This is a genomic window from Streptomyces sp. NPDC005263, from assembly GCF_042872365.1.
Lineage (GTDB): Bacteria > Actinomycetota > Actinomycetes > Streptomycetales > Streptomycetaceae > Streptomyces.
The window spans coordinates 1-57,671 of the sequence record NZ_JBIAKJ010000017.1; the positions used below are offsets into that span (position 1 = coordinate 1).

Here is a 57,671-nt window from a genome sequence, read left to right on the forward strand (position 1 = left end):
AACTGCGGCGGATAGTTCTTCATGACCACGAGATGTCCGTTCTCAGATCCTCAGGATCCAGTGTCTCGTGTGTCCAGGATCAAGGGTCAAGGCCCCAGCTGGATACGCCCGAACTCGACTGTCCAGGATCGGGCGCTCCTGCCCGATGTACCTCCGTGAACCGGCCGCTACTGCAAGCACAGACCGAGCAAAGGATGACCATGCGTGTCTTTACCGCCGGGATCGGCACCGAGACGAACACCTTCTCGCCGCTGCCCACCGGGATCGACGCCTTCCACGAGCAGGGCTACTTTCCCGCAGGAACGCATCCGGAGCACATGACCCGGTACTCCGCCCCCATGACGGTGGCCAAACGACGAGCCCGCCAGGAAGGGTGGACGATCCTCGATGGGGTCTTTGCCAACACCCATCCCGCAGGCCTGGTCTCCCGCGAGGCCTACGAGGGCCTGCGCGACGAGCTCCTGGCGGACCTGCGGCGCAGTCTGCCCGTCGACGTGGTTCTCCTCGGCCTCCACGGCGCCATGGTCGCCGACGGCTACGACGACTGCGAGGGCGACATCATCACGCGGGTACGAGAGGTGGCCGGTCCGGATGCAGCGATAGGTTGCGAACTCGATCCGCACGCACACCTGAGTGACGCCATGGTGGCCAACGCCGACGTCCTGATCGCTTACAAGGAGTATCCGCACTCGGACATCGAGGACCGAGCCGTGGAGCTCGTCGACCTGTGTGCAAAAACGTTCGCCGGGGAGATCCGGCCGGTGCCCGCCGTCATCGACACCGACATGGTCATCCCCCTGCACACCTCCCGCGAGCCGGGCCTCTCGTACGTCGCCCGGATGAAGGCCCTGGAAGGACAGGGCGGCGTGCTCTCCGTGTCCACCATCCAGGGCTTCGCCACAGGAGACGTGCCGGACATGGGAACGAAGGTCCTCGTCTACACGGACGCGGACCTGCCGACGGCTCATAAGACGGCACAGCAACTGGCAGACGAACTGACCTCCCTGCGGGAAGAGTTCCTTGTCCGGTACCTGATGGTCGATGAAGCTCTCGACGCCGCGCTGAGTCAGCGCCCCGGGCCCGTCATCCTCGCTGACCGCTCCGACAACCCTGGAAGCGGCGCAGCCGGAGACTCTACCTTCATCCTGCAGCGGCTGATCGAACGAGAAATCACCAATGTGGCCCTCGGACCACTGTGGGACCCGGTGGCGGTGCGGACCGCCTTCGCAGCCGGCGTGGGCGGGCGATTGCCGATGCGCGTCGGCGGCAAGACCAGCCCCATGTCAGGAAGCCCCGTCGACGAGGTCTTCCGGGTGAAGGCGCTGCGCCGCAAGCACACGGAGACCAATCAAACAGGAGAGCCTCTGTCGGTCGGGGACGCCGCCCTGGTGGAAGCCAACGGTATCGAGTGCGTACTCACATCCGAGCGGGCACAGGCCCTGAACATCGATCTGTTCACCGGACTGGGGTGCACCCTCGATGACAAGGCCGTAGTGGTCGTCAAGTCCGCCCATCACTTCTACAAGTCGTTCTCGCAGCTCTCGCCCCACGTCTTGTATGTCGGTGCGCCTGGTTCGGCGACTCCCCGGTGGAGCGATCTGACGTATCAAAAGGCGAGGCTTCCCAAGTGGCCGATCTCTGAGAAGTAGGCAGCTCGCCCACGTACTGCCGGTCTCCCGCAGGCCTCGCCCACGCAGCACTGCCCCTCAGCAACCGACCGACGCGCCCCTCGCGGGCCCGCACACCTGGCACCGATGTCCCGGCAGGGACCGTCCGTGCCGCCGCTCGAAAGCCACTCATCCAACCGACACCGGAGGCACGCCATGAGCGACTTGCACGACTGTCCGCGGACCGGTCCCACGACCGCTGTAGCGACGTCCCCCACCAAGGAGTCCGAGATGGCGCTCAGCCCGAAAGACCGGTCAGAGCCCGAAGGGCGCCGCCTTGTCCCTGCGACAACCGCTGTCGGCCTGGTTGCCTCCCTGATCGCAGGGATCGCGACGTCGCCACCGACGCTGTGGGGCCTGCTGCCAGTCGTCTTCTTCTCACTGCTCACCCTGCTGGGGATGGACATCCTCATCGCGACAGCCGTGTCGGTTATGAGCGTGCTGCTCATGCTCCTGCCGGCTCCCAGCGCCATCGGGGACATGTTCGGCGCTTCGCTCGGAGAAACCGTGACGATGATCGGCGTGATCATCATGCTCGGCGCCGGCACGGGTGAGATTCTCCGCATCACCGGTACCGCCAACACCATCGTCAAGTCCATGCTGCGGGTGACCGGCGACAAGAGTCCCAAACGCACCATCCTCGGCATCATGCTGGTCTGCCTTGTCCTGGTCGCCGCGCTGGGCACTCTGGCGGGAGCGCTGGCCGTGGCGGCCCCGCTGCTGCTCCCGGTGGCCGCCCGTCTCGGCTTCACGCGTTCCGCAACAGCAGCAATGATGTTTCTGGGCGGCTCCGCGGGCCTGGCCGTTGCCCCCTTCGCGGGAACCAACGTGGCGATCATGACCTCAGCGGGCGTCAGCTACCCGCAGTACCTGCTCTACGGTGCCGCCCCGCTGGCCGTGCTCTCTGTCATCGGCGGCATGATCGTCATCCCGTGGGTGCAACGGCGTACCCAGAACACCGGTGATGAATATGACGGCTCGGAGGTCGCCGAGACCGACGAGCCGACCCCCGGTATTCGGCGCACCCGCGCGACCGTCGCCTTCGCTGTCACCCTGGCTGTCTGCGTCGGTTACGCCATCGCTGCCGGCGCCGGTACATCGTTTCCGTTGCTCGCCCTGCCGGTGATCGCTGCCGTCACCGGTGTCGCCGGCGGCCTGCCGGTCCTTGCGACAGTGCAGCACGTGATTCGGGGAGCCTCTACGCAGCTCAGGATGTTCTTCCTGTTCTGGCTGATGGCCGTCTTCTTCATCGCCATCGACCACTTGAAGCCGTTCGACGAGCTGCGCACGATGTTCAACGACGACCTCGGCTCGATGTCCCCCCTGGCATTCGTGGCAGTGATTGCCCTGCTGGGCTGGCTCGGCGCTCCTGGAGCGGCAGCCGCACACGTGGTCCTTCTCGACAAGGTCTTCGGTGACCTCGCGACCAGCATCGGCGTGAGCGTCAATGCCTGGGTGATCGTGCTGCTGTTCGCCTCGAAGCTGGACACATACGGTCCGTTCCCCAACGGCAACATGGTGGGAGCGATGGGCCTGGCCCGGTCGTCGAACCTGCGCAACCTGCTCGTCACGGGCGTCCTGATTCTTGTTCCGGCGACCCTGCTGTACGCCGTCATCCTGATCTTCGAGCTGCGCTGACACAGCCGCCCTCCACGCTCGGAAGGTGCTCTGCGGTGGTCGCTCGTACGCCACGCAGCACGAGCGACCACCGCGGTGAAGTTCTCCACGGCAGCACCCCGCACTCGGCCTTCGGTGTGGGGTGCTCCGCGTTGTGATCTGATCCGGACGAACGAGGCTGGACCGGCGCTTGATGCCGACAGGCACCGTCTTGCAGATCCCCTGCACCGGGATGTGCGTCGCCGCCCGTGCCACGCGGTGTGATGGGCGGCGAGTCGGGGCGGCGAAGTGAAGTCTCGGCGCCGACCACACCGGAGAGCAGCCCCAAGTCGCCGCCCTTCCGGTCCCGGCCCGGCGAGCAGCGACTTCGTTTCGTTGCCGTGCGCTCCGGCAGGCCGGTCCGCCGTTGCAACCGCCCCCGCGGCGACAACGGCGAACCGGCACCGTCACTGCCTTGAGGAACAACGCCCGGCGGCAAGCTATCCCGAAGCCGCGCCCGTTCGCCGTGCGGCGGCGTCGTGGCAGTCAGCCCGGGGACCTTGGTGCTGCGCTGCGGCGGGGTGGGAGATCGCGACCTGGTGCGCCGGAGGGGTACGGCACGTTGGCCTCACTCCGGTTTTGAGGGTGTCTGCGGGGTGCGGTCCCCGGCCCTTGCTGCCTGAGCAGAGGCGAGCGGGGTAGCGCGTTGCTTCGACACGCGGATCATCACTTTCGGTGACGGTGCGTCAGGTGTGCTGAGTTCGGCCGGAATCCCTTGCAGCGCCGCCGTATCGGGTGTCGCGGCCGTCGCACCGGACGAGGTGCGCCCATCCGGCGTGAGCCGCCAGAGGTGCACGACGCCGGTCCCCAGTGAGAGGTGTGCAGGCTGAAGTTGGGCCACTGTCGTCGAGGCCGATGAATCCCAGGTCGGCGATGGCTCCGAGCCCGGCTTCCCGCAGTTTCCGGGTGAGCTTGTCCTGCCGGCAGGCGGTGATCTCCGAGGTGCGCCCGGGGCGGGCCGCCGAGATCCACAGCAGTCGGCCCCGGTCGTCGGTGAGGGCGATCACGAGCAGGCCGTGGCATTTGTTCTTGCCGGAGTAGTTCTTCCGGTCCTCCTTCCCGATTCTGCGCCGGGTACGGATCACCGATCCGTCCAGCACTACGATGCCGCCACCCATTCGGGCGATCTTCTTCAGGGCCCGGTCCGGGCGTGGGGCGCGCGAGGCGAGCAGGCCGACGACCTCCCTCACCCCTCGCGTCACGGTGGTGCGGTGCACTCCGTTGCCGCCGGCCAGGTCGCCGGGCCGCTGGTCACAGCGCAGCACTGCCGGCACGACGGTGGCGATCTCCCCCGCGGGCAGGGCACGCCACTGCGAGCCGGCCTTCTTGAGGTGGCCGCGTATCAGGTCGGCGAGCCAGGGTCGCCGGGCAGCGCGCCCTCGTCGGCCGCGTCGCTGCGGTGCGGGATGAGCAGGACTGCCCGTCCAGCCACCTTCGCCGATAACGGAGCGACAGCCCCGGCGTCGGCCCGGGCCTGCTCAGCCAGGCGGTTCAACACCCGCTCCGCGATCGCCGGTTCATCCCGCTCGGCCTGGACCTCCTGGAGGTGCTTGGCCAACTCCTCCGCGAGGGCGTCCAGTTCGCTCCGGCGGGCGGTGATCCACTGCCGCTCCTGCATCCCCCGCACCCTCCCGCGTTCTCACGGCGTGCCGACCTGCTCACGGATCGTAAGCGGGGGCCGGTCGCGGGCGCAGCCGAACCCGGCATCGCGCCGGACCCGGACCTACCCGATGATCTACGCCATGGTCATCGGCCGCCGACCGGCACGAGTACCCAACTCGCCATGCAGACCAGACCCGTGACCTGCGACTTCACGATGCACACCGCTCAGTAGGGAGGAACCGGGCAGACCGGTAGCGCTGCCAGGCCCCGAACCAGGCGAGTCCTTCGCCAGGTGAGCTGCCCGACCGGCACCGCGAGCTGCATGTCGGGGAACCGGCTGAGCAGCTTCCGGAGAGCGATGTCCGCCTCGGCCTTGGCCAAGGGGGCTCCGATGCACCGGTGGATCCCGTGTCCGAAGCTCAGATGACCGGCAGCGTTCCGGTCGAGATCGAGCTCGGATGGTTCCGGCCAGCGTGCCGGGTCGCGGTTGGCGGCACCGATGGAGACCAACACCGGCTTGCCCGCCGGGATCTCGACGCCGCCAAGCGTGGCTGCCTCGGTGGTGAACCGAAACGTCGCCATGTTGACGGGCGAGTCGTACCGGAGCAGTTCGTCGAGCGACGAAGCGATCTCGCCGGGGTGTCGAAGGAGCCGCTGAAGTTCCGAGGGGTGCTGGAGCAGCGCCAAGACTGCGTTCCCGAGGAAGTTGGTCGTCGTCTCGTGGCCGGCGACCAACAGCAGCACCCCCAGGGATAGCAACTCCTCCCCGGAGAGCTGGTCGTCCCCGTCGCGGGCCGAGATGAGGCGATCGAGCAATGCCTGTCCCGGCTGAGAGCGCTTCTCAGCGATCAACCCCTTCATGTAGTCCGCCAGGGAGTGGGAGGCAGCGTCGACGACGGCGGGTGCCCCGGAGGCGAACAGCTCGCCAGACCACCGCCGGACCTCTGCACGGTCCGGCTCCGGGATACCGAGTAGCTCGCAGATCACGATGACGGGGAGCGGCACCGCAAACTTCGCGACGAGGTCGACGGAGCCTTCGGCTGGCCACCGGTCAAGCAGGGCGTCGGTGGTCCTGGCGATGAATGGCCGAAGCTCCTCCACTGCCCGAGTGGTGAACGAACCCATCACCAACCTGCGCAGGCGGGTGTGCTCCGGCGGATCGGTGGCCAGCATGTTGTGCGCGACGGCAGGATGGAGACGTCGCCGCGACTCCTTGCCCGCGAAGAACCCTGCGGTGTCCTTCGAGAGCCGCGCGTCCGCGAGGGCGTCCCGAGCCTCCTCGAACGCAGTGACGAGGTAGCTGCTGTGCCCGCCCGAGCCGGCCGGTACCTGCTGCACCGGGCACTGAGCACGGAGTGCGGCGTAGGTCGGGTAGGGGTCACGCAGGAAGGCCGGGTTTGCAGTCGGGTCGCTCATGCCATCAGGATCCGACCGGCTCGGGCTGGCCGCCGTCGGCGACACGCAGGGGTCCGCGCTGGGCGTAGGAGTCTGCCACCAGGAGCAGCCACTCAGTGTCGTCCCGGAGGGTCTTCCTGACGGAAGCGTTCGTCGTCGGGGCGACGACAGGGGGGAACCTGCCTGCCCGCATTGCGGCCAGCACATCCTTGACGATGGCCGCCTTCATGGCGTGGTCGAGTCGGTCACGATGCTCATCGTCACCCGCGACGGCACGGCTGAAGTCCTGGCATGTCTTCCGTAGATCCCGCATCAGCCCCCACCGCATGAGCGTCATCACCAAGGCTGTCCCCACCCTGGAGAAGCAACGCTGAAAACGCTCACTGTCTTGGCCCCGCCGCCCTCGGAGAGCGAGCGCCCAGGCCGGAGCCCCAACTGACGTGGGAGGCACCGTCGTTGGAAGGCCTCTCCATGTAACGCAGGTACCGAGGGAGGTCCGGGCCAGCGGTTCGGCGTACTCGGGCCACAGCGGCCACGAGCGACTTCGCCGTGACCGTGGCCCTGCCCGATGCCGGGGTACATTCGGCCCGGCGGTCGGGCATCTGGCGGAGGCGTTCGCGTCGCAGGGCCACGGTATCCATGACAAGGACGGAGCGGCTGTCAAGCCGACGCCGACGGACTTCCGGACAGGTGCAGCCCGCCATGACGCCGCGATGTCCTGACCTGGACGGGCCTCGGCCCGCTCGCGACGGCATCGGCGCCCCGCCTCGACGTCCGCGCTTGAGCTGCCTGGATGCCAGGTCCTCGGGGCCAGGCCCGTACCGTGTCGGACCTGGCCCCGGTCCGTCAGTTCTGCAGGCGCCAGTGCTGGTTGGCGCCGCCGGAGCAAGCCCACAGCTGGATTTTCGTCCCGTTGGCTGTTCCCTGGCCGCTGGCGTCCAGGCAGAGCCCCGACTGCACTGCTGTGATCGTGCCGTCGGGGTTGATGTTCCACTGCTGGTCCGGCTGCCCGCTGCAGTCCCAGATCGCCGCCGGGGTGCCGTTGGCCGCGCCCTGGCCGACTCCCAGGCACTTGTTGCCGTAGACAAGCAGCTGCTTTCCGGTAGTGACGGTCCACCGCTGGTTGGAGCCGCCGTTACAGTCCCACAGCTGTGCCTGCGTGCCGTTGGCCGTGGTCGAGTTGTTGATGTCGACGCAGCGTCCCGACTGCTGGCCGACGATCTCCTGGTTGTCGGTGGGCTGCGGTGTCGGTGGCGTGCTTGAGTCGAACTGGGTGAAGAACTGCCACACCGCTGCCGATGTCCAGGTGCGCCAGCCGTCACCGGTGGAGCCGTCGATGGGTCCCGGGTCGTGGCCCGCTCCGTCGAACGCGGCCCAGACGACGGGGTATCCGGACCTGCATCCGGAGTAGGTGGTGATGATGTGGGTCAGGCTTCCGTAGGCCGGCTCGGGCGGGTTCTGCCGGGTGCAGCCGTTGTTGCGGACGAAGGTGTCGCGCAATTCGCGTCCCGACGAGATGGGCAGGACGTTGTCCCTGCCGCCGTGCAGACCCATGTAGGCGATGGGCTGGGTGCCGCCGTTGCAGCCGCTGAGGTTCGCGCCGGAGTAGACGGCGACCGCGCGGAAGACCGTCGCACGGGAGCAGACGAGGGCGTACGACATCGCGCCGCCGTAGCTGAAGCCGGCGGAGAACAGCTGGGTGGTGTCCACGCACAGCCCTGATTCGATCTGGTTGACCATGGCGTCGACGAAGGCCACGTCCTGGCCGCCGGGGTTGGCCCAGCCATTGCCGTTGCCCTGGGGGGCGACGAAGATCGTGCTGTTGTTGGCGTTGTCCGCCAGGCGCCTGAGGCCGTAGTAGGACCAGTTGTACCCGTCCGTTCCGCCCGAGTCGACGTCGTTGGCGGTGCCGCCCCGCCAGTGGAAGCCGAAGACCAGCCGGTAGGGGTGGTTGTTGTCGTAGCCGGCGGGGACCCGCAGGATGTAACTGCGGTTCTGGCCGCCGCTCTGGATCGTGTGCGTTCCACTCGTCAGTGTGGGCGCTTTGCCGCAGCCGGCCGTCGCGTTGACGCCGCTGGTACCCCTGACCGACGCGAGCGCGCCGAGGCCGCTGCTGAACGAGCTGCCCGCGCCTGTCAGAACGAGAAGTAGCGCGGCGGCGAGGGACATTAAGAGTGAAGTGCGTTTCATGCATTCCTTCTTCCGTGAGCGTGGGAGGGGGAGGCGCGGGGAGCGCAGGTGTTCAGACGGCGGTGATGGTCCATTCGTTGTTGGTGCTGGAGTTCGGCGTCCACAACACGGTGGTGGCGCCGCTCGTGGTGCTGCCGCTGCCGTCGAGGGCGGTTCCGGTGCCCCGGTTGACGATCTGGTAGCGGTTGTTGCCGAGGCTGACCAGCGACCACTGCTGGTTGTTGCCGCCGTTCCACGGCTGTTGGCGGGCGGGAGCGCCGTTGGCGGTGTTGCCGTAACTGTCGGCGGCCATGCCGTTGGTGCGGTTGACGATGCGGTAGTAGCCGTTGCCGAGGTCGATCAGCTGCCACTGCAGGTTGGTGCTCCCGTCGTAGCTCCACTGCTTGAGGTTGGAGCCGGCGGCGACACTGCCCCCGCCGTCGAGCACCAGTCCGCTGGTCACGTTGGCGATCTTCACCCAGGTCGTGGAGCCGCCCGGCGCGCCCAGGACGGGGATCTCACCGGAGAAGGTGAGCTTGACCGTGTACGCCAGCGCGCTGAAGGGCGCGTTGGACGAGGGCATCGTCAGGTGCAGCCCGCCCGCGTCCTGGGTCGGTGTGGGCAGGTCGATGTAGGTGCCTGCGGTGTTGCCGAGCAGTTGGGCCCCGGTCAGGGTGCTGAGGTTGATCTGGTTCGAGTTCAGCGTCGTGACGGTCATGGTGCCGCCCTGCCAGCCCAGCGCTGTGGCGTACAGGACCTTGTTGTCCCGGCTGCGGGTGAACCGGACGTCTTGCGGTTTGCCGGCCACCGGCCCGCTGAAGGAGCCTCCGCCCATCTTGGTGGGGCCCTCGCCGTAACTGGTCCAGGAGCGGGTGGCGTAGACGGCCTCTCCGAAGCGGCCGAGCCAGTCGCCCATGGCGAGCAGGATGGACTGCTGTCCGGAGGGGATGGTGCCGTCGGCCATCGGGGCGATGTTCAGCAGCATGTTGCCGCCCTTGCTGACCCGGTCTATCAGCGAGTGGAGCAGCGCCTGCGTCGAGTAGTAGCCGATGCCCACCGTGTAGCACCAGCTGGAGGAGGAGATGCTGTCGTCGGTGAGCCAGTAGGGGGTGAGCAGATCCGCCGGGCCGCCGCGCTCGAAGTCGAAGACCTCTCCCTTGTTGTTGAGGCCGTCCTTGTAGGTGGCGACGACGTCCTTGTTCCACGCGACGGCCTGGTTGTAGTAGTGCGCGAGGAACTGGAGCCGGTAGGACTCCTGCACCAGGTTGAGGTCGAAGTCCTGCCAGACCAGGTCCGGCTGGTAGCCGTCGATGACCTCGACCAGTTTGTCGTACCAGAGCTTGTTCTCCGCCGCCGAACCCTGCTGGCCGTACAGGACGCGCAGCGCCTGGTCCGACTGGGAGGGCACGTGGTCGTAGAAGCCGTTGAAGTGGTAGGCGTGGTGCAGCGAGGCCATGAACTTCAGCCCCTGTCCGCGGATGGCCTGTGCGTGCAGACCCGCCAGGTCCAGCTTGGGGCCGTGCTGGACCGAGTTCCACGGGTTGGAGCGGCTGTTCCACATGGAGAAGCCGTCGTGGTGCTCGGCGACCGGGCCGGCGAATCTCGCGCCCGCCGCCTTGAAGAGCCGGGCCCAGGCGTCGGGGTCCCACTTGCCGCCCTGGGAGACGAGCTTGGGGGCGAACTGCACGAAGTTGCCCGCCTTGTCGCGGGCGCCGTCGATGAAGTTGTTGTACGGCCATGCCGAGGGGTCGCCGTAGGTGGCCTTGTGGTGGTTGTTCTCGGCCGAGCCGCCGATGTACATGTTGCGCGGATACCACTCGTTGCCGAACGCGGGAACGCTGAAGGCGCCCCAGTGGTAGTAGATGCCGAACTTGGCGTCCTGGAACCAGGCCGGGGCCGGGGGGTGCTGGTCCACGGAGGACCAGCTCGGGGTGTAGCTCGCGGGGCCGTCGGTCGCGGCGGCCTCGGGGGCGAACCGCAGCAGGCCGTAGGCCGTCGCCGCGCCGGCCGCGGCCAGCAGTCGGCGCCGGCTCAGCGGCAGGGAGGAGGAGGACATGTGGGTGCCTCTCGGGGATGTCTGACGGAGGTGGTGCCTTCAGTCGCTGGTCGTCGGCCGGGCACCTGGATCAGTCGCGCGTCCACTTCTGGTTGCTGCTGCCGTTGCAGGTCCACAGCTGCAGCAGGGTGCCGTTGGCCGTTCCGGCGCCGGTGGCGTCCAGGCACAGGCCGGACTGGTCGCCGGTGATCGTGCCGTCGGTGTGGAGCGTCCACTTCTGGTTTGCGCCGCCGGTGCAGTCCCAGATGTCCACCTTGGTGCCGGGGCTGGTGCCCTGTCCCGCGGCGTCCAGGCAGTCGCTGCCGTAGACCCGCAGCTCACCGGCGGAGGTGGTCGTCCACTGCTGGTTGCTGCCGCCGTTGCAGTCCCACAACGCCACCTGAGTGCCGGCCGTGTGAGACTGGTTCGGCACGTCCACGCACCGGCCGGAGCCGACCCCGACGATCGCGCCGGCCGTCCCGCCGTCGTTCCCGCCGCTGCCGGGTGTGATGGACAGGTTGTCGAACTGCGCCGTCTCGCCCTGGCTGGTCGCGTAGCCGATCTGTCCGGCGGCCCAGGTGCGGTCGTCCACGGAACCGACCGTGGCACCGTCGATGACGGCGGTGATGGTGCTGCCGGAGAAGGTGAGTGCCAGGCTGTGCCACCGGTTGGTGCCGAGCGCCGCGGTCGTGCCGCGGGCCAGGGTGGAGACGGTGCCGTTGGTGTTCGAGTTCAGGATCGACCAGGCCCCGGTGTCACTCACCCGCAGGTGGTAAGCGTTCTGCCCTCCGGTGCGGTCGTAGTCGTGCCCGCCCGCACGGCCGAGCAACTCGGCGTATCCGGGCTGTTCGAGCAGCACGTCGGACGAGACGGTGTAGTTGCCCCAGCCCACGTCACCGAGCAGGGCGTGCGGATCGGTCAGGGCGTCCCAGGTGATCGGCTTCTGCGGGCTCATCTGGCGCACGCACTTTCCACTGCGGCCGCCGCCGCAGCCCACCGCCTCGAAGGCGCCCTGCCAGTCCATGAGGTACTTCGCCTCGGTGCCGGTGGCGTAGCCGTCGAAGGAGTCGCTGTAAGGCAGCTTCAGCGCGCCCCGGGCGGGACCGGTGGCGGTGCCCTTGCCCTGTCCGGTCGTGGTGGTCAGGGTGTACAGGTGGCCGGGCTGGACGGTCAGGCTGAAGCCGCCGCCGGACGGGGTGATGTCCGCGGCGTGCACGAAGTGGTCGGCCGGGTCGGCGGACCTGACGTCGGTGGACCAGACGTGGACGGTTCCGGCGGACAGTCCCCCGGTGACGTTGAAGTTCAGTGTCTGCGCGCTGCCTGCGTCCATGGTCTCGATGACCGTGGAGTAGTCGGAGTTGTTCGTGGACTTCAGCGACACGTAGCTTCCGTTGGCGCGGTTGCCGCCGATGTAGCCGCTGGCGTTGTCCAGGTAATGCCATCCCGGGCTGGTGAACTGGCTGGTGTGCGCCATCACCCAGGTGTTCTTGCCGATCGAGTAGGAACCGGACCACGGCTGCGAGGCCAGTGCCATGCCCATGGTGGGGTACGGCAGGTTGGGTGTGAGCGCGGCGACCACGGGCCAGTTGAGGTACGCGGTCATGCGCCCGTCGATGTAGCCGCGGTTGATGCCGCGGGCCATGGCCTGCGCTCCCCCGTTGTAGTCGTCCGAGCCGTTCTCGCTCGCCCACAGCGGCTTGCCAGAGTTCAGGGCGGCCGCCGGCACCGTGCAGGTGGACTGGGAGGACCGGTAGCCGCAGGGATAGTGCGTGCCGATGGCGCTCACCGCGGAGGCGAACGCCGGGTTGGAGTTGACGTCGTTCGCCACGGACCAGTCCGAGTCGGCCGCGATGATCTTGACGCTGCCGTAGCCGTTGCTGTTGAGGGCGCTCCGCAGCTGCTGGTACCAGGAGACGTTGTAGCCTCGCTCGTTCCATCCGCCGAGGTAGTCGATGCTCAGCCCGTGCTGCTTGGCACAGCCCAGCCATGAGACCAGGTAGTTGACCATGTCGGTGGACCAGAAGTTCCCGTTGCCGATCCAGCCCGGGGCACCCCAGGCGAGCCCGTACAGCTTGATGTTCGGGTTGCGGGCCTTGGCCTGCTCCATCAGCCACCATTCGTAGCCCCGGTCGCAGTTCAGGTCGGAGCGGGTGTGCTGGTGGCTGGGCTCGGCTCCCGAGGTCGAGTTGGTGTCCCCGCCGATCTCGGCCTTGAGCATCTGCAGGGAGGCGCCGTAGCCGGGCCGGAAGAGGTAGTCGAGGACCTGGCCGCGTTGGGGCTCGGGATAGTCGATCAGGAGTCTGCTGTTGCCGCCTCCCCCGCTGATCGCGCCGACGCCGTCGAAGGTCCGTCCGCCGGAGGTGCCGTTGAGGGTGATGGAGGTGGCTGCCCGGGCCGGGGCGGCGGCTGTGCCCACGACGCCGCCGGCGGCCAGGACGAGGCCCGCGAGCACGGCCGTGGGGACACGCAGGCGCCGTAACAGCCGTACGAATGCTGACACGGTGGGTTCCTTTCGCAGGTGTGAGGTGTCCACGGCCGGTGTGGTCGGCGGACGGTTCAGCGGACGAAGAAGTCCTGGTTGGTGCCCGGCGCGTTCTTGCACTGCCACTGGTCGAGTTGCTGCCCGGCGGTGCTGCCGGCGCCGTAGACGTCCAGGCACAGACCGCTGTTGCGGTTCTGGAAGGCGTAGGAGCCGTCGGACTGGCGCACGGGCAGCCACAGGCTGTTGGCCGTGGTGCTGGGGGGCTGCTGGACGATGTTCGGGGTGCCCGCCGTCGTGGAGCTGTTGGCGACCGCCACGTCCTGACCGGAGCTCTGGGCGCGCAGCTCGCCGTAGCCGCCCGAGGCCGGCACGAACTGGAACTGCTGGTTGCTCTGCCCGTTGCAGGTCCATTGGTCGATCGCGGCGCCCGCGCTGGTCGAGTTGCCGTACACGTCCAGGCACAAGTTGTTGTTGGCGACGACGAGTTGGTGGGAGCCGGTCGGGAAGGTCTCGCCGCCGGAGGAGGCCGGGGTGAGATAGACGGCGAACGCGTCGTGTGCGGCCTGGAACCTCAGGGGCACGGTGATCGAGCCGCCCGAGGCGCTCAGGTTCTGGTCGTAGACGGTCAGGGGCGCGCCGAGCGGTGCCTGGTCCGGGATGCGGTGCACGGTGACGTGCACGCTGCCGGCGTTCGTCAGCCAGGGCACGGACGACAGCCCGTTGAAGGTCACGGACGCGGTACCGGAGTTGCCGTTGGCGTCGCCGATGATCGCCACCGCGCGCTTGTTGGTGGCGTCCTCGGAGGCCGAGATCGCGGTCGAGCCGACCTGGCCGGAGGTGTCGACGAGGGTGCCGGTCATGTCGGCGTAGTCGCGCAGCGCCCACCAGTTGCCCGTGGGCTGCCAGGTGCCTCCGCTCTGGGTGAGGACTCCCGTCAGGTTGGGGGTGACGCAGCAGACCCAGTTGCCGCGCATCGCGTTGGTGTACCCGGACTGCGCGAAGCGTGCCAGGTACCAGGCCGTCACTCCGGCGGTCTGGCGGTCGGCGGGCTGGTACTCGTTCGCGGACAGCGGCAGCGGGGCGATGCCCGCCGTGGTCAGGGCGCTGTTGAGGGACTGGGAGACGGTGACCGGGTCGTCGACGTCGCCCTCGTCGTGGTTGGTGATCATGTCCGGTACCGTCCCGGCCGCCTTCACGTGCGCCAGCCAGGTCCGCCACTCCCCCGGGTTGCCCTGCGGGGTGAAGGCGAGCGACGGCCCGACGATCTGCGCCGAGGGGGCGAGACGCCGGATCTCCCGGTAGGCGGTGTCCCACATCTGGAAGTACTGGGCGCTGTTGACACCCCGGGTCCAGAAGACGGAGATGTCCGGCTCGTTCCAGATGTCGTAGGCGAACGTCAGTCCCGTGGCCTGGAGTGCTCCCACCGTGGAGTCGATGAAGGCGATCCAGTTGGAGCAGTCGCCGTTGTCACACGGATACCTCGTGTTGGACGGCTGCCCGCCGTTGGCGCCGTAGATGTCGCTGACCAGTACCTGGTACTGCGCGTGATACGGCGGCTGGGTGAGCCGTTTCGCCTGCGCGACGATCGAGTCGATGTCGGCCCGAGTGGCCGTGCCGTACTGGTAGTTGTCCTTGATCCAGCCGCCGGAGAACCATCCGCCGCCGCGGAACGCGTTGATCCCGAGCGGCTTGATGAACTGGTCGGCCGGCTGGCTGCCGTCCTGGGTGAAGCCGTAGAGGAAGCCCTCCCCCACTCCTGTCGACGGGCCTCGCGTCGAGGCGAGGTTGACGCTCAGCGCCTCGCCCGAGGCGGCCCGGCTCTCGGTCGTCGCCGGCAGTTGCAGCACGAACGCCAGGACGATGCCGATGGCCAGTAGCAGACGGCCGGATCTTGCTCTCGTCCTCATTCAGTCCTCCTACGTCACGCCTCAGGGGGTCAGCTCAGTGACCACTGCTGGTTGGATCCGCCGTTGCAGGTCCACAGTTCGGCCGGGGTGCCGTTGGCGGTGCCGGCGCCGGTCACGTCCAGGCACAGGCCGGACTGGGCGCTCGTGACGGTGCCGTTGGCGTTGACGTTCCACTGCTGGTTGGCCTGGTTGTTGCAGGTCCAGGTGATGACCTTGGTGCCGGGGGTGGTGCCCTGGCCGGAGGCGTCCAGGCACAGTCGGCTTCCGCCGGAGTACACGGCGAGCTGCCGGGAGTCGGTCGTGGACCAGGTCTGGTTCGCCGCTCCGGTGCAGTCCCGGATCTGCGTCTGCGTACCCGGCGTCGTGGACGCGCCCGGCACCTCAAGGCACTTGCCCGCGCCCAGCGCGTGCAGCGCGGTCGACGTACCGCCACCGCCTCCCGAGCCGTAGCCGGCCGCGGTGATGCTTGCCTGTACGGCGTTCTCAGTGGCGTCGGAGGGGTAGCCCGCCGTCATCGCGCCCTCGAAGAACTCGCCCACGCCGTTGGGGCTGTTGTCTCCCCCGGTGCCGAGCAGGACCGAGCTGTCGACCTTCATCGGCGAGTAACCGTTGGGCAGAGGGCCGGAGAAGGTGGTGGTCAGGCCGCCGCTCGCGCCGTTGCCGTATTTGAGCGTGAAGTTGGTGGTGCCGTTGTTCTTCAGCCAGGCGCTGACGAACGGGTAGTGCACGCCCGGGTTGTTCGGGTCCTTGTTGGAGCCGGTGTTGGTGTGGAACATGCCGTTCTCCAGGTCGGCCTCGACCCACGGGCCGGTGCCGGTGCAGCCGCCGAACCAGCAGGCGGTGCCCCAGTAGATGGCGTTCATGGTGGCGTTGCCGGTGTCGGTGTGCGAGTTCTCACCGCTGCCGTAGTCGAAGCAGCACCACTGGCTCGTGTAGTTCGACGAGGTCACCATGTAGATGCCTTCGGGCTGGGCCCCGGTGGGCACGCCCTTCGCGTGGTCGAGCCGGTAGCCGACGCCGGGGGTGACCTTGACGCCGAAGACCTGGTGGCCGGCCGCGGTCACCGGCAGGGCCATGGCGTCCGCGCCGACATCGGACCCGTTGGGCCCCGGCCCCTTCCAGTAGCCGCCCCAGGAGATCGGCATGTCGTTGTGCTGGGCGGTCTGGTCGTAGATCTTCGTGATCGTGCAGGACGTGCCCGCGCAGAACGACACCTGGGACGCGGCGTCCGCGTATCCGCCGGCACTGAGCAGCCCGATGTCGCGGTAGCTGTGGTCGGAGGCCCGCTGGATCTGGTAGAGCGGCCCGTTGTACGAGGCGAAGAGCGCCCTGGTCGTGGCGTGTGCCGTCACGCACGGCGTACCGCCCGCGGCGTAGAGGTCGCACGGGAGCGACACGTCCGCCACGCGCTGAGTCGCCGGGTCGGCCCGCTGGGAGGTGGCGGACGCCGGTGCGCCGAACACGGCCACCACCATCGCCAGGGCGACAAGGAGCACGGCTTTCCCTCGCCTGCGTGGGCCATCAGCGGCTGGTTCTAGCATGGATGCCTCCTCCTGGGTTCGAATGCGCGGTCATCCCAACGTCCACCGCTGGCTGCTGGCGCCGTTGCAGGTCCGCAGCTCGGCGAGGGCGCCGTCGGCGGTGGCCCCTCCGGCGACGTCCAGGCACAGGCCCGACTGGACGCCGGTGATCGTGCCGTCGGTGTTCAGCGTCCACTGCTGATTGCTCTGGCCGTTGCACGACCAGATCTCCACCTTCGTGCCGGGCGTGGTCTGGTTGTTGTAGGCGTCCAGGCACATCTGGCTGCTGCCGGAGTAGACGGTGAACTGGTTGGACGCGGAGTGCGTCCAGGTCTGGTTGGCGCCGCCGTTGCAGCTCCAGATCTCCACCTGGGTGCCGGCGGTCGTGGTCGAGCCGGGTACGTCCAGGCACTTGCCCGCACCCACCGCGTGCACCGCGCCGGTCACGCTGGTACCGCCGCCGCTGGTGCCGCCCGCGACCCGGTACATCACCGTGCCGTGCGCCGGTACCGAGGCGCTGATCGTGCCCGAGGTGATGGAGGACGCGCCCGACCACAGGTCGGTCAGGGTGTAGGTGGACGCCCCGGTCTTGCCGATCGCGGCCGCGGTGGTCGAGATGGTCGCTGTCGAGCCCGTCTCGTTGAACAGGGCCACCGACACGTCTCCGTTGGCCAAGGGCTTGGCCAGTACGTCCCGGCCGCCCGAGGAGGAGACCATGGTGCCCTGCTTGCCGAGGGGGTCCTGGTCGACCGCGATCACCCGGGAGTTGGTCAGCGTGGACAGGGTCTCCGTGCTGGCCGAGGGGATGTTGGTGCCCGCGATCAGCGGCGCGGCCATCTCCGCCCACAGGCTGAACTCGCTGCGGCTCTCGGTGGCCGTCATCGAGCCGTTGCCGACCTCCAGCATGTCCGGGTCGTTCCAGTGGCCGGGGCCCGCGTAGGAGGCCAGTCCCACGTTGCTGTGGAAGATGGACAGCATGCTGGAGAAGTTGGCGCTGATGTCACCGGTGGTGCGCCAGCTGTTGCCCACGTCCGCGCCCCAGGTCCACACGTTGTCCTGGCCCCAGTTGCACAGGCTGTACAGGATCGGCCGGCTGGTGGCCGCCAGGGCGTCCCGCATCGCGGTGTAGCGGCTGTGCGCGGACACCCCGTTGTTGTTGCAGTTGTCGTACTTCAGGTAGTCCACGCCCCACGACGCGAACGACTGGGCGTCCGTGCTCTCGTGGCCCAGGCTGCCCGGATACCCGGCGCAGGTGGCGGTGCCCGCGTCCTCGTAGATCCCCAGCTTCAGACCCAGCGAGTGCACGTAGTCGGCGGTGCCCTTGATGCCGTCGGGGAACTTGGCCGGGTCCGGCACGAGGTGGCCGCCGGAATCGCGGTCGTGGGTCATCCAGCAGTCGTCGATGTTGACGTAGGAGTAGCCCGCCGCCTGCATGCCGTTGGTGTGCATCGCCTGCGCGGTGGACTTGATCAGCGATTCCGAGACGTTGCAGCCGTAGGCGTTCCAGTCGTTGAAGCCCATCTGCGGGGTCAGTGCCAGCCCGTTGCCCAGCGCGGCGGCGGGCTGCGCCGTACCGAGGGAGATGATCGGGACGCCCGCGCAGAGCAGCGCGACCGAGAAGGCGAACGCCAGCAGTCGGCGCGGGGACGGTCGGGGGAACCGCGGCAAGAGGTGTCCGACTCTCGCAGTGATCATGTGCATGACATACACTCCTGGCGATCGATCAGGGGCACGCGGCGCAGTGGCCCTCCGGGTGTGCCGGAGGGCCACCTCCCGCGCCGGGCAGAAGGTCTCAGCGGTATCCGGCCGCGATGACGTTGGCCTGGACCGCGTTGTCGGTCGCGTCGGAGGGGTAGCCGGCGACGATGGCCCCCTCGTAGAAGGTGCCGGCGCTCAGGTTGGCACCCCCACCGGGCTTGCAGCAGTCACCGCCGCTGCCCAGGACGATGGCGCCCTGCTTCTTCATCGGGCTGTATCCGCCGGGCAGCGCGCCGTCCCACAGAGTGGTCAGGCTGCCGGACTGCGCGTTGCCGCCCTTGAGGGCGAACCTCGACGTCCCGTTGTTCTTCAGCATCGCGGTGACGAACTTGACGGGAAAGGCCCGCTGACCGGTGTTCCACGACTGGCTGCCCCCGGAGTACAGGCCCCATTCGAGATCGGCCTGAACCCAGGGACCACTTCCCGAGCAGCCGCCGAACCAGCACTCGGTGCCGAAGTTGATCGCGTCCATCGCCCCGGCCGCGTCGGCCGCCCGCGTCGTCTCGCTGTTTCCGTAGTCGAAGCAGCAGCCGCTGTTGACGTGGGTACCGCTGGTCACCATGTACGCCCCCTCGGGCGCGCTGCCGGTCGGCACTCCCGTCAGATGACCGTCTCGCCAGTAGCTGTTCCCGGGATTTATGTACAGCGAGTACGCCTTGGTGCCCCCGGCGGTCAGCGACTCGGACGTCGCCTTGGCGGGACTGCTCTGACTCGATCCCGGAACCTGCGCCGATCCCTGGTACCACAGGTCGTTGCCGCGTCCGGACTGGTCGTAGACGACCGTGATCACACAGGTGGTGCCCCCGCAGAACGAGTCCTGAGACGCCGCGTCGGCGAAACCCCCGGCCGCCCGCACCCCGATGTTCCTGGTCGCGTTGTCCGAGGCGCGCCTGACCTGGTACAGGCTGCCGCTGTACGACCCGTAGAGCGCCCGTACGGTGCTGTGCGCGGCCACGCACGGGGTACCGCCCGCGGAGTAGAGGTCGCACGGGCCCGTCCCGCCGGGCGCGGGCGGAGGTGTCGACGTGGTCCACTTCTGGTTGCTCTGACCGTTGCAGGTCCACAGGATGACCGCGGTGCCGTTGGCCGTGCCCGCCCCGTTGACGTCCAGGCACAGGCCGGACTGGACACCGGTGACGGTCCCGTCGGCGTTCTGCCGCCACGCCTGGTTCGACTGCCCGTTGCACGACCAGATGATCACCGGGGTTCCCGGCGCGGTCCGGTTGTCGTAGGCGTCCACGCACCGGGTGCCGTTCATCGTCCTCAGCTCGCCCGCCGAGGTGAACTCGAACGCCTGGTTCGGCTGGTTGTCGCAGTCCTGGATGTCCAGCGCCGTTCCCGGCGTGTCGACGTTGCCCTTGACGTCCAGACACCGGCCCGACGCCGGACTCACCAAGGGCGCCGGGGCCGATGCCGTGGTGGGTTCCGGCGCTGACCACGTCTGGGAAGTCGCCAGCATCATGGCCAGCAGCGCCATCACGCCTGTGGCGGCGAACGCCGGTAAACGTCGTCTGCGAGCCGTGGGGCTCCGACGGGAAGGGGGTGAGGGCCGCATTCTGTTCCTCGCGGATGTGGGGGAAGTTGACAGAGAGTGCTGTGCCTGACCGAACGGGATGTGCGCCGACCGTCGCCGCCACCGGCATGGCCGCGGGATCCGGACGCCTCGTGGCGGTGTGGGCGCTCGAAAGCACTCACGGGAACCACTCATACATCCCATGTCCTAGTGATTCCACAGGTCTGCTGTCGAGTCAATACACTCGGAACTCTCAATCGCACTCTGATCCATCCCATGTGTGACGTCTGGTCAGAACGCTCTGAGGGCATGCCGGAGCCCGCGTCCGGCGGGAGCCGCCATGCCGGACGCGGGTGCACTCTCCGTCACCTCGAAGGGTGCCGGGGCAGGAGCACGCGCTGCGCGCCGGGTCACCTCACCTGAAGTTCCAGTGCTGGTTGGAGCCGCCGTTGGAGTCCCAGATCTGGACCGGCGCTCCGTTGCCGGTCTGCCCGCTGGGGATCTCCAGCGCCCGGCCGGAAGCGACGTTGACCAAGGTGTACGAACCGTCACCGTTCCCGCTCGCCCGCCAGTGCTGGTTCGCACCGCCGTTGGAGTCCCAGATCTCCATCCGGGTGCCGTTGCCCGTCTGGCCGCCCGGCTCGTCCAGCACCCGGCCGCTGGCGACGTTCGTCAACGTGTAGGAGCCGTCGCTGTTCTGGCTCGCCCGCCACTGCTGGTTCGCGGCAGTGCCGTTGGCGTCCCAGACCTGCAGGAGCGTGCCGTTCGCCGTCTGGCCGCTCGGCACGTCCAGCACCCGGCCCGCGGCGACGTCGGTCAGCGAGTACACCTGTCCCGAGACGATGCCTCCGCCAGGGTTCCCCGTCCCTCCGCCGAGCGCGGAGAGGGACGCGTCGTAGGCCGGCTTCCTGTTGCCGTTACCGTCGAACAGCAGCGGGTTCTCCCCCGTCCGCCACGAGTCGCTGTCCCTGATCCCCCACACCGTGATGCCGGTGCAGCGCGCGACGGTCATGCAGGCCCGTACCGTGTTCCCGTACGCGGTCGCCGACGCCTGCGCGATGTCGAGTTCGGTGATCTGGACGTCCACGCCCAGGGCGGCGAAGCTCGACAGGGTCGTCTGGTAGCTGGACGGCGGGCCACCGGAGCCGAAGTGGCTCTGGAAGCCGACACAGTCGATGGGCACTCCGCGCGCCTTGAAGTCCCTGACCATGTTGTAGACGCCCTGTGTCTTGGCGTCGCTCCAGTTCTCGATGTTGTAGTCGTTGTAGCAGAGCTTGGCCGAGGGATCGGCGGCCCGGGCGGTGCGGAACGCCTCCTCGATGAAGCCGTTGCCGAGCACGTTCTGGAAGACCGAGCTGCGGTGCTGACCGCTGCCGCCGTCGGCGAACGCCTCGTTGACCACGTCCCAGGCGTAGATCTTGCCCTTGAAGTGGTTCATCTCGGTGGTGATGTGGTTGTTCATCACGCTGCGCAGAGTGTTCGCGTCACCGATGGAGCTGACCCAGCCGGGCAGCTGCCCGTGCCACACCAGGGTGTGGCCGCGCATCCGTTGCCCGTGTGCGGCGGCGTGGTTGACGATCTGGTCGGCCGGGCCGAAGTTGAAGGTGCCGCGGGACGGTTCGGTGGTGTCCCACTTCATCTCGTTCTCCGGGGTGATCATGTTGAATTCCCGGTCGAGGATCGTGGCATACGTCGAGTCGCCAAGCTTTCCGGCGGCCACGGCCGTACCGAAATAGCGGCCGCTGTCGGCCGCGGCCGCACCCAGCGTGCTGGAAGCAGCGTGCGCGGCCAGGCCGACCGGGCCGGCCAGGGCCAGTGCCGTGCCGGCCAGCAGGCCGGTGGCCGAGGCCAGCGCCCTGCGGAGCAGGGGGTCCTTGTCGATCCAGGACATCAAGGATCAACCTCCTTGTGCGGGGGTGGAAGAGGAGTGGGCACCGGCCACGGGACCGGGGCCTCGGTGGATCGGGGTCACGCGCTCAGGAGACCGGCAGAGCGGTCCACTGCTGGTTCGTTCCGCCGTTGCAGTCCCACAGGACCAGCTGTGTACCGTCGGCGGTGGACGCGTTGGGGTCGTCGAGGCAGCGGCCGGAGACGGGGTTGCGGTAGCCGCCGTTGTACGTCTGCCATTGCTGGTTGGTTCCGCCGTTGCAGTCCCAGATGGCGATCTTGGTGCCGTTGGCGGTACCGCGGCCGGTGGCGTCGAGGCACTTCCCGAGCGCCCGCAGGGTGCCGTCGGAGTGCGCGGACCACGTCTGCGCGGCGGAGCCGTCGCAGGACCGGATCTCGGCGGCGGTCCCGTTGGCGCTGTTGCCGCCGCTCACCCCCAGGCACTTCCCCGCGATCCCGGAACGCACCTGCCCGGCCGTGGAATCCGGCGGCTTGATCCAGCCCGCCGCGTCCGCCGCCTGGATCCCCGCGTCGAAGGCGTCCGCCATCTTGCTGAAGCCGTTGTCGTTGGGGTGCAGGGAGTCGGACAGGTCGGCGGCGGTCAGGGCGCTCATGTCCACCAGGCGTACGTGCTTGCCGGCGGCCTGCTCGGCCTGGACGATCCCGGGCAACTTGGCGTTGAACGCGGGCCGGTTGGCCTCCTCGGTGCCGCTGGTGGAGATGATCACGGTGCCGACGAGGACGGTCACATCGGGTACGGCCCTGGTGATCTGGTCGATGAGCGCGTGGAGCCGGTCGGCGGCGGTGGGGATCTGGTAGTTGCCGTTCAGGTCGTTGGTGCCGATCTCCAGGGTGACCACGTTCGGCCGGTAGCGCGCCAGCACGGAGTCCGCGATGCCGGCGATCTGGTCGATCCGCCAGCCGGAGTGGCCTTCGTTGTCCGGGTCGGACATGGTGCCGTTGCGCCCCGAGCCGACGAAGTCCACGGTGTGCCCCTCGGCCGTCAGCTTGTTCCCGAGAAAGCTGCGGTAGCTGTTCCCGGACGGGCTGCCGACGCCCCAGGTGATCGAGTCACCCAACGGCATCACCCGCAGGGGCGTGGCCGCGGCGGCGGCTCGCGGGGCGGAGGGCGGCGCCTCGGCAGCGGTGGCCGCGACGGGCCACGCGGCGCCCATGCCGAGGGTGGCCGTCAGCGCGGCGGCCAAGGATGCCCAGTACTTCTTCATCGGCGTTCCTCACTGGGTGCAGGTCAGTGGGTGGGGGTGAACGAACCTCCGGTCCGTGTGGGCGTTCCGGAGGCGTGAATCGGTCAGCGCGGGGTGAAGTCCTGGTTGGTGCCGGGTGCGTTCTTGCACGGCCACTGGTCCAGTTGCTGGCCCAGGCTGCTTCCGCCGCCGTAGACGTCCAGGCAGAGACCGCTGTTCTGGTTCTTGAAGGAGTACGAGCCGTCGGACTGCTGTACCGGCAGCCACAGGGTGCCGGGCGCTCCGTTGGCGGCCTGCTGCACGATGTTCGGTGTGCCGGCGGTCGTGGAGCCGCCCGACACCGCCACGACCTGGCCGGAGTTCTGCGCGCGCAGTTGCCCGTAGCCGCCCGAGACCGGCACGAACTCGAACTGCTGGTTGCCCTGTCCGTTGCAGGTCCACTGGTCGATCGCGGCGCCCGCGCTGCCCGAGTCGCCGTACACGTCCAGGCACAGGCTGTTGCTCGCGATCACCAGCCGGTGGTAGCCGGTGGGGAAGCCACCGCCGCCAGACGGCTGGACGCCTGCCTGCTGGATGACGTCTCGGGCGCCCTGCGGCCAGTTGGTGTCGCTGACCAGGACGTTGCCGCTGAGGACGTTGTTGTGGGGAGGGCCGGTGGCCACGTAGGTGTTACCGCCGTTGTACCAGTTGCCGGAGAACGTGCTGTCATCGGTGTGGTTGTTCGCGTTGGCGTTGGTGAGCGCCCAGTTGCCCGCGTCCTGCACCACGTTGCCGGACACCTTCAGGTACCGGGAGCCCTCGTCGAGGTACAGCGCGGTGGTGCGGTTGTTGTCGTACATGTAGTTGTCGGAGATCACCGAGCCGGGGTTCGCGGACAGGCTGTAGATGCTGCCGCCGTCGAACATCGCGTTCTTGGTGTCGAAGACCAGGTTGTGGGAGACGGTGTTGTTCTTCAGCGTGGTGGGGGTGCTGTAGACGGGCTGGTAGTTGTACGTGCCGCGGTTGGCGTAGTCCTGGCTGCCGCCGGGGTCGTTCATCCCCCAGCCCCAGCCGATGTCGATCCCGTCGTAGGGCAGGTGGTCGCACTGGTTGTGGGTGATCGTCGCGTTGGTGACGTAGGTGGACAGGATTCCCGCGGTCTCCTTGTAGTCGGTGCCCACCTCGCTGACCTTGTTGTTGCTGATGGTGATGTTCTGGTTGGTCATCTGCGGGTTGCCAGGGTGGTGCGCGTCCGGCTGGATCCCGCCGACCTGGATGCCGCTGCCGGCAATGTCGGTGAAGGTGTTGCCGGTGATCGTGACCCCGTTCGCGCCGAGTCCGGTGCCGGAGGCGGTGGCCACGCCGTCGTTGCCCACGCCCAGGCCGGCCTGCCCGAGTTCGGAGAACGTGTCACCCGAGAACGTGATGCCGGTGGCGGCGGACACCTGGACGGCCGCGGGCATCTGCACCCAGTGGTTCCGGGTGGCCTCGAACTGCGTGCACCCGGACTTGCAGGTGTTCAGCCAGTCGGCGGGCATCGGGTAGGCACCGGTGATGTGCGCGCCGCTCTGCTGGTCCGCGTAGCCGTCGGGTCCGCTCGGGCCCAGCCAGGAGGTCCCGGTGAACTGTATGCCGGAGAATGCCAGGCCGGTCGCCGGTGAGCCGTAGCTGCCGCTGATGCCGAGCAGGCTCTGCAGCCGGGGCAGTTCGACGTCGAGGCTGTTCGGGTTCTGCCCCGGCTGGGCCCGGTAGTACAGGTCTCCGGTGGACGAGTCGAGGTACCACTGTCCGGCCTGTTTGAGGAACGCGTAGTTGTTCTCCAGATACATGGTGCCGCCGGCGAAGGGCGCGTTGATGGTGTCGTAGCCCCAGGAGTTGTTGTTCCACGCCGGCTGCCGCATGGTGATGGTCCTGCCGCTGATCGACTGGACCGGCGCGTAGCGGTCGGTGAAGGAGTTGAGGCTCTCGACTTCCATGTGGCTCTGGTCCGAGAGGCCGGCCAGGTAGTCGAGGGAGGAGTCGGCGAAGGTCAGGCCGGTCGGGGTGAAGGTGAAGGCGGCGCGGGGCACCTGGATCGCCGCGCGCGGTGCCTGCTTGCCGTTCACGTACAACTCCCGCGTGTTCACGCCGCTGCCGACGTGGACCGACCAGATGTTGCTGCCCTGATCATGCACCTGCCAACCAGATATCTCCTGGGCACCGCTCACGACCGGCTGCTGCCCGGACATGGCCTGGTAGGTGATGGTGTGGCCGTTCTGGCCACCGTCTCCGGAGCCGAACGTCAGCGGCTTGGACAGCCGGTAGGTGCCACCGGCCAGGTGGACCACGACGTCCGCGTCGGCCGAGAGGCGGTGCGCCGGCTGCTGCGCCTGGTCGATCGTCGCGAACGGCTGCTCGGCGGTGCCGTTCCCGCCCGCAGCCGCACCCGGCGCCACGTACAGGTCGGCGGCCGCTGCCTGGCGCTCGACCGGTACGGCGAACGCGGCCCCGGCCGTGGGCAGGCTCCCCGCCAGTAAGGCGAGCAGAGCCAGTGGGGCGACCCAAAGGCCGCGGAGCGCTCTGGCTCGGGACATCGTCATCCTCCAGTGGCGGTGGCACTCGGTGTGGACGCCCAGTGGCGTCCGGTCGGACGGTAGGAAGATCTCGGGAAGTGCGCAGGACGCCGGGCACCGGAGCGGCTGAGCCCCGGCTCCGGGTCCTGCGCGGCCGGTGGCCGGTGGTGAGACCGGCCACCGGCTGGAGCCCCTTCCCTCAGCCGAGGCTCCATCGCTGATGGGAGCCGCCGTTGCAGGTCCACAGTTCGGCCAGGGCGCCGTTGGCCGTGGAGGCGCCGGTGACGTCGAGGCAGAGTCCGGACTGGATGCCGGTGACGGTGCCGTCGGAGTTGAGCTGCCACTGCTGGTTGGCGCCACCGTTGCACGGCCAGGTCACCACCTTGGTACCGGCGGTGGTCTGGTTGTTGTACGCGTCCAGACACAGCTGACTGCTGCCGCTGTATACGGTCAACTGGTTGGAGGAGGTGCGGGTCCAGCTCTGGTTGGCGCCACCGCTGCAGTCCCAGATCTGCAGCTGCGTACCGGCCGTGGTGGACGAGTTCGGCACGTCCAGGCACTTGCCCGCGCCCACCGCGTGCAGGGCGCCGGTGCCCGTCCCGCCGGTCGCGTTGCTGTATCCGGCCGCGGTGATGTTGGCCTGCACCGCGTTCTCCGTGGCGTCCGAGGGGTAGCCGGAGGTCATCACGCCCTCGTAGAAGGTGCCTTGGGCGCCCTTGCTGTTGTCACCGCCGATGCCCAGGATGATGGCGCCCTGCTTCCGCATCGGGTTGTAGCCCGCGACGTTGGGACGCACCCCGTCGTAGAACGTGGACAGGCCGCCCGACTGCGCGTTGCCACCGCGGATCGCCCAGTGGTTGGGGCCGCCTTTGACGATGGCGGTCGTGTACCGGTAGTTGATGGTCGGGTCGTTCGCGTTGTAGTGCTGGTTCACCCCGGAGAACAGGCCGTTCTCCAGATCGGCCATGATCCAGGGGCCGTTGCCCGAGCCGTAGCCCCAGACCTTGATGTTGCCGAAGTAGATGGCCTCCATGGTGCCGTTGCCGTCGTCGTTGCTGTCGGTCTCGGCATTGCCGTAGTCGAAGCAGCAGCCGCCGTTGTAGTGCGTGCCGTCGAAGATCGCGTACATGCCCTCGGGGTTGTCCCCGGTGGCGATGCCGTTGGTGTGGTTGTTGCGGTATCCCGTCCCGGGTGCCACGAAGACGCCGTAGGCCTTGTGACCGCCCACCGTGGTGGGCGCGGCCGTGGCGTTCGCGAGGTTGTCGGGACCGCCCGCGGCACCGCCGCCGGGCGCCTGGGTGAGGTGGTTGGCGCGCCCTGACTGGTCGTAGATGATCGAGATCAGGCAGGTCGTCCCCGCACAGAACGAGTCCTGCGCGGCGGCGTCGGCGTAACCGCCCGCGCTCAGGACGCCGACGTCGCGGGTGGTGTTGTCCGAGGCACGCCGGACCTGGTAGAGCGGCCCGTTGTACGAGGCGTACAACGCCCGCGTCGTGCTGTGGGCCGCCACACAGGGCGTCCCTCCTGCCGCGTAGAGATCGCAGGGTCCGGACGTGGCGGCCCGGGCCGTCCCGGCGTTGGCGCCGGCCAGTGCGCCGACGGCGAGCACGGCCGCGGCCGCCGCCCGGGCGATTGTTTTCGGCCGATAACTGCGGGAGCGCTCCCACGATGGCACAGATGCCTGCCTCAACTCATTTCCCGGCCTTCCGCGGCGCCGTACCGCAGCGAGCAGCCGTTGGACGCCACCGCGCCCGAACAGCACGTGGCGTCTCTTACCCGTCGTTCCCATCCGATCTCCCCTACCGTGCCGGCGGAACCCAGTCGGGTTCTGTGCTGGTGGCGCTGACACATGCGTAAGCGCTTGGAGGTGCCGATCTTTCAGTGGGATTGCAGAGAGGTTTCGGGGGGAGACGGTGCTCTCGATTCCGCAGTGCTGTCAAGGGCCCCGACTCCCCCGTCCGGCCTGAACGACCGAATCGGTTCGATCGCCGATCTCCCCGGATCCCCGTCGACCGGCCCGCTCGGGCAGCCCCGGCGTGACACTGGACGCGCAGCGCGGCAGGCCCTCACGCCGACTCTGCTCGGCGAGTCGCGCGGGTCGGACCGGCGGCCGGGCCGCAATCGCTCGGACACCCCTGCAACGCCACTGACCTGGGACGCGGCCACCGAACAGCGGTTGACGAGGGGACGGTGCGCACCGCACCGTCCGGTGAGACCGTCCCCGACCCGCCCCTGGGCGCCTTCTTCGGCGTGCGGCACGCCATTGCCCCCGCCCCTCGCCGGTCGTACCATCTCGTCGAAGCGCTTGCGCGGAACCGATTCGATTCCCGCTTTCCCGCAACGCGTGGACCGCGGAACGTGTGACGGGCCCGGCAGCCCGACGCCGCTCCCGTGTGCTCCTGGTGCTCGGGCGGTCTGGTTCTGCGTCACTTCGATGCGGCAGTACGGCACTTCGGTGCGGCACTTCGGTGCTGGGGCAGGAGGACGGGCGCATCTGTCCCTGGGCCGGCACCCGGAGCGGACGGTTCTGCCTGGTCGTTGGCGCCCGATATCAGCTGCCTGGCTCATGGTGTCCGTACGGTGCCCTGTGCGAGACGGGTCGGCCTGGGCTTCGTCTCATGCCGCGCTCCTTCGACCTGTGGACCGCTCCCGGCGGAGGCGTCGGCCGTGGCACGGAAGAGGGCGCGGGGTCCGTAGTGGCTGAGGCCGGCAAAGGCGGGCTGATCGAGGCGGACGAGGTGGTGCAAGGGCCAGATCTGGCCACTGTGGGCCTGGCCGGAAAGGTGGAGGTCGATGCCCGCGGCTGTCGCCCGGTCGGCGAACTCGGGCTGGTGCGCCAGGAGCGGGCCGGACAGGTCCGGGCCAGCGCCGCCCAGGGCCCGGGCGAGTTGGGCACGGTGGCCCGCCGGGCCGGAGGACTCGGCGGTGACGTCGTCCGCGCCGCCGCGGCGTGCTCAGCCATCCGCCCCTCGCCGCGCCTGGGATATGCGGGCCAGGGCAACTACGCCTGCTCCGGGATTCATGCCCGGCAGTTCCTCATGGCCGTCGGCTGCTTACCTGGTTCAGATACGTCACACGGTGTGCAGTGTCCTGGCATACGTCTCCAAGCCGTCAAGCAGGGAAGCTCCGCCGAGGTCGGACATGGTGGGGCTGTTGACCGTCTCGCGGCTGGAGGAGAAGCGGCGCTTGCCACCCCGTCGGCGCCCAGGCAGCTGCCGACGTGGTCGATCGTCAGGCTGAGCCGGCCGGTTCGCTCGAGACCGGCCTCGGTCATGAGAGGGCCAGGGGATGCGCTGGTGTCTGCCAGCGCATCCCCAACTCAGCCAGGTCAGGTGTCACCCAACCCCGCAGCAGTCCCAAACCCCAGGTCACGGGCTACGTAACCTGGGCTTTATCAGAGCCGCCTTCGGGATTCGAAGGGCTTGGCAGCTCTTGCCGCTCAACGTCGATCAGTGACGTTTACGCACGTCCGAATAGGTAGGCGATGTCGGAGGTTCTCAGTCCTTGCCGGTCTGTTCCTGTCCTTGTGTCCCGAACGCGTCCCGAACGCGTCCAGGATGGACGACTTCAGGCGGGCGGGCAGCCGATCCCGCCGGCTCGAGAGAAGGTCTCGAACCCACCCGCGACGGATTCCCCTACCCGCGGGCGAGACTCCACCACACGTACCGGGGTGGAGCCCCGTGCCCGATTCCGGTGCAGACGTCTCGCTCGCCTCGGAATGAGAGCCCTGGCGCGCCGGGCGTCGCCGACAGCCCCGTTCGCCCCGGCCACTTCACGTCGGATCAGACCGTGAACTCCCGGATCACGGTGTTCCGGAACACCGCCTGCCCGTCGATTGTGAACAGCGCCAGTCCTGTGTCGGACGGGTCGGGGAAGGCCGCGGTCGTGTGCACGTACCGGCCGTCGCCGACGAACATCTCGACGGACGTGCGGTCGACGAGGATGCGCAGGCGGACCGTGCGGGCGGACAGGTCGAAGGGCGTCCGGCTCTCCTGCCAGCGGCCGGAGGCGTCAGGGCTTACGGTGTAACCGCGGTTGACGAAAGCGTAGTCACCGTAGATCCCCGCGTCGATGTGCCGCCCACCGTCCGACGACCGCCGCAACTGGAGCCCGGCGCCGGCCAGTTGGTTCCAGGTGATCTCGCAGGTCAGCTCATACGCCGTACCCGTGTAGTCGAGCGGTCGCATGCCGTCAACCGCGATGTCGCCGAGGTTCACCGTGCGCGACACATGGTCGTCCAAAGCCGCCACCGGCTGGGACGCCAGGTAGTACGTACCCGACGACGCACGCCTCAGCCGCACCTCGCGGATGATCGAGTCGGTGCCGTTGAATCCGTCGCACTCGATCGTGGGCGTGGTGTTCGCGTAGTCCCAGTGGTTCATCCACCCGATCGCGTACCGTGCGGCCGGATCCAGGGCCCCGTTCGTGTCGCGTTTGTCGAAGGTGACCGCCGCGTACCAGTCCCAGCCTTGGTCCAGCCACTGGGGATCGGACGCGTCCGCGGTGAAGGTCGTGCCGTCGAAGGAGCCCGTCCAGTAAGCGAACGTACTCGGCAGACCGGAGCCCTTGCCGTTGGCGCTGGCGCCCAGGACCCACTTCCAGGTCCCGTCCTCCGCCCTGATGCGGAACAGGTCGGGGCACTCCAGGACGCCGATGCCGCCCTTGATGAAGCCGCCGACGTACGTCCACGACTTGAGGTCGGCGGAGTGGTAGAAACCCACCTTGTCGTTCTCGGCGAGCAGCATCACCCATTGCCCGCGCTCCTCGTCGCGGATCACTTTGGGGTCGCGGAAGTCCCGTACGCCGGGGTTGGCAAGGACCGGGGCGGTGCCGTGATGGGTGAAGGTGCGGCCGCCGTCCGTCGAGTAGTACAGGTACTGCGCCTGGGTGATCTCATCGGGCGCCATGGTGGCGATGACGATCACCGCGCCCGCGCCGAAGCCCGCCGTGTCGTTCGTGTCGACCACTGCCGAGCCGGACCAGACGTCGCCGTTGGGGGTCGTGTCCTTCGGCACGGCGATCCCTCGGTCGGTGAAGGAGACGAGGTCGGTGCTGGTGGCCAGGCGCCAAGTGGTGCCGGCCGTCGTGCCGCCCGTCGAGTAGTCGGGGTTGTAGAGGTAGTAGTAGTGGTACTCGCCGTCGATCCAGACCGGACGCTGCGGGTCGTTCATCCACTGGTCGGGGACCGTGAAGTGGTACTCGGCTCGGTAGCTGCCCGTGCAGGCTGCCGCCGTGGCCTCGCCTGGCGCCGCCACCGCCGGTCTCACGAAGTCCGGCAGCAGAGCACCGGCGGCGCCGACGGCCGAGGCCGCCAGCAGGGACCGCCTCGACAGAGTCACCCCCGGACCCGGACCCAGCGAACTCCTCGCCATGCCACGCATCGTGCGACTCCCTTCCCCGACGTCGTCGTCGGGACGCGGCTCATGTGCATCTCGTGGCCGGAACCGTATACCTAACTCGTTAAAGGTCAAGCCTTTGCGCACCGGCCGATCACATAACTTCCCTTCCGCCCACATCCCTTGACAGAGCAACAACAGGGTTCTCATCATCGGGGAACCAACTTTGGCTAACACGAGTTAGGCTCGCCGATGACCGACTCGCTCCTCTCCCGCCGTGGCCTGATGCGCTACGGCGCGTACGGCGCCGGAGCCGCCGCCCTCGCCGGTGTCGCCGCCGGTTGGGACCGCCTCACCGCCGCGGACATCCCTGGCCGCGACGACGGCTCGCTCGTCATCGCCACCCTCGGCTCCGCCTTCAACCTCGACGCCCAACGCGCCCTTCGCGACGGGTTCCGCGAGGTCCACCCGGACATCAAGATCCGTATCAACCCCGTACAGGCCTACGACTGGTCGGACTTCTTCTCCAAGATCCTCACCCAGATCGCCGCGGGCACCGCCCCCGACCTCGTGTACGTCGCCACCGAGGGCGTGCAGCTCTTCGCCCAGCGGCTCGGCGTACCGCTGGACAGGTGGGCGAAGCGGGACGCGGCCGAAGTGCGCGAGTACTTCGCCGACGTCCACCCCTCGCTGGTCGAGTCGATGATGTACGAGGGGAGCCTCTACCAGCTGCCGGTCGAGTTCAACGCGGCCGACATGTACCTCAACACCCAGGTCCTCGAACGCGCGGGCGCCGACCTCCCGGACGACGACTGGACCCACGACGACTTCACGGCGCTGCTGCGCACAATGAAACGCAGCAACGGCGCCCATTTCACCCCGTACTTCTGGACCAACCGGCTGTGGGGCGGAGTGGTCCCCTGGCTGTTCGCGGGCGGCACCAACCTCCTCACCGAGTCCAAGGCCCCCGGGGGCGACTGGCTCTGGAACTCCTTCTATCCCGAGGCACAGCGGCGCGGCCGGAGCGGCGGCTACCGGTGGACGACACCGCTGGCCGACTCCGACCGCGTCGCGGAGGTCTACGACTACCTCGCCTCCCTCGTCCGGGAGGACCTGTGCACGCGCCCGGAGGGCGGCGACGGCCGGAACCTCGTCGGTGTGTTCTCCACCGGCCGCGTCGGTGTCACGCCCGCGGGCGGCTTCTGGGCGGGCGGCCTGCACGAGGCGGGGATGAAGCCCACCGACTACGACGTCCGGTACTTCCCGCGCTGGCACACACGACGGCACCAGTTCGGCGCCGCCGGGTACGCCATGCTGCGCACGTCGAGGCTGCGGGACGAGGCCTGGGAGTTCATCAAGTACACCGCCCGCAAGGACGTGATGACCCAGCTCTTCGCGGCCAACCAGACCACCCCGGCCCGCCGTTCCATGGTCGACGAGGCCCGCTACCGGGAGACCGGGCCGGCGCACTGGCAAGTCTTCTACGACACCCTCGACAAGATCCCCACCACCGGCCCGATCCCGGCCCCACCGCAGGTCAACGAGGTCGAGCAGCTGCTGATCAAGCACACCGGAACCGCCCTCGCGAGCCCTGGCGCGGTGCGCCCCGCGCTGCGCCGGCTGCAAGGGGACCTGGAGCAGGCCATGGAGCGTGAAGTGTGACGAACACCGAGATCAGGCCCGTACCGCCGGCGTCGTCTGTCCGCACCCGCAGGGTGTCCGAGCCGGCCGCCACCACCCGCACCCGGGGCACCCGTCTGCTCGCCCTCCTGTTCCTCGCGCCCACCGTCGTCGGCATCGTCGTCTTCACGGTCGTACCGATCGCCGGCTCGGTCGTCCTCAGCCTCTTCCAGTGGGACGTGATCGAGGACCCGCGGTGGGCCGGAGCGGCCAACTACCGCGAGATCCTGACTGATTCGACGGTCCTCGTCTCCTTCCGCAACACACTCGTCTTCATGGTGCTCGCGGTCGCGCTGCAGCTGCTGATCGCGCTTGTGCTGGCGATCGTGGTGAACGGCCGGATGCCCACGTGGCTGCGCTCCGTGTTCCGTTCGGCGTTCTTCTTCCCGCTGGTGCTGTCCGCCGCGTCCATCTCGGTGGTGATGAAGTACCTCTTCAACCAGGAATTCGGCCCCGTGAACTGGCTGCTCGGCACGGTCGGTATCCCCTCGGTCCCCTGGCTGACCTCGGAGAACGGGGCGATGGCGGCCGTGGTCCTGGCGTACGTCTGGCAGCAGTTCGGGTTCTCGTTCCTGCTGTTCGTCGGCGGCCTGAACAACATCCCGAAGGAGGTGCACGAGGCGGCTTCGCTGGACGGCGCGAGCGGGCTACGCAAGCACCTCGCCATCACCCTGCCGCTGCTGTCGCCCACGCTGCTGGTGGCGTCCGTGGTCGGCATCATCAACGCCCTCCAGGTCTTCGAGCAGCCGTACGTCCTCACGGCCGGCGGCCCCGGCGACTCCACCCGCACGGTCGTGATGGTCATCTACGAGACGGCCTTCGAACAGCTCCGCTTCGGCGAGGCGTCCGCCGTGGGCGTCCTGCTCTTCCTCCTGATCATGGCGGTCACCGCACTCCAGTTCCGGCTCAGCCGGCGTTACGTCCACTACCAGTGAGCCGGGTGAGTCAGATGAGTACGAGTCCCCCCTCGAACCCTGTGTCGGGTGCCCCCACGCCCCCCACGGTGTCGCGCGTACGACAGGGCCTTGCGCCCTGGGCCCGGATCGCCGGCCTGGCGCTGTGCGCCCTGTTGACGCTCGGCCCGGTCATCTGGACGGTGTCGACATCACTGCGCACACCGGCGGAGTCCTTCGACCTGCCGCCGAAGATCATCCCCACGGACCCCACCCTCGACGCCTACAGCGAGGTCTTCGCCCAGATCGACGTCTGGCTGTACGCGCTGAACTCCACGCTGGTGACCGCGCTGATCGCGGTCGGCCAGATGATCACCGCGGGCCTGGCGGGCTATGCCTTCGCCCGCCTCGAATTCCGCTTCAAGAGGCCGCTGTTCGCGCTGGTCCTGGCCACGATGATGGTGCCCTTGCAGGTCACGATGGTCCCGGTCTTCCTGGAACTCAAGACGATGGGCCTGACCGACACTCTCCTCGGCCTCATCGTCCCCGCCTTCCCGACGGCCTTCGGCACCTTCCTGATGCGCCAGTACTTCCTGGGCATGCCGAAGGACCTGGGCGAGGCGGCGATGATCGACGGCGCGGGCCCGTGGCGCGTCTTCCGGTCCGTGTACGCACCCTTGGCCGCACCCGGTCTCGCCATCGTCGGCGTACTGGCCTTCAACTACCACTGGAACGAGTTCTTCCGGCCGCTGATCCTCGAAACCTCCACCGAGAACCTCACGCTGCCGCTGGGCCTGGTCTCCCTCCAGGGCAACCTCGGCACCGGCTCTATCTCCGTGGTCCTCGCCGGGGTCGTCCTCTCCATGCTTCCCGCCGTCGTCGTGTTCGTCGTCGGCCAGCGCCCTCTGCGCGAGGGCATCACATCCGCAGGAGTCAATCGTTGAGTTCCGTGAGCCGGCCGATCGACGTCCACAGCCCGCGCTTCCGGGTCCGCCCGCCGGCCAACTGGATGAACGACCCGAACGGGCCGCTGCGCTGGGGCGGTCGCTACCACCTCTTCTACCAGCACAACCCCGACGCCCCCGTCCACGCGAACGTCCACTGGGGCCATGCCTCCAGCGCCGACCTCGCCCAGTGGGACGACCACGGGATCGCCCTGCGGCCAACGCCCGGCGGCCCGGACGAGGCGGGCTGCTGGTCCGGCTGTGTGGTCGACGACGGTGGCGCACCGACAGCGGTGTACTCCGGGATCGACCGCGACCACCAGGGCCTGAGCGCGATCTGTCTCGCCGTGGCCGAGGACGACGGTCTTCGGGAGTGGAAGCAGCTGCCCGTGCCGGTGGTTGCCGGACCGCCACCCGGCCTGGCCGTGACGATGTTCCGGGACCCGTTCGTCTTCCGCTTCGCCGGACGCCGCTGGGCACTGGTGGGCGCCGGCCATGCCGACGGCACCCCGTCCGTCCTGGTGTACGACTGCGAGGACCTGTACGCGTGGCGGTTCGCCGGGGTCCTGCTGGACGGCCGAGACGCGGCGGCGACCCGCACCTTCGGTATGCGCGCGATCGGCTGGGAGTGCCCGCAGATGTGGGAGACCGCCGGGGGTGACTGGGTGCTGGCGGTGGCGCTGTGGGACGGCGACCCGCTGAGCACCGCGTACCTGACGGGACATCTGGTGGAGGAGGGGGACGGTGGGTTGAGGTTCGTGGCCCGCACGGGCAGCCCCCTGGATCTCGGCCGCGACTTCTACGCCCCCTCCGTCCTTCAGGACACGGAGTCCGGCCGCGCCCTGCTGTGGGGCTGGTCCTGGGAGTCACGCCCGCGCGAGGATGTGGACCACGCGGGCTGGTCCGGAGTTCTCACGGCACCACGCGTGGTGGACACCCACGAGGACGGCACGCTGCGGGTCGTACCGGCCGCGGAGCTCGAACTGCTGCGAGCGGCCGTCCCGTTCACGGCCGCCCCCGGACCGCGCTGGCCGCTCCCCCTCTCCTACGACCTGCTGGTGATCGCCCGGTCGGCGGCAACGGTGAGCCTGTTGCGGGCCTTGTCCGGAGCCGAACTGACGGTGCGGCTCGACCCGGCGTCCGGCGAGGTGACCCTGGACCGCACGGCTTGGCCGCGCGTCCGCCCGGACGGCACGGCCGCCCTGGTCCTGCCGGCCTCGCCGGGCGAGACCCTCACCGTACGGATCCTCGTGGACGGCTCGCTTCTGGAACTGTTCGCGGGCGACCGGGCGACGGCCACGGAACGGGTGTACCGACGGGACGACGACGTCGCGGAGCTGGCCGTTTCGGGGACGGACGTCGAGGTCACGGGCTGGGCGCTGGTCCCACCGAGCCCCGCATGACGACGGGGCACTCCAGCCGCCGGGTGGTGACGGGCGGCGCGGTCCCGCTGTCGATGGCGTCCAGGAGCAGGCGGGCGGCCGTCTCTCCCATCGCGCGATGGGGCAGAGCGACCGTGGTGAGGGGCGGGCTGAGGAAAGCGGCCATGTGCTCCTGGTCGTCGTAGCCGACGACGGACAGATCGGCGGGCACGTCGAGACCCAGGCGCGCGGCGGCATGGAGGACGCCCGCGGCGACCCGGTCGTTGTAGCAGACGATCCCTGTGGGCCGCCGGTCCGCGGGAACGCTGTCCAGCAACCGCAACGCTCCCTCGTACCCGGCGGCGATCTCCCCTCCCGTCCGCAGGATCCAGTCCTTCTCCGCGGTCAGCCCCACCGCCCGCAGCGCGTCCCGGAAGCCACGCAGCCGCTCCGCCGTAGCCATGTCGTCCAAGCCGCCCACCAGGGCGACACGACGGTGACCCGCGTCGAGAAGGACCCGCGCGGCACCACGGCCGCCGGCCCGTTCGGCGGGGATGACGGCTGGGAGGGAACCGTCCTCGGGGAGACAGTTGGCGAGCACGGCGAAGGTGCGGTGGAGCCCTTCCGGGACTCGGGCGCGGCGCAACGACAGCGCGGCGTAGATGATTCCGTCGACCCTCCGGTCGAGCAGTTCGGCGACGGCCGCGTCCTCGGTGACTGGGTCCTGCCCGGAATCGACGGTGAGCACCAGGTGCTCCCTGTCCCATGCCGTGTCCATGGCCCCGCGCAGCAGCCGCCCGGCGAACGGCGATGTGGCGATCTCGTCCGTGACCAGACCGATGACGGCGGTACGACGTCGGCGCAGGCCACGGGCGACGGCGTTCGGCCGGTAGCCGAGCTGTGCGGCTGCCTTGCGGATCTTCTCCTGCGTCTCGGCGGAGAGGTTGCCCTGGGCGCGCCCGTTGAAGACGAAGGACACAGCCGTGTGCGACACCCCGGCAAGCCGAGCGACATCCCGCGAGGTCGCCCGCTCAGCTGCGCCACCCCGCGTCTTCTCGACCCCGCCCATGTCTCGTCCCCGCCAACTCTGCCTGATCAGGCCAGCCTACCCTCGGAAGATGTCGCCGGGCCCGCTACCGCAGACCGCACCGCACGGGACAACCGTCGAGCGTTCCCTGCTTGCCGTTCCTCAAGGGACGACCCGGTAGCGGTGCTCGGGACGGCCGGTGGCTCCGTAGCGGAGTTCGAGCCGGACCATGCCCTCCCGTACGAGGTAGGAGAGGTACCGCTGGGCCGTGGCACGGGAGACGCCGGTCAGTTCGGCGGCCTGGGCCGCGGACAGTGCGTCATGGGCGGTGCGGAGCGCCTGGTGCAGGAGGGCGAGGGTCGGCCCGGAGTGCCCCTTGGCCGGGACCCGGGGGACGGCCGGCGGCCGTGCGGCGCTGAACAGGGCGTCCACGTCGGCCTGGTCGGGCCGGGAGGCCAGGCTCAGAGCGTCCGCGCGGTGCTGGAGTTCGCGGTAGGCGGTGAGCCGTTCGGCCAGATCGGCGGAGCCGAACGGCTTGACCAGGTAGCCCACGGCGCCGAGTTTCATGGCGGTCCGCACCGAGGTGATGTCCCTGTCAGCGGTGATCATGATCGCGTCGGGGCGGGCACCGCCCTCGGCACCGCTGAGCCGCCGCAGCACGTCGAGTCCGCTGCCGTCCGGCAGGAAGATGTCGAGCAGCAGCAGGTCGGGGTGGAGGGTGTGCACCGCGTCCAGCGTCTCGGCCACCGTCGCCGCCCGGCCGACCACCTCGAAGCCCTCCACCCGGGATGCGTAGTCGCAGTGGATGTGACTGATGTGGAAGTCGTCGTCCACCACCAGGGTCCGGATCATCCGCGATCGCCTCCTGTCGGCGAGGCCGTCGTGAACTGTGCGTCCCGCGGTACGGGTGTGGCGTCCGGCAGTGGCAGTGCGACAGTGAAGACCGCGCCAGGACCTTCGCTGACGGCGATCGTGCCGCCGTGCCGCTGGGCCAGCCGGTGGACGAGGGCCAGCCCCAGCCCGCGCCGGGCGGTGCCCCGGTCGGGCCGGGTCGACCAGCCATCCTCGAAGATCGCCCCGGCGGCGCCCTGCGGAATCCCCGGGCCGCTGTCCGCGACCCGCACGAGCACCTGGTCGGCCGCCTCGATCAACGAGAGCTCGACCTCACGGCCGTCCGCCGGGGGCGGCCCGCCGGCCGCGGCGTCGATCGCGTTGTCCAGCAGGTTGCCGACGATGGTCAGCAGTCGGCGCAGATGCGGCGGGTCCTCGCCGAGCGCGGAGTCGTCGCTGAGCACCACCCGTACCCCGCGTTCCGCGGCGACCGTGGTCTTGGCGACGATCAGCCCCACGAGCAGCGCGTTGCCGATCAGTTCGCGTACGGACTCGGTCAGCGCCTGCTCGGCACCGGCCGACTCGACGGCGTACTCAAAGGCGGCGTCGTGGTCACCGATGTCCAGCAGCCCGGCCACGGTGTGCATGCGGTTGGTGAACTCGTGCTGCTGGGCGCGCAGGGCGTCGGTCAGCCCGCGTACCGAGTCCAGTTCACGCAGCAGTCCGATCAGCTCGGTGCGGTCGCGTACGGTGACCACCGCGCCCAGTTCACGGCCTTGCAGCGTCACCGGCATCCGGTTGACCACGAGGCAGTGGTCGTCGGTCAGCACGCTGAGATCGGTGCCGGGCAGGGTGCCGTCCAGTGCGCGGCGCAGCCGCCCGTCAGGCAACAGCTCCTCGATCCTGCTGCCGAGCGCCGTGCCGATGCCGAGCAGGTCGCGCGCCTCGTCGTTGACCACGGTGATCCGGCCGTCAGGAGCGAAGGCGACGACGCCCTCCCCGATGCCGTGCAGCATCGCCTCGCGGTCCTGGAGCAGCCCGGCGATCTCCTCCAGTTCCAGCCCGAAGGTCGACCGCTTGAGCCGCCTGGCCAGCAGGAACGCGGCCGCCGAGCCGAGCGCGACGGCGATCGTGCTGTACAGGCCGAAGGTGGGCAGCTCCCGCCACAGTTCGCCGAGCACATCGTGTTCCGGGATACCGGCCGACACCTCGCCGACCAGCGTGCCCGTGGGCCCTTTCAGCGGAGCCTTGCCGTTGGCGGACCGCCCGGTCGCTCCCTGGTCGGTGCCCACGTGGGTGCGGCCGTCCAGCACCACGATCGGATCGCCCACCCCCTCGCCGATCAGCGCCGGGTCCGGGTGGGAGTGGCGGATGCCGTGCAGGTCGATCACGACGACGTACGACGCGCCCGACGCCTTCCGCATCCGCTCCGCGACGGTCTGCACGATGCCGTGGTCTCCGCCGTGCGCCAGGGCCCGCCGGATCTGCGGATCGGCGGCCGTGGTCTGCGCGATGTCCAGGGCTCGCTGTTCATAGGCACGGTCGATCTCGGCCCGCTGGGCGAACGCGAACAGTACGAAGCCGATGGCCCCGGTGAGAGTCAGGATGACCAGCTGGTTGGCCAGGATCCGGGCGGAGAGCCTCCCCTTCCCGCCGCGGCCGATCCGGATACGGATGGGCATCACAGGTGCCTTCGCCCTTGTCGTGCTGCCGGGCCCGGCCCCTGCGCCGTACCCGTGGTGGCGTGATTGTGTCCCACCACGGACATTCTGCCCACCCCCTGATCCGCTGAGCAGAACGCGCAGAACTGCTGTTAACACGACTAACGCGAGATACGTGTGAAACAGCGACGTAATACTGCGCGGCCTTTAGCGTCTGCCTTCCTCGAACTCCGAGGTGAGGAAGGAGACAGCCCCAGATGGCTTCGCGAAACGATGTCGCGGTGGGCCCTGGCGCCGAGAAGATCGGCCGGGACAGCGCACGAGTCGAGATTTCCGGGCTCACGAAACGATTTCTGACTCCTGCGGGTGAGGTGTTCACGGCACTGCAGGACGTCTCCTTCACTGTCGAGCCGGGCCAGTTCTGCGCCGTGGTGGGCCCGACCGGCTGCGGCAAGTCGACGACCCTGAGCATGGTGTCCGGGCTCGACCGGCCCAGCGAGGGGTCGGTCAAGGTCGGCGGCCGTGAGGTGGACGGCGTCGCCGACGGCGTCAGCTTCATGTTCCAGACCGACGCGCTGCTGCCCTGGAAGACCGTCCTCGGCAACGTGCTGATGGGTCCGATCTTCCGCGGCGTCCCCAAGCAGAAGGCGCAGGCTTCGGCGCGCGACTGGCTGCGCCGGGTGGGCCTGACCGGGTTCGAGGACCGCTACCCGCACCAGCTCTCGGGCGGGATGCGCAAGCGCGTGGCGATGGCCGCGGCGCTGATCAACGAACCGCGGATCCTGATCATGGACGAACCGTTCGGAGCTCTGGACGTACAGACAAAGGCGATCATGTCGACCGAACTGCTCGGTCTGTGGGAGCAGATACGCCCCTCGGTCATCTTCATCACCCACGACCTCGACGAGGCCGTGGCGCTCGCCGACCAGGTCGTCGTCATGACGTCCAGCCCCGGGTCGGTCAAGGCGGTCTTCGACATCGACCTGCCGCGCCCGCGCGGCGCGGTCCAGGAGATCCGGTTCCAGCCCCGCTTCATCGAACTTCAGCACCAGATCTGGGAAACGCTGCGCGAGGAGGTGGAGCGCGCCTACGCACGCACCGCAGGAGGTACAGCATGAGCACGACGTCCGCAGTTTCCGCCGGCTCGGTCGAGGCCGGCGTACCGTCCTCGGCCGCGGACGCCGCCAAACGCGCCGCCAAGCAGCGCATCGCGCTGGTGTGGGCGGGCCGTATCGGTCTCGCGGTCTTCGTCATCGGGGGCTGGCAGGCGTTCACGTCCTGGGGGATCGTCGACCCGTTCTTCTTCGGGCAGCCGTCCGGCATCGCCAAGCGGCTGGCCGACCTCTTCCGGCACGGCACGGAGTTCGGGTCGTTCTACTCGAACATCTGGACAACGATCCAGGAGGCGCTCGCCGGCTTCGCCCTCGGAGCGGTCACCGGTGTGGTCTTCGGCGTCACTCTCGGCCAGAGCCGCTTCCTCGCCGACGTGCTCGGTCCCTACATCAAGATGGTCAACGCCATCCCGCGTATCGTCCTCGGCTCGATCTTCATCGTGGCGTTCGGCATCGGGGTGCTGCCGAAGATCTTGCTCGCCGCGGTGCTGGTGTTCTTCATCGTCTTCTTCAACGCCTTCCAGGGTGTGCGTGAGGTCGACCGCAACATCCTCGCCAACGCGAAGGTGCTCGGCGCCTCACAGACGCAGATCACCCGTCACGTCATCGTGCCGTCCGCACTCACCTGGATCATCGCCAGCCTGCACAGCGCCTTCGGTTTCGCCATCGTCGGTGCGCTGGTCGGCGAGGTCCTCGGTGCGCAGAGCGGCCTCGGCCTGGTCATCAAGACCGCGCAGAACAACTTCGATCCCAACGGCGTGTTCGCGACGATGCTCGTCATCTCGGTCATCGTGCTCGGCGCCGAGTGGCTGATCGGCAAGCTCGAACACCGGCTGCTGTCCTGGCGCCCGCCGGCGCCGTCCGAGGCCAATTCCCTCTGACTTCCCCTCGCTTTCCCCTACTTCGTCTCAGAACCCTCAGCAAAGGAATGTGGTCAGTCATGTCCAGACGATCCGCCGCCGTCGCCGCGTCCGTCCTCACCGCTCTCGCTCTCGGCGCGGTCAGCGCCTGCTCCAGCACCTCGTCCGCCGCGAGCGGCAGCGCGGGAAGCACACCGACCGTCAAGCTCATGGCCGGCGGCCTGGACAAGCAGATCTACCTGCCGTACCAGCTCGCCCAGCAGCTCGGCTTCTACAAGAAGTACGGCGTCGACGTCCAGCTGAGCACCGAGCAGGACGGCGGTGTCGGCGCCGAGGAAGCCATGGCCTCGGGGCAGGTGGACATGGCGGGCGCCTGGTACAACCACACGATCGAGTTCCAGGCGAAGGGCAAGGCGGTCGAGGACGTCGTCCAGCTCTCCGGCGCGCCGGGCGAGCGCGAAATGTGCACCAAGAAGTCGGGCGTCACCTCGGGCGCCGACTTCAAGGGCAAGACGCTCGGCGTCACCGACCTGGGATCGGGCACCGACACCCTCACCCAGTTCCTGGCCGCCAAGAAGGGCGTCAAGACCAGCCAGTTCCACCGCATAGCCGTCGGTGCGGGTTCCACCGCCGTCGCCGCGCTGCAGAAGGGCAAGGTCGACTGCGTGATGACGACGCAGCCGACGGTCGCCGCGATCCAGAAGAAGGGCGTCGGTACCTCCGCGATCGACCTGGCCACCACGGCCGGCGCCACGGCGGCGATGGGCGGCGCCTATCCGGCGGCCGGTGTGCTCGCCCGCACCGACTGGGTGAACCAGAACAAGGCCACCGTGCAGAAGGTCGTCGACGCGCTCGTCGCCACCATGCACTGGATCAACACCCACAGCGCGGCCGACATCGCGAACAAGCTGCCGGCGTCGTTCGTGTCGAACCAGCTGGTGACCAAGGCCGACTACATTTCGGCCCTGACGGAGGACAAGGGCCAGTTCCTCCCCGACGGCATCATGCCGGCCGGCGGTCCGAAGACCTCTCTGGCGACGGAACAGCTGGTCGGAAACGTGAAGGGGGCGGTGGACCTCGGCAAGACGTTCACCAATGACTTCGCCGTCCAGGCCAACAAGACCGAGGGCTTCAAGACCACCACGCCCCCGGCCGGACCGAACGGCTGAGCTCGCATCCTGTGACGGCCGCCACGCATCGGCTCAGTCCACGCTGGGCCGGGCGAGGCCGTGGTCGTAGGCGAAGATCACGGCCTGGATCTTGTCTGGGATTCAACCACCGCCTGGGCGCCGACGGGCTTGGAGTCGCCGAAGGCACCACGAATGCCTTGAGGACCGCGGGTACGGAGACCAGACCGCGCGGCAGCCGGGTACGGAAAGTGATCAGCGGGGCTCCTCGCCCTGAGCGACCTCGACGTCATGGTGGAAGGCGATGGCGCCGGTCGTCGCGGCGGTGGCGGACAGGACCGCACAGGCAGCGAGGAGGAGGGCGGCCCAGCACACCGACCGCCGAGCGTGTCCCGCAGGAGCGGCGAGGAGCGCCGCGACGCGCCGGGGAACGGGGCCGGTGGTCGCGGCTGGAGCGAAGTCCGGGCGGGTGGAGCGCGCGGCCTGGCCGGCGAGGGCGGCGCGGGCGATGGCGCGGGCCAGCAGGCGGCGATCACCCACGGCAGTGGCGGCGGATTCGTCGGCGGCGCGTTCCGCGGCCAGCCGGATGGCGGCGCGTGCCGGGCGCAGTGCGGGGTGACAGTGGGCGGCGAGTTCGGCGGCGGCCAGGAAGTAGTGGTGCCCGCCCCGGTTGTGGGCCCGCTCGTGGGCGAAGAGGGCCTCGCGCTCGTCCGGGCCGAGACTGCGCAGCATGGCGGTGGTGACGACGATGCGGTGCGGGCGCCCGGGCAGGGCATACGCGTCCGGCTCGGGCGAGTCGACCACGCACAGGTCACCCGCGGGAGGCCGTCGGTCGGCCTCGGCACGGGCGGTGCGGAAGGCGCGCGTCTGGCGCAGGGCCGAGCGGGCGAGGGTCCAGGCGCCGATGGTGAGCAGGCCGGTGGCGATCGCGGCCACAGGCAGGACCAGGTAGCCGGACGGCGTGCGCAGGGGGTGGACGAGTTCGCCGAGCGACGCGAACGCCGGCAGCTTGAGCAGTCCGGTCAGGACGAGGGCACCCAGGGCGGCAACACAGGCACCCGCCAGCACCAGGGCAGCGGCGGTGAGCGCCCACAGAGAGGTGCAGGGGGCCAGCCGGTCGAGGGCTCGCCGGGCGAGCGGCGGCATCACGAAGGGCAGCAGGAGCGGGATCAGCAGCAGGGTCGTCATCAATCGTCGGCCTCCAGCAGCTGGCGCAGCAACTGTTCATCGTCGGGATTGAGCTGGGCGACGAAGCGGGCCAGGACGGTCTCCCGGTCACCGTCACGGTCGAGTTCGGTGTGCATGCGCCGCGCGGTGAGCCCCTGGGCGTCCTGCACGGGGTAGTAGGCATAGCCGCGCCCCTGTGGGCGGCGGTCGACAACACCCTTCTCGTACAGGCGGGAGAGGATCGTCGTCACCGTGGTGCGGGCCAGGTCGGCGGCGAGTTCGAACTGCACCTCTCCTGGAGTGAGAGCCGTGCCGGCGGCCCACAAGGCGGCCATGACGGCTGCTTCCAGCTCGCCGGCTGGACGGCGTTCGTCCTTCGCGTCGGTCATGGGAACGATCCTCACCCCATCTTCGTCTACAGTTCAGTAGACCGTCTACAGAATTGTAGTCACCCGGGTGGCGTCTTCGCGTGCCGCCCGCACATCCAGTATGAGAGGGCCCGCGTCCATGACCGCACCCTTGTTCGCAGCCTCACAGCTCGCGGTGAACGTCCTGAGCGCGCAGTCCCTGCTGGCCGCCTTCGGTGTGCTGGGGGTCGGCGCGGTCCTCTTCGCGGAGACCGGGCTGCTGATCGGTTTCTTCCTGCCCGGCGACTCGCTGCTGTTCACCGCGGGGCTGCTGTGCACGGGGAGCGGCCAGCACGGCGTGAAACTGTCGCTCGCCCCGCTGCTGGTGGCCGCGGCCGTGGGTGCCCTTGCCGGTGCGCAGTGCGGCTATCTGCTCGGCCGGAAGGCGGGCGGGGCGCTCCTGGCGCGCAGCCGCTCGGCCCGCCTGCATGAAGGTGCGCACAGGGCCGAGGAGCTGTTGGAGCGGTACGGGCATGCGAAGGCGATCCTCCTGGCCCGGTTCGTGCCAGTGGTACGCACAGTGCTCAATCCGATGGCAGGCGCGCTGGGAGTTCCGGCGCGGACCTTCACCGTGTGGCAGGTCATCGGCGGTCTCGTGTGGAGTCTGGGACTGACGCTGGGCGGATACGCGCTGGGCTCCTCCATCCCGAACGTGGACCGTTATCTGCTGCCCATGGTCGCCGTGATCGTGGCCGTGTCGTTGATTCCGCTCGCCGCCGAGCTGTACCGCTCCCGCCGCGCCGCCAAGGCGAACGAGGCACACGGATGATCCTCGCCTTCGACGGCTCGTCGATCGACGGCTCCGCCTACACCGACGTGGTCGATCTCGCTCACCGCTCGCCCGGCTGGCTGGACGACATGGTGTCGGCCTGGTCGACGTACGGTCTGGCGGTGTTCGCCGTCCTGATGGCGGTGGCCTGGTGGCGGGCGCGGCGGGTGAGCGCCACGACCGCGCTCGTCGCACTGGCTGTGCCGGTGGTCGTCGTCGCGGCGTACGGGGTCGATGCCGCCGTCAAGCTGTTGGTGCGCGAGGACCGGCCCTGTCAGAGGCTGCACGTGGCCACCCTGGAGGCGTGTCCGGCGCCGGGTGACTGGTCCTTCCCCAGCAACCACGCGGCCATCGCCGCCGCGGCCGCGGTCGCCCTGCTCTTCGTGTCCCGGCGGCTCGGTGCCGTCGCGGCCGTGGCCGCCTGCGCGATGGCGGTCTCGCGGGTCTGGGTCGGCGCGCACTATCCGCACGACGTCGCCGCCGGAGTTGTCGTGGGAGCCCTCGTCGCGGCGCTTGCGATGACCGCGGTGCGCCGCCGTCCGGAGCCCCTGGTCCGGCGGATCACCGTCACATGGCTGCGCCCGCTGGTCCTGGCGTCATGAAGCGCAGCGACTTCGGCGAGCTGGCCGGCAGCGTCGGCCTGGGCGCGTGGACGGCGTTCGGCGTACTGACCATGACCGTGATCGGCGACGGTCGGCCACTGTACGGGGACGAGGACCTGCTGTCCTGGTCCGTCGGCCATCGCCCGGATGTGGCGGTCGCGCTGGCCCGCGGGCTGACCGCCACCGGAACCGGCGTCATCCCGTACGTCCTCTGCGTGCTGGCGGGGATCATCGTCGGCCGCACCCCGCGCCGACGGGCCGTCACCGCCGCTCTCTGTCTCGTCTGCCTCGGCGCCGGGCAGGCTGCTCGCTACGGGGTGATGGAGTTCGCCGCCCGGCCCCGTCCCGCCCGCGCGGAGTGGTCCACGCATGCCTCGGGGTGGGCCTTCCCTTCCGGCCACGCCACCACGGCCGCCCTCACCGCGGGACTGCTTGTCATCGCCGTGTACCTCCGCGCCCCGCGCGGCAGGACCCTGCTCGCTCTCGTCTTCGGCTGCTGGGGCGCGCTGGTCGGGCTGACCCGTGTCTACCTCGGGGTGCACTGGTTCACCGACGTCGTCGGCGGCTGGCTCTTCGCCATCGGCTGGCTCGGGATGTGCCTGTGCGCCGCTACCTGGTGGCTGCCCGGGGGGTTCATCTCAGGTACGACGCACACCGACCAAGAGCCGACGGAGGACCATGCGCCACAAGATCCTGGTCGTCGAGGACGATCACGGCCTGCGTGACGTCCTGTTGCGCGGCCTGCGCGACGAGGACTTCGACCCCGTGCCCGCCCCGGACGGGGCGTCCGCCCTGCGGCTGGCCACGGGTGGCATCGCCGCGGCCGTCCTGGACGTGGGGCTGCCCGACGCGGACGGCCGGGACGTCTGCCAGGCGCTGCGCGCGGGCGGTTTCGCCGCCCCGATCATCTTCCTGACGGCCCGCCATCACCTCACCGACCGGCTGTCCGGGTTCTCCGCCGGAGCCGACGACTACCTTGCCAAGCCGTTCCATCTCGCCGAACTCGTCGCCCGGCTGAAGGCCGCACTCAAACGAGCCGCACCCGCGGCCGTAGCCACCGCCGGAGACCTGGTACTGGACGCGACCCGGCACAGCGCGCACGTCGGCGACCTCCACATCGACCTGTCCCCCACGGAGTTCCGTCTGCTGGCTACGCTCATGGCCGCAGGCGGCACCCTCGTGTCCCGCCGCGACCTGGTCAGGGCCGCGTGGCCGGACGGCGCACAGGTCAGCGACAACACCCTCGACCAGTACCTGAGCCGGCTTCGCCGTAAGCTACGCGAGGCTGGCAGCAGCTTGAGCCTGACGACGGCGCGCGGGATCGGACACCGCCTGTCATGAACCGTCTCCCGCGCCATCTGGCGCCCCGTACCCTGCGCGGTCGGCTCTCTCTCGTGGCACTGACCACCGCCGCGCTGCTGATGACCGTGCTGACCGTGGCGTTCAACACCGTGATGGACCGGCACCTGCGGCACCAGGCGGACGACCAACTGCGCAACCGTGCCGCGGCCGTCGCCACGACCATCGACACCAGCGGGCCCCGGGCGCGGGTCCTGGAGACCGTCAACGACCACCTCCTCGACGCGAACGCGTGGATCTACGCCGGGACACAGTTGCTGGAGCAGCCGCCCGCCACCACGGCCGACAGCACGCTGACCCGGGCCGCCGACCGGCTCGCCGCACAACGCAAGAGCGCCTGCTCGACCGTCGACGCCCAAAGCCCCCATGCCATACGCCTGTGTGCGGATCTCGTGGGCGGCCGTGACGGCGCCACCGTGGTCACGGCCCTGGACCTGGGGCCCTACCGGAGTTCGGCCGACACCCTGCTGCTGGGTTCCGTGATCCTGGACGCCGTCATGCTCGCGTGCACCTACGCGCTGACGCGGCTGGCCGTCGGACGGGCGCTGCGCCCCGTACGCACCATGACCGACCAGGCCACCCAGTGGAGCGCCGTCGGCTCCGGTGAACGCTTCGGCGCCGAGGACCAGCCGGCCGAACTGGCCCGCCTGGGCACCTCGTTGGACGCACTGTTGGACCGCATCCGCACGGTGCTGCGTCACGAGCAGCAGCTGACCGGGGAGTTGTCCCACGAACTGCGCACCCCCCTCACCCGGATCGTCGTCGAACTCGACTGGTGGCGGACCCGCCCGCGCTCGGCCGCCGAGACCCACGCCACCCACGAGGTGATCGCGGAGGCCGCCCAGTCCATGCGCACCATCTGCGACACGCTGTTGAACGACGCCCGCGAAGGCGCGCAGAACACCACCACGGCCGTCGGTGTCACCCCTGTCGCTCCCGTGCTGCGTCGGCTGGTCGAGCACCTCGACGCACGGGAGCAGCTGAAGACGGTCGTCGACGTACCGGACCAGCAGCTTGAGGCGGGCGTCGCTTCCGCTCTCCTCGAACGCATCGTCAGCCCGCTGCTGGCCAACGCCGTTCGCTATGCCGGCTCCACGGTGACGGTGTCCGCGAGGCAGTTGCCCGGCGGCGTCCGCATCGACGTCACCGACGACGGTTCTGGCGTACCGGAGGACTTCCTCGACGAGCTCTTCCAGCCCGGCCGGCGCGCGGACTCCGGCGACGGGCACGACGGGGCGGGCCTGGGACTGCCGCTTGCGCGGCGCCTGGCCCGCGCCGTCGGCGGCGAGGTCTTCCACGACCACGGGCACACATCCGGAGCACGATTCGTGGTCGACCTGCCCGCCGGATGACGTGATTCAGTCGGCCCGCCGGACGACCGGCTCCCGCTCCGTCATCTGCGGTGTCCTGCGCTCCTTCACCTGCGCGTATGCCGTCAGCCCGACCAGAACGGCCAGCAGCACGGCGGAAGATCCGGCGGTGCCGAGGTCCAGGCCGCCCTTGGTGACCGGCTTGGTAAGGAGGTCACCGGCGGTGGCTCCCAGGGGGCGGGTGAGGACGAAGGCGATCCAGAACAGCAGCACGTTCGGAACGACCGGCACCTTCATCAGCAAGACGAGGACCACCAGTGCGCCCGTCACGAGCAGCGCGCCGCCGGCGTAGCCGAGGCCGGAGCTGTCGGAGAGGAAGTCGCCCATGGAGGTGCCGAGGGTGTTGGAGACGAGGATCGCCGACCAGAACAGGGACTCGCCGCGGAACGTGACGATGTCCCGGATCTGGAAGGTCATCCCGGTCGCCTTCCAGACGGCGAAGATGACCAGCAGGATCGAGATGAGGATCGCGGCGCCGGTCGGGTAGCCGAGGCCCAGGCCCTGCGGTCCCCATCCCAGCGAAGCGGTGCCTCCCGAGAGGTACTTGGCGCTGGCGTCCCGGTTCATGAAGTCGGACATCGTGGTGCCGGCCATGCTGGTCGACAGGATCACCGTCCAGTAGAAGAACGGGTTGTACCGGCTGGACCTGAGCTGGACGACCAGCGTCACCAGGAAGATCAGGAACAGCATGATCGTGGTGAGGAAGTAGCCGAGCTTGAGGGTCTGCGCGAAGAGGTCGCCGGCTGTCTCGCCGAGAGTGGTGGCGGCGATCTTCATGACCCAGAACGCCAGCGTCACTTCCGGGAGTTTCTTCATCACCGACCTGGTCGTGCTCGCGACGTCTAAGTCGGTGAGGAGTTCTGGTTGCTCCAAGGTGGGGCTCCTGTTCGGTCGTACGGCGGAACGCCCGCCCCGCGGGGGGGGGCGAGCGCTGTGTGTCATGAGGCGACCCCGAAGGGTGATCGCCGCGACCGATCTTGGCGGCTTCAGCCTGAACGCATCCTGAACGCTTGCCGCGTGCCCGCTCAGGCCGCGTGCCGCGCGGTGCCCTGAGGGTGCGCCACGTCCTTGCGGGTCACCGAGAGGTACACGACCAGGCCGAGGATGACCGTGAGGAACAGCGCGCTGGTGATGACGGTGCCCAGGCCCAGGCCGCCGTCGCCGGTGGGCTGGGAGAGGTAGTCGCCGATGGACGCGCCGAGCGGACGGGTGAGGATGTAGGCGATCCAGAAGCTCCACACCGCGTCCAGGCCGAGCTTGAAGTGCGCGAGGGCGACCGCGGCGATGGCCAGGCCGAACAAGACCGCGGAGAGCCAGTAGCCCAGGTCCATGCGCTCCGAGACCAGGTCACCTGCCGCGGTGCCGAGGGCGAAGGTGAACAGCACGGCGAGCCAGTAGTAGGACTCGCGGCTCGTGGTGTCGATGTGGTGGATGGACAGGGTCCGCTCGCGCCGGTACCAGACCACGAAGACGATCGCCAGGATGACCGCGAAGACGGTGGTGCTGGTCTCCAGCGGTACGCCCATGTTGTCGGTGAGGTTGTCACTGATCAGCGTGCCGACGACGCTGATCAGGGCGACGGCGAGCCAGTACACGCCCGCACGGTAGGCGGTGGTACGGAACTGCACCACCAGGACGACCGCCAGCAGGGCACTCATCAGCACCGACACACCGGTCAGACCGAGACCGGCCTTCTCGTTGAGCAGGTCGGCCGCGGTCTCGCCGACCGTCGTGCACAGCACCTTGATGACCCAGAAGTAGACGGTGACTTCGGGCACCTTGTTCCAGCCCAGTCGGCGACCGGAGGGCGACACCTGGGTGCCTGCCTCCGAGGGCGTGGGCGTCTGTGAGGTCTCGTATGTCATGAGGACCGACCGTGCCACGGGATACCTGAACGCATCCTGACTGCCGTGCGTCACCGGCTGCCCCGTCCGCCTCGCCCGAGCATCATGAGTGCCATGACGACTCGTGATCACGGCTCCTGCATAGCGGCGTTCCGCCCCGTCCCCTCCGCCGCCATGGAAGAAGGCCGCCTTGGACCGTCCGACTGCCTCCCCACCGCCTGCCGACCGGGTGACGGCCTGGCTGCGCCGTCGGCTCGGCCGGGCCGTCGTGCTGTCCTACGTCGCCGCCCTCGTCCTGCCCGGGCCCGGCCTGTGGCTGCGCCGCGACCACACTATGCCGCTGGGCACCGTCACCGGCCTGCCCCTGAGCACCGCCCCGCTGCTGCTGTCCCTGGTGCTCTTCTCCGCCGGACTCCAGGTTCCCGTCCGCGAACTGGGCCGCCTGCTCCGCAAGCCGACCGCCCTGCTGGCCGGGATGGTCCTCCACCTCGTGATCCCGCTCCTGGTCATCCCCGTCGTCGCGTTCGGACTGCACCGCACCCCGGACAGCGACGGCGGCAGCGGACTGATCACCGCGATGATCCTGATCGTGGCGATGCCTGTGGCCGCCGGAGCCACCGTATGGACCGGCAAGGGCGACGGCGACCAACCCACCATGGTGGGACTCGTCCTCGTCTCCACGCTCCTCAGCCCGCTCACCATCCCGCTGGTCATCACCACTCTGGTGCCACTCCTCGACGACGGCTACGCGGACACGCTCGCGGAGACGGGCCGCACGGCCCACGGCGGCTTCGCCCTCGTCACCGTGGTCCTCCCCTGTGCAGTCGGCATCCTGTTCCGACTCGCGCTGTCGACGGCGTGGCTCAGCCTGGCGCTGCGGGTGATCGTGCCCGTGGCGCTGGCCGGATCGCTGGTCCTGACATACGTGAACGCCAGTGGTGCCCTGGGCTCGTTCCTCGCGCACCCGCGCCCCCTCCTGTTCGGCGCGGCACTGGCCGTGGCTGCGCTCGTCTGCCTGTTGTCCTTCGTGTTGGGCCGGACCGCCGCGCGGCTCTTGCATCTGGACGGCCCCGCCTCCTCCTCGCTGACGCTCGCCTGCGGCATGAACAACAGCAGCGCGAGCGCGGTCCTGATCACCACCACGCTGCCCGACAAACCACACCTGCTCCTGCCGGTGCTCGCCTACGGGCTGCTGCAGAAGACAGCCGCGAGCCGGGTCGTGCGGTCAGAGGGGCATCGGCACCCGCCCTGCCCTGCGTCACCATGAGCACCGCTCCAGGCAACGGGCAGCAGCATGAACACAGTGGAGGACACGCACCAAGGCATCAGACCACCCAGTCATACGGCGAGGTCACAGACCCAACCGTGGCCGAGAGCCGAAAACCGAGACGGAGCCCCACCGCGACGTGCCGTCCGCCCGACCGGCTCGGCAAACGAAAGTGCCGGCTCAGCGTGCGATGCGGTAGAGGTGCTCGGGACGGCCGGCGGCCGCCGAGCTTCATCGCGGTCCGCATCGAGGTGACGTCCCGCCGGTGATCATCTGGCTAGGAGAGCGAGAGCTCGGCCCGGGCAGCGGCTCCTTGAGGTGGGAAACGTGACGTCGAGTGCGGCATCCCTCATACCGGTCAACACCGCCCTCGGCGTCCTTCTCGCCGCTCTGCTCCTGGCGGCGGCAGTGGTCGCGGGGCGGTTCCATCTCGACCCGCACCCGTACAAGAGCCGGGCCCGGGAGATCCTCGTCGCCGGGCTGCGGGCCGCGGCCCAGCTCGCCGTGGTGTCGGTGGTCATCGAGCGGGCTGTCAGGTCCGTGCCGGGGCTGTTGGCGTTCCTCGTAGTCATGTTCGCGGTGGCGGTGCGTACGGCCGGACGGAGAGTCACCAGCGACCACACCTGGTGGCTCACGGCCGCCCCGATCGCCGCCGGTGTGGTGCCGGTCGTCACGGCCCTGCTGCTGACGGGGCTCGTCCCGCTGCGAGGCATAGCACTGATCCCGATCACGGGCATCCTTATCGGCGGCGCACTCACCGTGACCGTCCTCGCCGGACGTCGTGCCCTGGACGAACTGGCCCAGCGCCATGGAGAGGTGGAAGCCGCGATGGCCCTGGGCTTCCTGGACCGGGACGCGCGGATGGAGATCGCACGCCCCGCGGCATCAGAGGCACTCCTGCCGGGCCTCGATCAGACTCGGACGGTGGGGTTGGTCACCCTCCCCGGTGCTTTCGTCGGCATGCTGATGGGAGGGGCGAGTCCCGTGATGGCCGGGGCGGTGCAGTTGTTCGTCCTGATCGCGCTCATGGCAGTGCAGTCCGTCGCGGTCGCGGTGACGCTCGAACTCGTCGCCCGCCATCACCTTCACCGCCCGGTACCCGGCGCGCCGACCGGATCGCCACGCAAGGCAAGGCGGCGGATGAAAAGGCTGCCACCGAGCCGCACGCCATGAGCCGTTCGTCACCGGGCAGAGGAGAGACGCCAGCCAGGGCGGAGTAGGACGATCTGCGTGCGCAGCGGGCTCCGCGCCCGACACAGGGCGAGTGGAAGCGGCAGAGGGAAGGCCGGCAGCACGACCGTCACCCTTCATGCCGGTCACCTGACAAGGGAGAGGGGCAGAGAACACCGCCGTCGGCTCAGAGTGCCGAACGGCGGGCCAGCAACCCCAGGACCAGCAGCCCCGGTGCCATCGGCAGCCATCCGGTCAGCAGGCGGTAGCCGATGACCGCCGAGATCGCCGTCTGCCCCGGTGCTCCGGCGGCCGTGAGCGCGAGGGCGAGCGCGGCGTCCAACGACCCCAGACCACCGGGCGTGGGAAGCAGCGCCGCCGCCCCGCTGGCAACGAGGTACGCCATCACCACATGGCTCGTGGGCAGTGCAAGGCCGAGTGCGTGGACCACGGCGACGACCACGCCCGCGTGCAGCAACGCGAAGGCGACCGAGCCGCCCCACAGCGCGCAGGCCCGCCCGCGGGAGCGATGCACCTCCCGTACGTCGGCCAGGGCCCGCCCCGCCGCCCGCCTGAGCCGGCCGCTGGCCACGACCGCCAGTACGACGGCTGCTGCCGCCGCCGGCGCCAGGACCAGCAGGTGCGGGACACGCGCCGACAGCGGGACAGCGCCCGGCGAGGCCACCAGCAGAGCCACACCCAGCACGCACCGGACGATCCCGCCCACGGCCGCCTTCACCGCCAGCGCGGTCGCCGAGCGCCTGGTGGACAGGCCGCACCGCCTCAGGAACCGCAGGTTGACCAAGCTCGCCCCGGCCCCCGCGGGCAGGATGTGGTTGGCGGCACATGCCGCGAACTGCGCGGCCACCAGCCGTCCCCTCGGCAGCCGTTCGATGACCGCTCCCTGTTGCGCCACGGCCGCGCACACCCACGTGGCGACAGTGGCGCAGCAGGCGAGCAGCAGCCATTCCCCGTCGGCGGCAGCCAGTTGGTCGGTCCCGCTGTCCAGCGTGGCCCGGTGCGCGGCGAGCACGCCGCCGGCGGTGACGAGCACCGCCAGGGTGATCCCCAGCCGGAGGTATTGGCGCCTGCCCGCGGTCATGGTCACGCTGTCGGACACGGTCACCACGGTCACCGCCCCTGCCGGACGAAGGGAGCGACGTAGGCGTGCAGAACGCCGGCCCGCTCCATGGACCAAGTGCGCGCGTCCATCGGGCGCATCCACGCCATCAGTGCCGCGCCCGCGCACACGCCCCACCAGGCTGCCCGGTCACCTGCGTTCGCCCGGACACGCAGGAAGCAGCCGACGCAGGCCAGGGCGCCGACGGCGACCCAGTAGTTGGGCACGGCCTGCGGGCCGTAGAACAGGGTCACCCACAGGGAGGCGAACAGGGCACCCGCCAGCGCCAGGACGCGCGGCATGACGTGGGCTCGCCAGATGCGCAGGGCGAAGTAGAGGCCCAGACCGGCGAGGACCGCCAGGTAGACCCTCAGAAGGGCGGTGGAGTCGAACCACGACGCGATCGGCGCGGCAAGCAGGGAGATGCCTCGGGCGCGGGGCGCACTGAAGAAGGCGGCGGGAACCTGGCCGCTGACCTGACCGACGTAGACCGTCTCGTCCCAGCCGAGACCAAGATCCGGTCGTACGAGGACGAACTGGGCGAGCGTGAAAGCCCCCGCGACGGCCGCGAGCCAAGGTTCGCCCCACGGGCGCCCGGGCGGGAACGTCCGCGGTGGGAAGCCGGCGCGAGAGGCGCCGGTCACCGTGACGTTCGAGCCGTAGGCCATCCCGCTCCTCTCGTCGTCACGCGCCCCGGAAACCATCTCCTCCTACATCTCGTAGGAGGAGACCTCACCGTACGGCTCGTCGGTTAGAGGCGGGTGAGAAGAAGTCGTCTCACTCCCCCCTGTCCAAGGTGAGGGCATGCCAGGCTGCAGCCCACGCGAGAGGCCCGAACGGAGCCCTAGGTCATAGGCGAGATCAACCGGGTACTGATCCATGCCTGCCTGGTTCGCACCTCGGTACGCATGCCGCCACTGCCTCGCGCACCGTTCAGGTTGCGTTCATGCTCGAAGTGCGATCGTGCGGATCATGACCGCAAAGCCCGTCCTCGATCAACACCCCGTCGCCCCGGTACGCCAACTGGCAAACAAGGTGCCGGACGTGACCGTCTATTTCTGGATCATCAAGGTGCTGACCACCGGCATGGGCGAGACGGCGTCGGACTTCCTGGCGCGCACGCTCGGCCCGATCCCGGCGGTGGCGCTCGGCGGACTCGCCCTGGTGGCATCCCTGGCCGTGCAGTTCACGCTCCGCCGGTATGTCGCCTGGGTCTACTGGACCGCCGTCGTCATGGTCAGCGTCTTCGGCACCATGGCCGCCGATGTCCTGCACGTCGGCCTCGGCGTGCCGTACGCCGCCTCGGCGCCGGCGTTCCTCGTCGCACTGGCCATGGTCTTCGCTCTCTGGTACGCGAGCGAGCAGACCCTCTCCATCCACACGATCCGGACACGGCGCCGCGAGGCGTTCTACTGGGCGGCCGTCCTCGCCACCTTCGCCCTCGGCACCGCCACGGGCGATCTCACCGCCACCGCCGGCTTCGGCTACCTGGGCTCGGTCGCCCTCTTCGCAGCCGCCATCTGCGTACCCGCCCTGGCCCACCGCTTCGGCGCCCTCGGCGCGGTGACCGCCTTCTGGACCGCCTATGTCATCACCCGCCCCCTCGGAGCCTCCCTCGCCGACTGGATGGCCCTCCCCCACACCCGCGGCGGCCTCGACCTCGGCCTGGCACCGGTCACCCTCGCCTGGACGGCCGCGATCATCGGCTTCGTCGGCTACCTGGCCGTGTCACAACGCGACAGGGGCGCGCACGCCGCGGCATGAGGCAAGGGTGCGCTGGGCCTTTTCCTGTACGGGCCGTTATCCCGGCACACGCCTCGGCCACAGCCCCCTCGCACGGACCGCCACACCCCCACGCCACCCCGGACAGAGGCGGGACTCGAAGATCATCAGACGACACTTGCGATTCCTCGCGTCCAGCCATCGTCCAGAGTCGGGCGTGCAGCCCCTCGAAACATCGACCACGGAGGCGTGCCCAACGCCCAGGCCATCACATCACAGCAGGTCAGAGCGATGCGGACTAACGCCTACCACCACAGAGTTGAAGTCACGAGCAACGGATTGAGTTTCGTTGCGCCAAAGTCCTGAATCCACACCCATGATGAGACGTTTCCGCAGGTCAGAGGCGTGCACAGTGGGGCGGGTGGGACTCGAACCCACGGCCGACGGATTATGAGTCCTTTGGGGATCTTGGCGGCCCTTGTCGATCAACGCTCATCCATGACGTTTTCGCAGGTCAGATGCGGTTACCCGTGTTGGGGCTAGGCAGCCCTTGTCGGTCTGTTCCTGTCCTTACGGCCTCAACTCGGCCTCAATGTGGCCCGCCAGGGTCGATCTGAAGAGACAGAGGACAATCTCGCCAGCTCACGGACCGGAGTCGAACCCGCGCGCAGCGGATTTCCCTTCCAACGCGCAGAGGCTCCGCCCCGTATGTGGGGCGGAGCCTCTATGGCCGTTGCCGCAGGCCAGACGTTGTCCCGTCAGCTTATCCGGCTCAGTCACCTACTTCCAGAGCGAGTTGGAGAGATCGGGCGGGCTGCGGCTTCGGGCGCGCGGCTTCCAACTCACTGACGCGGTGCTCTGCGCGGGGCGCTGAGGTCGCCGTTTGGAAACCGTGCGCTCCGCGGTCGTGATCGGCGCGGGCTTCCTGGGCATGGAGGTGGCCACGGCCTGCGCCGCCCGCGGCATCCCGGTCACGGTGCTGGACGTGAACCGCCCGCTTGAGCGGATAATCGGCAGCCATCTGTCTGCCGCGATCACCGAACGCGCCGCGACACACGGCATCCGCTTCCTACGGAGCACCGGCTTCGCGGCGCTCGCCGGTGACCCCGAGCGGCGCGCACCGTTCTGGTCCAACGCCGTCGGCCAAGGCAAGGTCGCAGCCGCTTCCGCCCTCAAGCTCGATCCCGCGGGGGCGGTACGGGACGACTACTTCTGGACCGAGATCGCGGGCCTCGCCCTCAAAGTCGTCGGCCCCCTGCCGCCCGTCGGTGAGCCCACGACAGTGGACGGCAGCATGACCGAAGGACGCGCCCTGCTCACCTGGCAGCACCCTGGATGCCGCTCCACCGTAGTCGCCTACGGCCTGCGCAAGCCCGTCTCCGCGCTACGCGTCCTGGCCGGCTCGACGCCCCTGCAATGAGGCAGTAATACCCTTTGCCCTGGTGACGGCGATCTACGCGATCCGTATCGCGCCCACATGCCGCCGAGTTCGGTGTGGCGCAGACGTGCTCGATTTCAGTTCAACGGCATCGAGCCGCGGGAACCGCCCGACATCAAAGACCTTCCTGCACGAGCGGGGCCACTCGATCCCGGATGCGGCCGCAGATCGGTCGGGCCCCGCCCACGTGCCAGAATGAAGGGTCCGTTATCCGTTCTGGCTTCTTCGAGGTTCCTTCGTGTCCCAGACCGTCGGCCGTGTGCCCCAGAGACGCAACGCACGGTCCAATCGGGCGCGCATCCTGACCACCGCGCGTCAAGAGCTCGGGCGGAACCCTGACATCACGCTGGAGGAGCTCGCCCGCGCCGCCGGTGTCGTACGGCGCACGCTGTTCGGGCACTTTCCCGGACGGGCGGCGCTCCTGGACGCGCTGGCCGAGGAGGCCGCCGAGGCGCTCCAAGCCGCCGTGGCGCTCGGAGCAGAGGCGGCAGAGCCTGCCGATCGGTCGCTCGCGCAGTTTGTGTTGTCGCTCTGGCCCGTGGGCGATCGCTACCGGATGCTTTTGGCGCTGGCCCGGCAGGACCTCGGCATGGACCGGGTCGCCGGAATTCTGGAGCCCGCCCGGGTCAGGGTCACGGCCATCGTGGAGCAAGGACAGCGGGACGGCGTCTTCCACTCCCACCTGCCGGCCCCGGTGCTGAGCGCCGGCCTTGAGGCCATGACGGTCGCCCTGCTGGAGGAAGTCAACTCCGGGACTCTGGAGGACGACGGCACTCGGGTGGCCATAACCACACTCATCGCTGCCGGCGTCCCAGAGCAGCAGGCGCGGGCCGTCGTCGACGATGTGGCCGCGACGCAGGAGATGCCTGACGACTGAGCCGTAACTCGGCCTTTCGGCCCGGACATCGAAAAGCCCCCGGCACCCAAGGTGCCGGGGGCTTTTCAGGTACACCCCCGCCGTCGGTGACGCCACCGATGTGCCGAGCACGGACGAACGGACTCTCTTCACATAGACGAGACGCGTCGACGTCGCGCTCGGGATCGAGAATGACTCGCACTCTGCCGCTTGACGTCTTCTGCGACCCTCGGTAGTCGTGTCAGCATCCCGGCTGCGGACAACAAGAAGGGGGACGGCGCCGGGTGTCCCCTCCCGGCGCCGTCCCGGGGCCGTGCGCCGCTCAAGGCACGGCCCGTCCTGGGGTGAGGAGCCCGGAATCGGGGTTGCGGCCTCCGGTGTACTGGGCTCAGGCGCCCACGGTCTGCGTCTGCGCCTCGGC

General features: G+C 69.2%; 42 protein-coding genes and 5 pseudogenes (1 of these 47 running past the window's edge). 20 read left to right on the forward strand and 27 right to left on the reverse strand.

Annotated elements, in window-relative coordinates; all coding sequences use genetic code 11:
- A partial coding sequence (locus tag ACFYRY_RS40515) for a M81 family metallopeptidase (RefSeq protein WP_389157818.1) occupies nt 1-1,649 on the forward strand: 1,649 nt, incomplete at its 5' end.
- Between the two features lie 249 nt (nt 1,650-1,898).
- Nucleotides 1,899-3,305 (forward strand): Na+/H+ antiporter NhaC family protein, encoded by a 1,407-nt coding sequence (locus tag ACFYRY_RS40520; protein ID WP_389157821.1) that lies wholly within the window; start codon nt 1,899-1,901, stop codon nt 3,303-3,305.
- A gap of 704 nt (nt 3,306-4,009) precedes the next feature.
- Here ACFYRY_RS40520 and ACFYRY_RS40525 read toward each other — a convergent pair.
- The 4 genes and pseudogenes from ACFYRY_RS40525 to ACFYRY_RS40540 form a co-directional block, all read right to left on the reverse strand.
- Nucleotides 4,010-4,681 (reverse strand): annotated as a pseudogene (locus tag ACFYRY_RS40525) (transposase family protein); the annotation flags it as partial.
- The gene (locus ACFYRY_RS40530; protein WP_389157824.1) at nt 4,666-4,941 is read right to left on the reverse strand and encodes a hypothetical protein; all 276 of its coding nucleotides are present in this window, start codon (nt 4,939-4,941) and stop codon (nt 4,666-4,668) included. The gene ACFYRY_RS40530 and the pseudogene ACFYRY_RS40525, both read right to left, overlap by 16 nt.
- Nucleotides 4,942-5,150: 209 nt before the next feature.
- Entirely contained in the window at nt 5,151-6,341 is a 1,191-nt protein-coding gene (locus ACFYRY_RS40535; RefSeq protein WP_389157826.1) for a cytochrome P450, read from the reverse strand.
- Nucleotides 6,342-6,345: 4 nt separating this feature from the next.
- A complete protein-coding gene (locus ACFYRY_RS40540) occupies nt 6,346-6,633 on the reverse strand; it encodes a DUF6545 domain-containing protein (protein ID WP_389157829.1) in 288 nt (95 codons plus the stop codon).
- Between ACFYRY_RS40540 and ACFYRY_RS40545 the strand changes: the two are divergent.
- Nucleotides 6,590-6,694, forward strand: a pseudogene (locus tag ACFYRY_RS40545) (IS5/IS1182 family transposase); the annotation flags it as partial. The gene ACFYRY_RS40540 and the pseudogene ACFYRY_RS40545 overlap by 44 nt on opposite strands.
- Nucleotides 6,695-7,166: 472 nt before the next feature.
- Here the strand turns inward: ACFYRY_RS40545 and ACFYRY_RS40550 are convergent.
- The 13 genes and pseudogenes from ACFYRY_RS40550 to ACFYRY_RS40610 form a co-directional block, all read right to left on the reverse strand.
- A complete protein-coding gene (locus tag ACFYRY_RS40550) occupies nt 7,167-8,489 on the reverse strand; it encodes an RICIN domain-containing protein (RefSeq protein ID WP_389157832.1) in 1,323 nt (440 codons plus the stop codon).
- A 73-nt stretch (nt 8,490-8,562) separates the two neighbouring features.
- Nucleotides 8,563-10,545, reverse strand: a complete 1,983-nt coding sequence (locus tag ACFYRY_RS40555; protein ID WP_389157835.1) for an alpha-L-fucosidase — start codon at nt 10,543-10,545, stop codon at nt 8,563-8,565.
- 70 nt (nt 10,546-10,615) lie between these two features.
- Entirely contained in the window at nt 10,616-13,024 is a 2,409-nt protein-coding gene (locus tag ACFYRY_RS40560; RefSeq protein ID WP_389157838.1) for a ricin-type beta-trefoil lectin domain protein, read from the reverse strand.
- Nucleotides 13,025-13,080: 56 nt separating this feature from the next.
- A complete protein-coding gene (locus ACFYRY_RS40565; RefSeq protein ID WP_389157840.1) occupies nt 13,081-14,913 on the reverse strand; it encodes an RICIN domain-containing protein in 1,833 nt (610 codons plus the stop codon).
- A 29-nt stretch (nt 14,914-14,942) separates the two neighbouring features.
- The gene (locus ACFYRY_RS40570) at nt 14,943-16,454 is read right to left on the reverse strand and encodes an arabinofuranosidase catalytic domain-containing protein (RefSeq protein ID WP_389157843.1); all 1,512 of its coding nucleotides are present in this window, start codon (nt 16,452-16,454) and stop codon (nt 14,943-14,945) included.
- A gap of 30 nt (nt 16,455-16,484) precedes the next feature.
- Nucleotides 16,485-18,128, reverse strand: a complete 1,644-nt coding sequence (locus ACFYRY_RS40575; RefSeq protein ID WP_389157945.1) for a glycoside hydrolase family 27 protein — start codon at nt 18,126-18,128, stop codon at nt 16,485-16,487.
- A 97-nt stretch (nt 18,129-18,225) separates the two neighbouring features.
- Nucleotides 18,226-19,668 carry an arabinofuranosidase catalytic domain-containing protein gene (locus ACFYRY_RS40580; RefSeq protein WP_389157845.1) on the reverse strand — a complete coding sequence of 481 codons (1,443 nt, stop codon included), beginning with the start codon at nt 19,666-19,668 and terminating at the stop codon, nt 18,226-18,228.
- A 454-nt stretch (nt 19,669-20,122) separates the two neighbouring features.
- A pseudogene (locus ACFYRY_RS40585) lies at nt 20,123-21,595 on the reverse strand (endo-1,4-beta-xylanase); the annotation flags it as partial.
- A gap of 85 nt (nt 21,596-21,680) precedes the next feature.
- Entirely contained in the window at nt 21,681-22,817 is a 1,137-nt protein-coding gene (locus ACFYRY_RS40590; protein WP_389157848.1) for a ricin-type beta-trefoil lectin domain protein, read from the reverse strand.
- A gap of 83 nt (nt 22,818-22,900) precedes the next feature.
- Entirely contained in the window at nt 22,901-25,348 is a 2,448-nt protein-coding gene (locus ACFYRY_RS40595) for an RICIN domain-containing protein (protein ID WP_389157851.1), read from the reverse strand.
- Nucleotides 25,349-25,526: 178 nt separating this feature from the next.
- Nucleotides 25,527-27,116 (reverse strand): arabinofuranosidase catalytic domain-containing protein, encoded by a 1,590-nt coding sequence (locus ACFYRY_RS40600; RefSeq protein WP_389157855.1) that lies wholly within the window; start codon nt 27,114-27,116, stop codon nt 25,527-25,529.
- Between the two features lie 889 nt (nt 27,117-28,005).
- Nucleotides 28,006-28,269 (reverse strand): annotated as a pseudogene (locus ACFYRY_RS40605) (metallophosphoesterase); the annotation flags it as partial.
- A gap of 840 nt (nt 28,270-29,109) precedes the next feature.
- Nucleotides 29,110-30,699, reverse strand: a complete 1,590-nt coding sequence (locus ACFYRY_RS40610; RefSeq protein WP_389157857.1) for a glycoside hydrolase family 32 protein — start codon at nt 30,697-30,699, stop codon at nt 29,110-29,112.
- A 216-nt stretch (nt 30,700-30,915) separates the two neighbouring features.
- On the opposite strand from ACFYRY_RS40610, the gene ACFYRY_RS40615 reads away from it, so the two are divergent.
- Genes ACFYRY_RS40615 through ACFYRY_RS40630 form a run of 4 tightly spaced genes read left to right on the forward strand, consistent with a single transcriptional unit; the run spans nt 30,916 to nt 35,583 of the window.
- Nucleotides 30,916-32,325 carry an ABC transporter substrate-binding protein gene (locus ACFYRY_RS40615; RefSeq protein WP_389157859.1) on the forward strand — a complete coding sequence of 470 codons (1,410 nt, stop codon included), beginning with the start codon at nt 30,916-30,918 and terminating at the stop codon, nt 32,323-32,325.
- A complete protein-coding gene (locus tag ACFYRY_RS40620; protein ID WP_389157861.1) occupies nt 32,322-33,278 on the forward strand; it encodes a carbohydrate ABC transporter permease in 957 nt (318 codons plus the stop codon). Before ACFYRY_RS40615 ends, ACFYRY_RS40620 begins: the two co-directional genes overlap by 4 nt.
- Nucleotides 33,279-33,292: 14 nt before the next feature.
- On the forward strand, nt 33,293-34,180 hold the full coding sequence (locus tag ACFYRY_RS40625) for a carbohydrate ABC transporter permease (RefSeq protein WP_389157864.1): 888 nt from the start codon (nt 33,293-33,295) through the stop codon (nt 34,178-34,180).
- Nucleotides 34,181-34,185: 5 nt separating this feature from the next.
- A complete protein-coding gene (locus ACFYRY_RS40630; RefSeq protein WP_389157948.1) occupies nt 34,186-35,583 on the forward strand; it encodes a glycoside hydrolase family 32 protein in 1,398 nt (465 codons plus the stop codon).
- Here the strand turns inward: ACFYRY_RS40630 and ACFYRY_RS40635 are convergent.
- The 3 genes from ACFYRY_RS40635 to ACFYRY_RS40645 form a co-directional block, all read right to left on the reverse strand.
- Complete coding sequence (locus ACFYRY_RS40635) at nt 35,546-36,610, reverse strand: LacI family DNA-binding transcriptional regulator (protein WP_389157867.1); 1,065 nt, start codon at nt 36,608-36,610, stop codon at nt 35,546-35,548. The two genes, ACFYRY_RS40630 and ACFYRY_RS40635, sit on opposite strands and share 38 nt — an antisense overlap.
- A 120-nt stretch (nt 36,611-36,730) precedes the next feature.
- Nucleotides 36,731-37,420: a response regulator gene (locus tag ACFYRY_RS40640; RefSeq protein ID WP_389157870.1), complete on the reverse strand. Its 690-nt coding sequence runs from the start codon at nt 37,418-37,420 to the stop codon at nt 36,731-36,733.
- The gene (locus tag ACFYRY_RS40645) at nt 37,417-39,081 is read right to left on the reverse strand and encodes an ATP-binding protein (protein WP_389157873.1); all 1,665 of its coding nucleotides are present in this window, start codon (nt 39,079-39,081) and stop codon (nt 37,417-37,419) included. The genes ACFYRY_RS40640 and ACFYRY_RS40645 overlap by 4 nt, the downstream gene beginning before the upstream one ends.
- Before the next feature lie 236 nt (nt 39,082-39,317).
- On the opposite strand from ACFYRY_RS40645, the gene ACFYRY_RS40650 reads away from it, so the two are divergent.
- From ACFYRY_RS40650 to ACFYRY_RS40660, 3 genes are read left to right on the forward strand one after another with little or no spacing between them, the layout of a single operon-like run.
- Nucleotides 39,318-40,178: an ABC transporter ATP-binding protein gene (locus ACFYRY_RS40650; protein ID WP_389157876.1), complete on the forward strand. Its 861-nt coding sequence runs from the start codon at nt 39,318-39,320 to the stop codon at nt 40,176-40,178.
- Nucleotides 40,175-41,053, forward strand: a complete 879-nt coding sequence (locus ACFYRY_RS40655) for an ABC transporter permease (protein ID WP_389157879.1) — start codon at nt 40,175-40,177, stop codon at nt 41,051-41,053. Before ACFYRY_RS40650 ends, ACFYRY_RS40655 begins: the two co-directional genes overlap by 4 nt.
- A gap of 59 nt (nt 41,054-41,112) precedes the next feature.
- A complete protein-coding gene (locus ACFYRY_RS40660) occupies nt 41,113-42,201 on the forward strand; it encodes an ABC transporter substrate-binding protein (RefSeq protein ID WP_389157882.1) in 1,089 nt (362 codons plus the stop codon).
- 213 nt (nt 42,202-42,414) lie between these two features.
- On the opposite strand, the gene ACFYRY_RS40665 is transcribed toward ACFYRY_RS40660, so the two are convergent.
- Both ACFYRY_RS40665 and ACFYRY_RS40670 read right to left on the reverse strand, forming a co-directional pair.
- Nucleotides 42,415-43,347, reverse strand: coding sequence for a M56 family metallopeptidase (locus tag ACFYRY_RS40665; protein WP_389157885.1), 933 nt, complete (start codon nt 43,345-43,347; stop codon nt 42,415-42,417).
- On the reverse strand, nt 43,347-43,715 hold the full coding sequence (locus ACFYRY_RS40670) for a BlaI/MecI/CopY family transcriptional regulator (protein WP_389157887.1): 369 nt from the start codon (nt 43,713-43,715) through the stop codon (nt 43,347-43,349). Before ACFYRY_RS40670 ends, ACFYRY_RS40665 begins: the two co-directional genes overlap by 1 nt.
- 118 nt (nt 43,716-43,833) lie before the next feature.
- Here ACFYRY_RS40670 and ACFYRY_RS40675 point away from each other — a divergent pair, with 118 nt between their 5' ends.
- The 5 genes from ACFYRY_RS40675 to ACFYRY_RS40695 are packed head-to-tail and all read left to right on the forward strand — an operon-like array spanning nt 43,834 to nt 47,815.
- Nucleotides 43,834-44,502 carry a DedA family protein gene (locus ACFYRY_RS40675; protein WP_389157890.1) on the forward strand — a complete coding sequence of 223 codons (669 nt, stop codon included), beginning with the start codon at nt 43,834-43,836 and terminating at the stop codon, nt 44,500-44,502.
- Complete coding sequence (locus ACFYRY_RS40680) at nt 44,499-45,104, forward strand: phosphatase PAP2 family protein (protein WP_389157893.1); 606 nt, start codon at nt 44,499-44,501, stop codon at nt 45,102-45,104. The genes ACFYRY_RS40675 and ACFYRY_RS40680 overlap by 4 nt, the downstream gene beginning before the upstream one ends.
- Nucleotides 45,101-45,829 (forward strand): phosphatase PAP2 family protein, encoded by a 729-nt coding sequence (locus ACFYRY_RS40685; protein ID WP_389157896.1) that lies wholly within the window; start codon nt 45,101-45,103, stop codon nt 45,827-45,829. The genes ACFYRY_RS40680 and ACFYRY_RS40685 overlap by 4 nt, the downstream gene beginning before the upstream one ends.
- Nucleotides 45,783-46,445: a response regulator transcription factor gene (locus ACFYRY_RS40690; RefSeq protein WP_389157899.1), complete on the forward strand. Its 663-nt coding sequence runs from the start codon at nt 45,783-45,785 to the stop codon at nt 46,443-46,445. Before ACFYRY_RS40685 ends, ACFYRY_RS40690 begins: the two co-directional genes overlap by 47 nt.
- Nucleotides 46,442-47,815, forward strand: a complete 1,374-nt coding sequence (locus tag ACFYRY_RS40695; RefSeq protein ID WP_389157901.1) for a sensor histidine kinase — start codon at nt 46,442-46,444, stop codon at nt 47,813-47,815. The genes ACFYRY_RS40690 and ACFYRY_RS40695 overlap by 4 nt, the downstream gene beginning before the upstream one ends.
- Nucleotides 47,816-47,821: 6 nt before the next feature.
- Here the strand turns inward: ACFYRY_RS40695 and ACFYRY_RS40700 are convergent, their stop codons facing one another.
- Nucleotides 47,822-48,706 (reverse strand): hypothetical protein, encoded by an 885-nt coding sequence (locus ACFYRY_RS40700; RefSeq protein WP_389157903.1) that lies wholly within the window; start codon nt 48,704-48,706, stop codon nt 47,822-47,824.
- A gap of 152 nt (nt 48,707-48,858) precedes the next feature.
- Nucleotides 48,859-49,698, reverse strand: coding sequence for a hypothetical protein (locus ACFYRY_RS40705; protein ID WP_389157906.1), 840 nt, complete (start codon nt 49,696-49,698; stop codon nt 48,859-48,861).
- Nucleotides 49,699-49,867: 169 nt separating this feature from the next.
- Between ACFYRY_RS40705 and ACFYRY_RS40710 the strand changes: the two genes are divergently transcribed.
- Both ACFYRY_RS40710 and ACFYRY_RS40715 read left to right on the forward strand, forming a co-directional pair.
- Entirely contained in the window at nt 49,868-50,944 is a 1,077-nt protein-coding gene (locus tag ACFYRY_RS40710) for a sodium-dependent transporter (RefSeq protein ID WP_389157908.1), read from the forward strand.
- Nucleotides 50,945-51,271: 327 nt separating this feature from the next.
- Nucleotides 51,272-52,117, forward strand: a complete 846-nt coding sequence (locus tag ACFYRY_RS40715) for an ABC transporter permease (RefSeq protein WP_389157910.1) — start codon at nt 51,272-51,274, stop codon at nt 52,115-52,117.
- 184 nt (nt 52,118-52,301) lie between these two features.
- Here ACFYRY_RS40715 and ACFYRY_RS40720 read toward each other — a convergent pair whose 3' ends face one another.
- Nucleotides 52,302-53,240, reverse strand: a complete 939-nt coding sequence (locus ACFYRY_RS40720) for a YbhN family protein (RefSeq protein ID WP_389157950.1) — start codon at nt 53,238-53,240, stop codon at nt 52,302-52,304.
- Between the two features lie 77 nt (nt 53,241-53,317).
- A pseudogene (locus tag ACFYRY_RS40725) lies at nt 53,318-53,902 on the reverse strand (hypothetical protein); the annotation flags it as partial.
- A gap of 304 nt (nt 53,903-54,206) precedes the next feature.
- On the opposite strand from ACFYRY_RS40725, the gene ACFYRY_RS40730 reads away from it, so the two are divergent.
- The 3 genes from ACFYRY_RS40730 (at nt 54,207) to ACFYRY_RS40740 (ending at nt 57,271) form a co-directional block, all read left to right on the forward strand.
- Nucleotides 54,207-54,998: a hypothetical protein gene (locus ACFYRY_RS40730; RefSeq protein WP_389157913.1), complete on the forward strand. Its 792-nt coding sequence runs from the start codon at nt 54,207-54,209 to the stop codon at nt 54,996-54,998.
- An 850-nt stretch (nt 54,999-55,848) separates the two neighbouring features.
- A complete protein-coding gene (locus ACFYRY_RS40735) occupies nt 55,849-56,376 on the forward strand; it encodes an NAD-binding protein (protein ID WP_389157952.1) in 528 nt (175 codons plus the stop codon).
- A 256-nt stretch (nt 56,377-56,632) separates the two neighbouring features.
- Nucleotides 56,633-57,271, forward strand: coding sequence for a TetR family transcriptional regulator (locus ACFYRY_RS40740; protein ID WP_389157916.1), 639 nt, complete (start codon nt 56,633-56,635; stop codon nt 57,269-57,271).
- A 367-nt stretch (nt 57,272-57,638) separates the two neighbouring features.
- Here the strand turns inward: ACFYRY_RS40740 and ACFYRY_RS40745 are convergent, their stop codons facing one another.
- A protein-coding gene (locus ACFYRY_RS40745; protein WP_389157919.1) for an MFS transporter crosses the window boundary here: on the reverse strand, nt 57,639-57,671 show its 3' portion. The gene runs 1,581 nt beyond the window's last position; only the last 33 of its 1,614 coding nucleotides appear in the window; its start codon lies off the right edge, out of view; it ends in the stop codon at nt 57,639-57,641.

Coding starts and splice junctions, on each gene's coding strand:
- ACFYRY_RS40690 (WP_389157899.1), top strand. CDS start 45,783: ATGCGCCACAAGATCCTGGTCGTCGAGGACGATCACGGCCTGCGTGAC.
- ACFYRY_RS40520 (WP_389157821.1), top strand. CDS start 1,899: ATGGCGCTCAGCCCGAAAGACCGGTCAGAGCCCGAAGGGCGCCGCCTT.
- ACFYRY_RS40680 (WP_389157893.1), top strand. CDS start 44,499: ATGATCCTCGCCTTCGACGGCTCGTCGATCGACGGCTCCGCCTACACC.
- ACFYRY_RS40565 (WP_389157840.1), bottom strand. CDS start 14,913: ATGAGGACGAGAGCAAGATCCGGCCGTCTGCTACTGGCCATCGGCATC.
- ACFYRY_RS40580 (WP_389157845.1), bottom strand. CDS start 19,668: ATGGCGCTGCTGGCCATGATGCTGGCGACTTCCCAGACGTGGTCAGCG.
- ACFYRY_RS40590 (WP_389157848.1), bottom strand. CDS start 22,817: ATGAAGAAGTACTGGGCATCCTTGGCCGCCGCGCTGACGGCCACCCTC.
- ACFYRY_RS40730 (WP_389157913.1), top strand. CDS start 54,207: ATGACCGCAAAGCCCGTCCTCGATCAACACCCCGTCGCCCCGGTACGC.
- ACFYRY_RS40595 (WP_389157851.1), bottom strand. CDS start 25,348: ATGTCCCGAGCCAGAGCGCTCCGCGGCCTTTGGGTCGCCCCACTGGCT.
- ACFYRY_RS40550 (WP_389157832.1), bottom strand. CDS start 8,489: ATGTCCCTCGCCGCCGCGCTACTTCTCGTTCTGACAGGCGCGGGCAGC.
- ACFYRY_RS40670 (WP_389157887.1), bottom strand. CDS start 43,715: ATGACCGACGCGAAGGACGAACGCCGTCCAGCCGGCGAGCTGGAAGCA.
- ACFYRY_RS40530 (WP_389157824.1), bottom strand. CDS start 4,941: ATGCAGGAGCGGCAGTGGATCACCGCCCGCCGGAGCGAACTGGACGCC.
- ACFYRY_RS40625 (WP_389157864.1), top strand. CDS start 33,293: ATGAGTACGAGTCCCCCCTCGAACCCTGTGTCGGGTGCCCCCACGCCC.
- ACFYRY_RS40535 (WP_389157826.1), bottom strand. CDS start 6,341: ATGAGCGACCCGACTGCAAACCCGGCCTTCCTGCGTGACCCCTACCCG.
- ACFYRY_RS40575 (WP_389157945.1), bottom strand. CDS start 18,128: ATGATCACTGCGAGAGTCGGACACCTCTTGCCGCGGTTCCCCCGACCG.
- ACFYRY_RS40685 (WP_389157896.1), top strand. CDS start 45,101: ATGAAGCGCAGCGACTTCGGCGAGCTGGCCGGCAGCGTCGGCCTGGGC.
- ACFYRY_RS40635 (WP_389157867.1), bottom strand. CDS start 36,610: ATGGGCGGGGTCGAGAAGACGCGGGGTGGCGCAGCTGAGCGGGCGACC.
- ACFYRY_RS40640 (WP_389157870.1), bottom strand. CDS start 37,420: ATGATCCGGACCCTGGTGGTGGACGACGACTTCCACATCAGTCACATC.
- ACFYRY_RS40665 (WP_389157885.1), bottom strand. CDS start 43,347: ATGACGACCCTGCTGCTGATCCCGCTCCTGCTGCCCTTCGTGATGCCG.
- ACFYRY_RS40540 (WP_389157829.1), bottom strand. CDS start 6,633: ATGCGGGATCTACGGAAGACATGCCAGGACTTCAGCCGTGCCGTCGCG.
- ACFYRY_RS40675 (WP_389157890.1), top strand. CDS start 43,834: ATGACCGCACCCTTGTTCGCAGCCTCACAGCTCGCGGTGAACGTCCTG.
- ACFYRY_RS40610 (WP_389157857.1), bottom strand. CDS start 30,699: ATGGCGAGGAGTTCGCTGGGTCCGGGTCCGGGGGTGACTCTGTCGAGG.
- ACFYRY_RS40655 (WP_389157879.1), top strand. CDS start 40,175: ATGAGCACGACGTCCGCAGTTTCCGCCGGCTCGGTCGAGGCCGGCGTA.
- ACFYRY_RS40695 (WP_389157901.1), top strand. CDS start 46,442: ATGAACCGTCTCCCGCGCCATCTGGCGCCCCGTACCCTGCGCGGTCGG.
- ACFYRY_RS40645 (WP_389157873.1), bottom strand. CDS start 39,081: ATGCCCATCCGTATCCGGATCGGCCGCGGCGGGAAGGGGAGGCTCTCC.
- ACFYRY_RS40650 (WP_389157876.1), top strand. CDS start 39,318: ATGGCTTCGCGAAACGATGTCGCGGTGGGCCCTGGCGCCGAGAAGATC.
- ACFYRY_RS40600 (WP_389157855.1), bottom strand. CDS start 27,116: ATGGGAACGACGGGTAAGAGACGCCACGTGCTGTTCGGGCGCGGTGGC.
- ACFYRY_RS40660 (WP_389157882.1), top strand. CDS start 41,113: ATGTCCAGACGATCCGCCGCCGTCGCCGCGTCCGTCCTCACCGCTCTC.
- ACFYRY_RS40570 (WP_389157843.1), bottom strand. CDS start 16,454: ATGCTAGAACCAGCCGCTGATGGCCCACGCAGGCGAGGGAAAGCCGTG.
- ACFYRY_RS40615 (WP_389157859.1), top strand. CDS start 30,916: ATGACCGACTCGCTCCTCTCCCGCCGTGGCCTGATGCGCTACGGCGCG.
- ACFYRY_RS40705 (WP_389157906.1), bottom strand. CDS start 49,698: ATGACATACGAGACCTCACAGACGCCCACGCCCTCGGAGGCAGGCACC.
- ACFYRY_RS40555 (WP_389157835.1), bottom strand. CDS start 10,545: ATGTCCTCCTCCTCCCTGCCGCTGAGCCGGCGCCGACTGCTGGCCGCG.